Raw genomic sequence first — 54,697 nt, 5'->3', positions numbered from 1 at the left:
TTCTGAATGGTGAGGCGATCCTTGGTGAAGCCTTTGTAGGCGACGCCGTACGGCGGATCGGTCCAGATGCAGGAGGGCTGTCCGATCATGCCCACGGCTTTGGTAACGAGCTGTTCGTCGGTGCTGGAGCCGACCACGAGGAGACTGTCGCCCAGCTTCCAGATCTGACCGGCCTGGGTGAACGGCTTGCGCGGCGTGGCCGGCACGTCGTCGGGATCCTTCAACTCCGTAGGAGACGGTTTCGCCGCCGCGATGATCTCGGCGATGTCGTCCGCCTCGTACCCGGTGCCCACGGTCGGCGCTTCGATGCCCGACAGCACCTCGGCGAGCGCCGCCGCATCGTATCCGCCGAGATCGGCGAGCCGATTGTCCGCCACGACGATCTGCGCGGCCTGGTCGGCGTCGAGGTCAACGGTGACGGCCTGAATGGTGGTCCAGCCGAGGCTCTTGGCCGCCTGCCAGGTATGGTTGCCGGCCAGAATCTCGTTCGGGATGCCAGTCTTGGAGCCCTTGTTGACGACGATCGGCTTGTACTGGCCCCTCGCCTTCAGGCTTTCCGTGATCTTGGCCACATTGCCGCGCCGCGGATTGCGATGATACGGGGTCAGCGCGTCAATCGGGAACGATTCGGTCTGAAGCTCGACCATTTACGCCTCCTTCCCAAGGAAAACCAGCGAAAAAACGAGGAAAAACCAGCCCCAAGCGCACGCGCGCGATGGGGTGGCAAAAAGGCCGGGGAGAGAGAAAAACTCGGGCACGGTGGGTGGTCCGGCCGAGGCCGTCAGCAAATCCGAACGCCCCTACCCGACGCCGAAATCAGAGAATGTGATACACGATCGCGCCGCCGGCGGCGAACCCCTCGAGCACCAGACTCGTGTGCTCGTCGCCGGCACCCACGTAGAGGACCGCATCGACCTTCAATCCACGCGCCAAACCGATCGGCGCGTACGCTTCCAGCCGACCGCCCGCATCATTCGACGAGCGCAGGTGATTCGAGCCAGCCAGCGTCTGCCTAAGCCTCGCCTTGCCCGCCCGATGACGCACCGTATTGTACGCGGAGCGAACCGGCGGCATGTACCGGCCGAGGATCAGCACGCGACACGACGGATTCTCATCAAGCATCATTGCCAGCCTGGCGCATACGCTCGAATCGTTGTCCATCATGTCCTCCTTCAAGATCACCACCACGCGGGAATCACGTCACCCATGTCCAGCTTCGGCTGACCATCACCGCGCTCGCGGTTGCATTTGCGGTGGCTGTGTCTGAAGCCTGCGGGATCCTCTTGCAGTTCGGGGTATTCACTGACCGGATAGTAGTGGTCGAGTTCGTGGCTGAGGTCGGTGGTGCCGGGCGGGACGCTGTAGTCGATGCGCTTGTGACAGATCCAGCAGTCCGCTGCCGGGTCGCCTGCCGCGTCGAGCCGTTGGCCTTCCTCGAAGAAAGCTTTCTTGAGTTTGCCGAATGCCCTTGAGTGGGTGCGCTTGCCGCTGATGTGAACACCTCCGTGGATACAAGAAAGCCCCGCGATCCGTGAGGATTACGGGACTTTGCCTGCTAGATGGCCCCACCCATCTACACCGCAGGCCATCTGTATCATGTGTACCGCGCCAAATCGTTTTCTTCTAGGGGCATCGGCGTGTCGCGTTTAGAGGTCGCCGGCGTCGAAGCGTTTGATGATGCTGCCGATCTGGTAGGTGCGTCGGCCGTTGGCGTCCTCGGGGCCGACGACGATCTTGCCTTCCTGCGCCCAGCGTTGGATGGTGCGCTTCGATACCTTGAGTCCCCAGCTAGTGAGCCATTCGCTCAATTCGCCCGCGGTCTTGGTCGTCCGGCTGGAGCGTAGCCGGCGCAGTGTTTCCTCGCGCAGCCACGTAAGATCCACGAGCTGGCCGCATTGGCTGCAGTAGGCGGCTTTCGACGCGAGCGGCGCGTAGATCCCCGCGTTGCAGGCCGGGCAGTGTCCGGCGAACGTGCGCGGCTCTCGCGGCTCGAACATTGCCCACACCTCGCCGGCCAGCTCGCGGGCCGTGGCCGCCAGCTGCGGCGCCACCGGCGACCTGTCGACGTCATGCAGCGCGGCGATCGCGCGAAGCATCACGGCCACATCGTCCGACTCCCCCGGCTTGAGTCCCAGCAGCAGGCTCGCGTTGACCGCGTACTCGCGGATCCTGGACTGCAGGTCGAACGCATCCGTGCGCAACGGCAGCGGCGCCACGCCCTGATTGCCGCGAGCGCTGTTGTGGTGTGGGTTGGGGTTGGCTTGTTTGGTGGTGATGAGGGTGAGGTCTGGTGTGAGGGCGGCGAGTTGGGTGCAGTCGGTTTGGTATTGCCAGGTGCATTGTTTGCAGATGGTGTGGGGGTTGGTGATGGGTTGGTTGCAGGTTGGGCAGGGGTGGGTGTGGGTCATGATGCTCCTTGGTTGTCGTGTTCTGTCGTGTTCTATCGGTTGGCATCAGGCCCGTTTGTATTATGTCGTGGTTTTGGTGGTGGTGCCTCGGTGTTTTCCTCCCCAGATGCCGGTGATTGGGTAGCCGTAGATGGTGTGGGTGGCTGCGTAGTGGCCGCATTGGGTTTTGACGGGGCAGGTGTTGCAGATGGCTTTGGCGGCGCGTTCTTGGGCGGGGGTTTGGGGGAAGAAGATTTCGGTGTCTTCGCCTTGGCATGCGGCTTTGGTCCACCAGTCGTCGGTGGTCATTGCGGGTCGGCTCCGTCTGCGTGCGCCCAATCGCAGGACAGGCTGTGGGCGCCCTCCACGCAGGTGACGTATCTGGTTTCGCCAATCGGGACCTTGTATGAGCACAGGGCGTATCCGGCTCCCTGGTCGGCGCAGTCGATCTGTCCCTGTCCGTCTTCGGATACCGTCTGTCCGCAGCCGGCGAGCGCACTAATGTAAAATCCGGCGCAAACTAATGTGATGATGCGTTTGGCTAATGTGGTTTGGTTCATTGTTCGTTCTCCGGGATGGGTTTGTTGAGGGTGAGGCCGAGCCAGCGCCAGAGGAGTTCGGCGTCGTTCCAGTCGATTGGGAATGGGTTGGTGGTGTTTGGCCAGCACATGAGTTTTCGGCCGTGGATTGGGTCGTCGGTGGTGAGGTTGAGTCGGAGGCCTGCGTCTGGGTCGTTGCGTGTGTGTGATTGGATGGAGAGTTCGGTTTTGGTGCTCATGCTTGTTCCTTGTTGTGCCAGGCGTAGGTGGGTGGTTGTGGGAGGATCCAGAGGTGGCGGATGTTGTGGATGTTGACGAGGTCGGGTTCGGGTGGGTAGATTTCGACGGCCCAGACGTTGCCGAGGGTTTCTTGTTTGATGCGTTGGAGTTCGTCCCAGGTGATGCCGTCTTTCCATTCGTTGGTGCGTTTGTCGCGTTGGATGCGGTTGATGCTGAGGCGGGTGTGGCCGTTGCGGTCGTGGTAGAGGGCGGCGAGGTAGTCGCGGGATTGCCATTGGCGGATGGGTGCGTTGATGCCGTTGATGGCGGCGAGTGCGGTGTAGGCGTCGGGGACGGGGAGTTCTTTCATGTGGCGGGATTTGATGATGGTGGTGGGGTTGGTCATTGGTTGGCTTTCGGTTAGAGGAGGGTGAGGGTTTGGGCGCATTGTTTGCTGCAGTAGGTGTGGCCGTATTGGTGGCGCCAGCCGTGTTTTCGGGCTTTGTGCCATGCTTCGTTGAGGTTGGGGGCGAAGCATTGGTGGGTGGTGGCGCATTGGTCGCAGGTGAAGCGGTAGATGTGGGTGATGATTTGGATGGTCATTGGAGTGCGGTTTGTTGTGCGGTGGTGATGATGGTTTTGGCGGTGAGGCGGTAGATGGCTTTGTTGCCGGGGAGCATGGTGTTCCAGGCGGCGTCGGTGTCGAGGAGGAGGCCGTTGCGGGTGCAGTCGAGTTCGTGGAGGCGGCGGGCGGCGACTTCGATTTCCTGGTCGGTGGGGGTGCGGCGGGAGCAGGCTTTGTAGCCTTGGGCCCATGCGTTTTGCAGGTCGCTGTCGAGGTAGGTGGGGTCGTTGTCGTGTTGGCGGGTGATTTCCTGGTCGATGATGCTCATTGGTTTGACTCCTTCGGTGATGGTGAGGGTTCGGATGTGTGGTTGGAGGATCCTGGTGTGGTGGCGGGCGTCGATGCTGAGGATGTGGAAGCCTTGTAGGTGTTGTTCGGTGTCGTCGAGGGTGAAGCGGGTGGTGGCGTAGGTGCTGTTGGTGGGCGGGTGGGCTTTGAGGTGGCCGTCGATGATGGTGCCGTTGGTGGTGGTGATGATGCAGCGGCGGCCGTCGAGCTGCGTGGGGCTGGCGGTGTGCCAGTCGATGGTGGCCTGCACGATCCCGCCCATTAGAAGTCCTCTCCCGGCAGGTCTTCGCGGTTGAGGCGGATCGCGCTGGCGACCATGGCGACCGCTTCGGCCGGGGCGAGCCCGTCGGCGAGCGCTTGTTTGAGGCTTGGCCGCCATTGGGCGCGGGTTTCGGGGGTGGGCAGGAGGCTGTTGAGGATGGTGCTGTTGGCGAGGATCCTGTCGGTGCTGGCGTTGAGTTGCTGGTCTCGGGTCATGGGCGTGGCGTGGGGTTGGGGGTGGTGTCGTGGTGGTTGGGTGGTTGGTGGCGCGGCGGAGCCAGTTGCGGAAGCCGGCGGCGGGATCCTTGGGGATGCGGCCGTTGGCGAGACAGGCGTCTTGGTATTTGGCGAGCTCGTAGGCGGCGTCTTGGCCGGTTTGGGTGGCGATCTGGAGGTGGGTTGGGTCGGGGGTGAGGGCGAGGAGGCGGGTTACGGGATCCTCGACGTCGTCGCCGGCGCCGTCGTCGGCGCTGCTGGTGGTGGTCGTGGTTTTTTCGTTGCGGGCGCGCGTACTCTCTCTACTCTCTAATGATTCATAGGATTCATGTTGATTTGTGTGCACGTATGCGTGCACCCCAGCTGCACCCCTGTTGCACCCCTGCTGCACGTCAGCTGCACCCCTGACGGGGGTCGGGTCGGCCGTTGAATCGTCGTCGTCGTTTTGGGGTGCATATGCTGCACCCCTGGATTCGGTGTCGCTCGCGTTCGATGCCGCGCTCGGCGCGACGGGCTCGGGTTCCGTGGTGGTGTCGATGGCGAGGTCGTAGACCTTGGGGCGTCGGTTGGCGGGCAGGTAGGCGAGGAGGCGTTGGTCGCCGTAGCGGATGACGCCTTTGGCGCGCAGTCGGCCGAGCCGGTCGATGATGGTGCGGCGGCTGATGGGCGTGCGGAACAGTTCGATGATCGTGTCGATGCTTTTGCCGAAGCCGCGCCCGTCGGAGTCGACGTTGTCGGCGATGATCATGAGGAGTTTGAATTCGATGGGGTCGAGGTCGGTGGGTGCCTCGTACATGGCCCATTGCATTGCCTTGTTGCTCATGGTGGTCTCACTTTTTGAGGAGTTTGAGGGCGACCTGGTGGCCTTCGTCGGTCAGATGCCATTGGTCGTAGAAGTCGGGGTGGATGAGGCCGCGTTCTTCCAGGGCTTGGAAGGTGCGGCCGTTGTTGCGGTCGACGGGGTATTCCTGCCGGTTGAGCATACTGATCAGGAGGTCCTGCATGGTGCGGGTGAGTTTCAGGCGTGCCATGAGTCCTCCCCGGTGAGCGGCCACAAATGACGGCTGGCGTCGCTGACGGCCCTGCGCGCCTGACGCAGGTGGCCGATCGCGAGGGTGAGGTCTTCGAGCACGTCTTCGCTGGCGCCACGGTCTCGGATCGTGTTGAGCAGGGTGAGCGCGTGGTCGAATTGGCTGCCGGTCAGGTCAAGCTGCACGCAGTCGGCGGCCCACCGGCGACGGGCCTGCCGACTGGTGGTGTTGGATGCCGTCATTGCTCGTTCCAATCATGCTCAGACCAGTAGGCGGCCGCTTGGGCGATGTACCGGTCGACCTGCTCGGCGTGGGGCACGTATTCGCCGTGATGGCGCCGCTGCGCCCAGAGCGTGCCGAGCGCGACGGGCGTGAGACGGTCGACGATCCCGCGCCGGGTCAGGCCGGTCGCGTGCAGGGCGGGCATGAGGCGCCGGCCGGTCTGCGAGTCGGTGACGGTCGCGATCGCGTGGATGATCAAACCGTGCCGGTGCGCGTCGATGCTGAGTTCCAGATAATCGTTCACTTGAAACGGGTCACTGCTCCTTGTCAGGGTCCAACGCGTCGGCGCACGCCTGGACGAGGTCGGGTAGGTCGGTTTTGTCGAGGATGAGGGTGAGACGCTGGTCGCCGTTGCGGATGCTTTGGGCGGTCCAGTCGATGTTGGTGAGGGTGAGGCCGATGGTGCGGTCGGTTCTGGTGAGCGCGGCGACTTTCATTCGAGGGGATCCTTGCTGTAGTCGCGAATGGTGGGGTTGGTGGTGTGGGGGCGGCGTCGGCGGCGTGCTTTTTGGCGTTGGTGTTCGATGGTTTGGCGGCGGTGCTTGTGCTTGCTCATTGGGTTGTCCTTTCGGTTGGTGTGATGTGGAATTCGAGGATGTGCTGTCCGGGTGGCGCGGTGTTGGGGCTCATGCGGTAGAAGGGGCCTTCGACGTGGTGCCAGTTGTCGTCGGGCCACAGGCCGGCTTTGGTGAATCCGTCGATGATGGGCTTTCCTACGTTGTCGGCGTTGCTGGGGTCGGCGCGAGCTCGTCCGCGGGGCGGGTAGCGGACGTAGACGTCGAGACGGCAGTGGTCGAAGGCGAGCTGGTCGTGTTGGCTGCGCCAGTTGACGGCGGCGGCCCAGCCGAGTCGTTTGAGCTGTTGCATGAGCCGGTTGTGCGCGTACCAGTTGCCGTGCGAGCCGTTGTCGTTTTTCCACAGGGCCTTGGGGATGGTGATGGTGATGGTGTGCGTGGTCATCGTCGGGTTTTGCCGGTGGTTTTGGCGGCCTGGTGTTGGGCGAGGACGATCCATCGACCGGGATGGTGGTGGTCGGGGGCGATTTCGCTGTGCCAGGTGCCGGTGGGGGCGGCGTTTTTGAAGGTGGCGAGGGTGTTGTGGTTGATGCGGCGGCGGACGCTCATCGCGGCGCGCCGGTCGAGGTCGTCGGCGATGATGCCGATGCGTCCGGAGAAGCGGACGAGGGCCTGGGCGGGTTTGGTCCACCGGGTTTCCGGCTTGGGACTGTCGGTTTCGATGTCGTCGGGCCAGTCGTCGACGAAGCGGACGGCTTTGAGCAGGATCATGTCTTCGGCGGTTTCCTCGGTCATGAACCCGGCCTTGCCGTTGCTGGTGTTGACTTCGGTGAAGCCGAGCGCGGTGAAGTATTCGCTGGGCGTGGCGGGCGGTGTTGCGGGGGCGGTGGTTTCGACGGTGGCGGGCATGGCGGGGTGCTCCTTGGGTTTCACGATGGGTTTCACGGTGTTGGGGGTGGTTTTCATGTTGGGGACGGGATGGTTGGTGCGCTTGCACCAGCGGATGAGCGCGATTTTTTCGCCGTGCTCGAGTTTGTCGACGCCTTCGGTGACGGCGATCCGGTAGAGGTTGTTAAGGTCGCCGTCGCTGTATTTCGCTGCGGTCATGAGCGTGTGTCCTTTAGTTCCAGGGGTCGTTGGGGTCCTGTGCCGCATATTGGGCGGCGTACGGGTCGGCCGGCGCCTGCTGCTGCGCCGTCGGGGCGTGGCGCGGACCGGCGGCCCGTTGGATGCGTTGGATGCTTGCGGTGGCGCGTTGCAGGCTGGGACCGATGTCGTCGATCAGCCAGACGGTCGACCATGCGGTCGATCCGTCGTCACGCTGGTAGGTGCTGGTCTTGGGGCGGACGCTGGCGATGACCTGGTCGCCCTTGCGGAACGTTTGGGCGATGTGGTCGGCCAGGTCGCGCCATGCCTCGCACCGCCAGCTGGTGGGGGTCACGTCGACCGGATTGCCGGCCGTGTCCTTCTCCCAGCCGGACGAGAGCAGGCGCAGCGTGACCACGCTCACCCCGTTGCCGGTGGAGCGCAGTTCCGGGTCGGCGGCGAGCCGGCCGCGAATGGTGGCGGTGCTGGGATCCTTTGCCATAAGGCGTTATTCCTCCTTGTGATCGTGATGATGGTCGTCGTCGGGGTTGTCGTCGTATTCGTAGGCGAGCGCGCCGAGGATCGTTGCGCCGAGCAGGCAGCAGAATCCGGCGAGCAGCAGGATCGCGGACGCTCGGACTGTGCCGGCCAGGATTAGGACCACGCCGGCAACGGCGCAATAGACGGTGAGAATGATCAGCATGTCGTATCCCACCGGTTATTCCTCGAACCGGCCGAGATATTCTTCCATGGCCTTGCGGGTCACGCGACGCCAGCTTTTCGTGCCCCGTCTGGTCAGCGGGCGGAAGGTGATCAGCAGGCCGGAGTTCGCCGCGACGAGGAGCGCGTGATAGTCCACGCTCCACACTTTCGCGGCCTCGTGCAGGGTCCATGCCTCGCGATTGTGCAGGGGCACGTTGTTCAGGGTGACGTTCACCCCGTCGGCGCGCAGGTCGCGGCGCATTTCCTTGGCTGCGGCCGAATACGGCGGCAGGCAGCCGGCGAGCGCGGTGCGTTCGAGGATCGAGGTGGTGTCACTCATTGTCGTCATCTCCTAGGCTTTTCAGGCTGGTGGTGAACCAGGCGGTCGCGTTGGGCAGGAGCAGGAGGCTGCCGGCGATCGTGTATGCGGCGAGGGCGAGCAGGTTGGTGATCGGGTGGGCGCAGCCGGTGTGGGTGAGCAGCCATGCGAGCGCGGCGAGCGCGCTGATGGCGAGGAGTGGTTTGGTGTTCATTGCTGGTCCTCCAGGCGGGTGATGACACGGTCGAGTTCGTCTCGCCACTGTTTGAGGCTGCCGAGGGATTCGACCAGGGTGATGGTGTTGCCTCCGGGTCGGCCGCCGCCGGGTAGGAGGATGCGGACGGTCGCGTCGAGGCGGTTCTTGTGGGTGATGATGTCGAGTGCGCTCATTGCTGGTGCTCCTTTAGAAAACGGCGAAGGGTCGGTCGCCTTGCAGGGCCTCCTTGATGACGGCCGGCAAGGTTGGGGTGGCGAGTTTGGTGGCTCGGTCGAGGATTTCGGCCGGGTTGAGGTCGAGGGCGCGGCAGGTGTCGATGTAGTCGTCGAGGCTCATGCTGCGCGTGCGGAATCGGCTGGTGACGGTTTGTCGCGTGATGCCGAGTTGTTTGGCGAGGGTTTCGCGGGTGACTCCTTTGGCGCCGGCGAGCCGGGCGATGGTTTCGATCGCGATTTGCCCCGCCGTGAGGGTGGTAGAAATCTTTTCCATATCCTCAATGGTAAAGCTCTTTACCAAAGAGTCAAGCTGGCTTGCCGTATTGTTGGAAAAAAGTCTTTCCATCTGTACGATTGCCTCCATGGCCACTAATGGACGGGAATGGACGGAACTCGACCGCGAGCTCATGCGGCTCATCGGCAAAGCGTGGGACGGGCGAGATCCCCGGCCGTCGAACCGGGCGGTCGCCAAGGCGATCGGCGTGACGCATCCGCGGGTCGCCGACCTCATGGCGGGACTGCACGGCACGCCCACCGTGGACGAGTACTGCAACCTGTGCATCCTGTTCGGCCTCGATCCGGGGCGTACGCTCAATGAGGCGCTGCGCGCCGTCTCATAACCGTTCATCGCGTCTCCTTGCCGGCGGCGAGCGCCGGGGTGGTGTGGGTTTTGATCCAGTCGGCGAGTTTGGCGGCCTGGTCGAGGCTGAGGGTGATGTGGCCGGAGCCGGTGGTGTCGAGGAAGCGCAGGACGGTCGCGTCAATGGTGACGCTTACGGCGATCCCGCCCTTGTTGGCGGTCTTGCCGATCCAATGCCAGCGGTGGCCGATCGCGTCGGCCAGCACCGCGGCCTGTTCCAATGGCAGGATCCGCGTCGCGCCGTTCCCGTCGTGGTCGAGATCGCGCAGGGTCAGAATGATCCGCCCGGCGCGCGCCTCGCAGTGCAGGGGTCGAGCCCCTTCCTCGTGATTGAAGAAAACAAGCGTTCGATTCGCCATCGCAATCACCTCACATCGTCGTACTCGGCGGAGTCAAGACGTTCCGCCGCCGCGACGATCGAAGAAAGCGGGCGCTGGACTGCGTAGGCGATGCGCCTTAATTCGTCAAAGTTGAAGATCCCGACGTTGATCTTCCGGTTCAATGTATTGCGAGGTATGCCGGCTTGGTCGGCGAGCGCGGTCTGCGTCATGTTCACCTCCGCGAGGACTTGCTTTATTGCAATCCCTAGATGTTTTTGATCAAGCAACTTTTGTTTCATATGAAACATGTTATGACGCAAGGTGCGTTACTCAAAACTCGGCGTGTCTCATATGAAACCAATTTGCCTCATAAATAAGTAAAATGACTCATATGCCAACAGGAAAGAAGACCGCAACGATTGAATCGAAGACGCTCTCAATCGCAATCAAGAGAGCCATGGCCGTGCGAAACATCCGAACACGATCACTGGCCGAAGAATCAGGCGTGCCTTACGGCACCCTCCGTAGAATCCTCGAACTCAACACCGTGGCAGACTACGAACAACTACGGAAGATAGCCGACGCCCTACGCATGCCACTTTCCTCCATCATCGCGGACGCCGAACGCCTCACCCAAGATGAGGGAGTCGTCGAAGATTACCTCTCTTCCGAGCTTGCCCCCGAGCGAACCAATAATCGAGACATCAACGCAGCCCGCAATCTGCTTCGCCAAGGCAACGACGATATAGACATCGACTCATGGGCTAACCAGATCAAGGCCGAGAACTCCATGAGAACCAACAACTAAAAAACGTCCCGGCGCTCGCCAATGAGCGTCGGGACACATCAATTAACCATCAACTGTGATCATTCCGGTAACGACAATCGTAAACAACGATTTCCGTTTTCATCGATAGCGACAGTCGCTGCAGCAACAGCATCTTTCGACGGAATCATTGCCGCATATTTTTCACGTAGTATCTCGGGAATCCTCCCAACTCGAACCGAACCATTGATAGTGACACTAATCTGAGGCTCATTGTCTATAACCACATTCTTCAGCGTCACCCATAGTGACGCGTCCAATGGAAAATCTTCAAGTGTAAGTCGCTGCAACGGATGGGAATCAACGGTGACAGTTTCATCGCCTTTTAACTCCTTCTTCTTAGTCTTAGCGTTCAAGAAGCCACCAGCGCCTTCACTAACAACAGTTCCCTTAGCCCGAGAGCTAGCACTCCGCAATTCCCCATCGTTACTACTTGTCTCAGCAGCCATTGATATGACCGATACACTATCACCGAGCATGTCATAGAACACATCTTCACTGATGATGTTGATGTCTTGGCCAGCGAGCCGAAGTTTTTCAGCCTTCAACCATTTGCTACTTTTAGCCCCCTTGAGTGACGCATTGTAATCAGTACTACCAGTGACAAGGTAGTTAGTATCCTTAGTAACGGTCTTCCCATTGATTCCGCCGAGGTTAATCACCGCCTGTTGCGCACTGCTACGAGTCATTTTCTTAAGCGCACCAGTAAACACGAATGTCATCCCATCGAATGCCGGATCTGGGGTGATATCACCCTGTGGCATTACCCGAAGCAGCTGATCCTTACCACGAAACAATGGAGTGTCGCTATATCGCCTCCCATCTTTATCAGGAAAAGAAATGCCATTCTCGGCCATATACCGCAGCATCCACTGATAACACGCGACAGTCTGCTCCACATCAGCAATCGACCGATGTGACTGCGTTTCAGCAATATTAAATCTTACGATGAGATCACTAAGACGATTATGCCGTTCTTTTGGATAAAGATATCTAGCAAGCCGTAAAGTATCAATGAAATCATTGCTTACACTGCGGCCAAGTAGAGTTTCAGCACTGTCATAAAGAAAGTTGACATCAAAATTGACATTGTGACCAAGAATGAGATCATCTCCCAACCAGTCAAGAAATACAGGCAAAACATCAGCAAGCACCGGCGCATCTTTTACCATATCGTTGCTAATCCCAGTGAGATTGGTAATAAAAATCGGTATCGCGTATCCAGGATTGACAAGTTGCTCGTACCGTTCAACAGGTTTTCCATCTCTGACTCTGATCGCACCAATTTCAAGAATGTCGTCTTGACGGGTATCAAATCCTGTAGTTTCGAGATCTAAAGATACGTAGTCATCCTTGCTAGCCAGTATGCTAGCCCCTTTATACTCTCTCGGCATCATGCCCTCCATCGTTGCGGTTTAACCAAATCAATATGTCCAATCTAGATTCTACAGCCCTGTAAAACCACCTATAACAGCACCAACATCAACGCGCAAGCCGACCATACTAAAGCAGAAAACTCCATACGAGATAATAATTAACAAAATGTCACAGCACTCACTAAGAGGTGCAGTGCAAGCGCCGGGGCCTTCATGCTGCCGTCAGGCTTTATTGCCGTTAATGATGGCGAGCGCTGCTTGTGTTTGTTCTTTTTTCTTGAATTCGAGGGTTACGCGGCCTTTGAGGTTGTTGCGGTTGATTTGGAGTTCTTTTTTGCCGGCTTTGATGCTGGCGATGTCGCTGTAGTAGATGACGTCGAAGCCTTTGAGGCCGCCGAGTAGGCCGTATTTGTTGATTTCGATGCGGTTGTCGTAGAGGCGGAAGTTGCCGGCGTCGAAGAGTGCGCCTGGTGCTGGGGTGAGTTTTGCCATTGTGGCCCTCCTTTGGGTGTTTTGGGTGTTGGTGTTGATTTTAGGCGTTGATGGCTTGTCGTGCTTGGTCGGCGAGCTGGGCGAGTCGTTCGGGGCTCCAGTGGGTGTAGCCGGCGGTGGTTGTGATTTTGGCGTGGCCCATCATGGCTTTGCGGGCGTCTTCTGGCGCGCCGGTTTCGGCGAGGTGGGTGCTGAAGAAGTGGCGGGCGGCGCGCATGGTGACGTATGGGAGGCCGGCGTCTTCCAGTGCTCGTTGCCAGCGCAGTCGTTCGACGTTGTTGGTCAGCGGGTGCCCTTGTCTGGTGAACAGGAGGCCGTTGGGCTCGCATTTGGCCGCCCGTTCGTGTAATCGGATCCATGTGTTTTCGCTGACGGGGATGAATCTGCGGCCCTGCCGGCTTTTCGGCGGCAGTAGCCAGAATCGTCCTTCCAGGTGCCGGGCGTCGAGCCAGTTGGGGATTACCGCGTCCGGCGAGAGGCGCTGCAGCTCCCAGTCGATCTGGATGCCGTGGACGCCACCCTTGGTGACCAGTTCTTCGGGGGTGATCGCGAAGCGTTCGCCCTGACGCATACCGGTTTCGAATGCGAGGTCGAACATGAGGGCCCACATGGCCCGGTCGGTGTCGTCGTCCTGCAGCATGTCCCATTTGCGGTGTGCGGGGCGTCGTGCGGCCTCGATGGCCTGCTGGGGCTGGCCGGGATCGAGGATCCGGGTTTCCCTCGGCTCGTAACGGGGCGGCATGGCGGCGAGCGCGGGGTTGGTGGGGATGAGTTGTTCGCGGACGGCGGCGTTGAGGATTTGTTGGAGGCGGATGTAGTGGTTGTGGACGGTTTTGCCGCTGCGGGTTTGGTTGAGTTGGGCGCACATGCGTTCGATGTCGCCGGGGGTGATTTTGTCGAGTCTCATGCCGCCGATTTGGCGGCGGATGGCGTTGCAGTCGGATCGGTAGGTTTCGAGGGTGCGGGGTTTGACGTTCATGGCCGTTTGGGTGAGCCATCGGTCGATCCATACGTCGAGGGTGGGGGTGTTGGTGAGGGGTGTGGTTCCTTCGCGTTGCATTTTTTCGAGTTTGGCTTGGAGTTTTTGGCGTGCGGCGGTTTTGGTGGCGCCGCGGGCTTCGACGAGGCGGCGTTTGCCGGTTTGGGGGTTGGGTGCGATTTCCTTGCGGGCGTGCCAGACGCCGTTGGCGTCTTTCCATTCGCTGCCGGATCCCTTGGGGCGGCGGTGTGTCGTTTCCTTGGTGTTCATGGGCTTCAGGCCTCTTTCCGTGTGCGTTAGAGGTCATGCTATAGGTCATGCTATCGGGGTCACGATCGGGCTTTATTGCCCCAAATCTTGCACTCCGACGGTATGCCGGCCCTTCAATGCGAAAGGCCGGAAACCCTTGGAATCATTGGGTTTCCGGCCTCTCAGCTGGGAGCGGATGACGGGAATCGAACCCGCGTAATCAGTTTGGAAGACTGAGGCTCTACCATTGAGCTACATCCGCAGTGCCGTTTAACGACTTGAGCCATTATACACAGACCCTTCCCAAAGGCAAGTCCGGTGAGGAAATATTCGGGAGAGCGTTGCGTCGGGTGAAATCGGAAAATACGAAAAGCCCCGTGTTTCCACGGGGCCTTGCCGGTGTCCGAGATGGGACTTGAACCCACACGCCTGTATAAAATAGGCACTAGCACCTCAAGCTAGCGCGTCTACCATTCCGCCACCCGGACAGGTGTCGTACGCGACGAATGAATACTGTATCGGGGAAGTGACGATGCGTCAAATCGACGTGTCGCGGCGTGGCATGCGGGATGCGCGGGCGGGGCCATCGTGCGGGAACGGTCGGCCGAGCGGAGAGGAGGAATCGGTCGGATGGGCGTTGCCGCGCCGCGATGGCGAAGGATACGAGGTTGCCCAATGCTCCGTCTGAGGCGGAGCCGGGATGCCGGAGCCAATCGGCTTTGCGGAACGCTTGGGCTAAGATGGGTCGCGGAATTGACCGGAACGCTTTGACGATGATGAACGGGGCTGGTGCATGGCGAACGCAACCAACGAGTCGCACGCGGAGAACGAGACGAACGAGGCCACGGAGATCGTGGACGGCAAGGTCGAGGAGGTCGAGGTTTCCCGTCATCCCGACCCGTCCATCCCCGAATCGGACCTGTCGCTGGCCGACATCGAACGGCGCAAGTTCCAGCCGGTGCATTGGGGCGTGTATCTGACGGCTGTGCTGGCCGCCATCATCGCGCCGTATTGGTTGGGCCGCATGCTGGCCGTCCAGCGCACCGCGTGGCTGGTTGCGCACATGAGCGTGTTCGACCAGCGCGGCCTCGTGTTCCTCGCATGGACGGTCACGCTGGTCACGCTCACCGGCCTCGGCATGGCCGTGGTCGAGTCGAAGACGTGGCTGTGGCGCATCGTGTTCGTGATCGGGCTTGCTGCCGAGCAGTTCATCGCCGGTCTCAGCCTGCTCAAACTCAACTTCTGGTATTCGACGTACGTCGTGTACGGCGATGCAGCGCCGCTGGCGAACGCGACGAATCTCGGCATTATCGCCGCCGGGTTCGGCGTGGCCGCGTACGCGGTGCTGTGGGTCGGCCTGCTGATCCTGATCCGCAAGGATTCGCCGCTGAGCGTGCTCACGCGCAGCTGGGCGTCGTTCATCATGTTCTTTGCGATCGAGGCCGCCGCGCTGCTGATCGTGCTGTTCGGCGGTCTGCTGACGACGGTATGACGTGCGTCGCGCGCGTGCGATCACGAGCGCACTGTGCTGTGTACGATCGCCGTGTCGTGATCGTGGCATGATCGTTTGCGGCGCGATCGACGTACGTAAGCCGCGTGCATAGTCCGTGTGCGTAAGCCGCGTGCACAAGCCGACGAATCCCGTCCCGCAAACGAAAGTCCCGCACCCGTCGTATAGTGTCCCCTTGGCGTGTTTCGCCCGCGGATAGAGAGCGCGCCGGCATTGGGCCGGCAGCACCGCGCAGCAACATAAGGAGGATGCCGTGGCACTTACGGCTCAGGAAAAGCAGGAAATCATCTCTCAGTACGCGACGCACGAGGGCGACACGGGTTCTCCGGAGGTCCAGGTCGCGCTGCTGTCCAAGCGCATCGCCGATCTGACCGAGCACCTCAAGGAGCACAAGCACGATCACCACTCCCGTCGTGGTCTGATGCTGATGATCGGTGACCGTCGTCGTCTGCTCGACTACCTCAAGCGCGTCGACATCAACCGTTACCGTGCCCTGATCGAGAAGCTGGGCATTCGCCGCTAACATACTTAACGCCCGAGCATCCAATGCTCGGGCGTTTTTGCGTGCCGGAGCCGTGCCGCGCACACGGACGGAGCCGGCACGAAACCGGCCGTCCGGGCCGGCGAACGGGGAAGCGCCCGGCGGGGCGCTCTTGTCTGAGGGTGAAACGCACAATAGGTTCTGAATCTGACAGATGACAGCGCGGCTGGGTACGTCCGCGTGCGAATGAGGCCGATTCGGGGAAACGCCGGGAGGAAGAGGCGTTTCCGGTCGGCCGAATACGAAGTATGGCAGAGGAACGGTTCGGGCGGGACATGGCCCGAACAGCAGGTATATAGAAGATACAAGCAAAAAGGAGGAACCCTAATGGAGGGTCCCGAAATCAAGGCCGTTGAGGCCGTAATCGACAATGGTTCGTTTGGCAAGCGCACGCTGCGCTTCGAAACGGGCCGTCTCGCGCAGCAGGCTGACGGCGCGGTGGCCGCCTACCTCGACGACGATTCGATGATTCTGTCCACCACCACCGCCGGTTCCAGCCCGAAGGAGAACTACGACTTCTTCCCGCTGACCGTCGATGTCGAAGAGAAGATGTACGCCGCGGGCAAGATCCCGGGCTCGTTCTTCCGCCGCGAAGGCCGTCCGTCCAGCGAGGCGATCCTCGCCTGCCGCATCATCGACCGTCCGCTGCGCCCGCTGTTCCCGCACACGCTGCGCAACGAGGTACAGGTCGTTGAGACCGTACTCGCGATCAACCCGGACGACGCGTACGACGTGATCGCGCTGAACGCGGCCTCCGCGTCCACGATGATCTCCGGCCTGCCGTTCTCCGGCCCGGTTTCCGGCGTGCGTCTGGCGCTGATCGACGGCCAGTGGGTCGCGTTCCCGCGCTGGAGCGAGCGTGAGCGCGCTGTGTTCGAGATCGTGGTCGCCGGCCGCGTGATCGAGAACGGCGACGTCGCGATCGCCATGATCGAGGCGGGCGCCGGCAAGAACGCCTGGCACCTCATCTACGACGAAGGCCAGACCAAGCCGGACGAGACCGTCGTGGCTCAGGGCCTCGAGGCCGCCAAGCCGTTCATCAAGGTCATCTGCGAGGCCCAGAACGAGCTCAAGGAGAAGGCCGCCAAGGAAACCAAGGAGTTCCAGCTCTTCCCGGAGTACACCGACGAGCTGTATGCGCGCATCGACGAGATCGCCCACGCTGACCTCAACGAGGCGCTGTCCATCGCGGAGAAGCTGCCGCGTCAGGACCGCATCCACGAGATCAAGGAGCACGTGCGCGAAATCCTCGCCAACGAGTTCACCGACATGGCGGACGACGAGAAGGAGAAGGAGCTCGGCAACGCGTTCAAGGAGCTGCAGCGCCAGATCGTGCGCCGCCGCATCCTCACCGAAGACTACCGCATCGACGGCCGTGGCCTGCGCGACATCCGCACCCTGTCCGCCGAAGTGGACATCGTGCCGCGCGTGCACGGTTCCGCGCTCTTCCAGCGCGGCGAAACCCAGATCCTGGGCGTCACCACGCTGAACATGCTCAAGATGGAGCAGCAGATCGACGCGCTGTCCGGCCCGCAGTCCAAGCGCTACATGCACAACTACGAGATGCCGCCGTACTCCACCGGCGAAACCGGCCGCGTCGGCTCCCCGAAGCGTCGCGAGATCGGCCACGGCGCGCTCGCCGAGAAGGCCATCGTGCCGGTGCTGCCGAGCCGTGAGGAGTTCCCGTACGCGATCCGTCAGGTCTCCGAGGCCATCGGCTCCAACGGTTCCACCTCGATGGGTTCCGTGTGCGCTTCCACCCTGTCTCTGCTCGCCGCGGGCGTCCCGCTGAAGGCCCCGGTCGCGGGCATCGCCATGGGCCTCGTGTCCGGCGACGTGGACGGCCAGCACATCTACAAGACGCTCACCGACATCCTGGGCGCCGAGGACGCGTTCGGCGACATGGACTTCAAGGTCGCCGGCACCAGCGAGTTCATCACCGCCCTGCAGCTCGACACCAAGCTCGACGGCATTCCGGCTGACATCCTCGCCGCCGCCCTGCAGCAGGCGCACGAGGCCCGCACCACGATCCTTGACCTGATCAACGAGTGCATCGACGGCCCGGCCGAGATGAGCGAGTATGCTCCGCGCATCCTCACCACCACCGTTCCGGTCGACAAGATCGGTGAGATCATCGGCCCGAAGGGTAAGAACATCAACCAGATCCAGGAGGACACTGGCGCCGAGATCGCGATCGAGGACGACGGCACCGTTTACATCTCCTCCGAAGGCGGCGAGGCGGCCGAGAAGGCCAAGGCCATCATCGACCAGATCGCCAACCCGCACGTGCCTCAGGCCGGCGAAACGTACAACGGCAAGGTCGTCAAGACCACGTCGTTCGGCGCGTTCGTGAACCTGACTCCGGGCACCGACGGCCTGCTGCACATCTCGCAGATCCGCAACCTCGCCAACGGCGAGCGCATTGACGCGGTCGAGGACGTGCTCAAGGAAGGCGACACCGTCGAGGTTGTCGTGCAGGGCGTCGACGATCGCGGCAAGATCAGCCTCGCGATCCCGGGCTTCGAGGATCAGGATTCCGGCGCCGGCCGTGGTGCTTCCCGCGGCAGTGACCGTGGCGACCGCGGTGCCGACCGTGGCGACCGTGACGACCGTCGCGGCGGCCGCGGACGTCGCTCCGACCGTGACGACCGCCGTTCTGATCGTGATTACGACGATCGTCCGCGCCGTTCGCGCCGCGACGATCACGATGACGACGATTACGATGATCGTCCGCGCCGCCGCCGTTCCGATCGTGACTATGATGATCGCGACGATCGTGATTACGATGATCGTCCGCGTCGTTCGCGCCGTTCGGACCGTGACTACGACGACCGTGACGATCGTGACGACCGCCGCGACGATCGTCGTTCGTCCCGTTCCGATCGTGACGACCGTGACTCCCGTCCGCGTCGTTCGCGCCGCGGCGACGACCGCAACCCGCGTTACGCCGCCGACGAGAACTACGACGAGTACCGCGCCGAGCGCGTCGAGCGCACTGAGCGTCCGCGCCGCCGCGTGCGTCGCGACTTTGATCCGTTCGAGGACTGATAGATAACAGCTATGGCTCCCCTTGCTAGGGGAGCTGGCAGCGAAGCTGACTGAGGGGTAGTCAGAAGGTACGTGCATATGCCTTCTGGCTACCCCTCAGTCGTATTTTTACGGTTCTGCGCAGGACGGCATGTTCTTTGCCGTGGTGCTTTGCCGGCGGCCGGGATTGTGGAAGAATGGAACACGACGGATACGAACGGCATGCGGCAATGGCCGGCATGGCAATGAGGCAAGGCAACAAGGGGGAACGCATGGTTTTCGTCATCATCATTCTGGTGGTGCTCATCGCGCTGGTGCTGTGGGGCGTGGGCGCGTACAACGGGCTGGTCACGCTGCGCAATCGCGTCAAGAACGGCTGGGCGCAGATCGACGTGCAGCTCAAACAACGTGCCGACCTGATCCCGAATCTTGTGGAAACGGTCAAGGGGTACGCCGGTCACGAGTCGACCGTGCTCACGCAGGTGACGGCCGCGCGCGCTGGCGTGGTCGCCGCTGCCAGCGATCCGAACGCGACGACTGTCCAGCGTGCCGCCGCAGAGAACGCGCTCTCCCGTGCGCTTGTCAACCTGCAGGCCACGGCCGAAGCGTATCCGCAGCTGCAGGCTAACCAGAACTTCATGGACCTGCAGGCCCAGCTCAAGGAGCTTGAGTCGAAGATCGCGTACGCGCGCCAGTTCTACAACGACGTCGTGCTCAAGTACAACACGGCTACCGAAACCGTGCCGAGCAATATCATCGCCGGCCTCTTCCACTTCGAACAGGCTGAATACTTCCAGGCCGACGAGCAGTCGCGCCAGGCGCCGCAGGTCAGGTTCTAGCCGATGCCAGACGAACCGTGGCCGGCAGCTGTTTCGGTTGGCCGGTCGGGTTGTTTCGGCTGAACGGAGCGGAAGGGGAACCGCATGGACGTCAAACGTGTCACTAGATCCGCGTTCATCGCGGCGCTTGTCGTCATACTGGTGTTCGGCGGCACGCTCGTCGCGTCGCTGTTCGACGGTGGCGCCGATCTGAGCTACCGCACGCTCGACTACAGCGTCGACGTGCAGTCGGACGGCAGTCTCAAGGTCACGCAGCACATCAACATGCGGCTCAACAAGCGCACCGATGACGACGACAATGTGCGCCCGTGGAAACAGCTGTACCAGCGCTACGAGCTCAACGGTACCAACCTGTCCGACATCACGGACATCTCCGTGCGCAACGCGACCACCGGGCAAACGTACGCACAGACCGAACCGCGTCTGCCGGACGGCCTGAGCGAACGCGAATGGAACAGCGACTGGGCGAACCACTGGTACATCGCCGACGCGACCGGAGCCTCGCTCGAACCGTACGAGCCGATCAAGGACGGCCTGCCGATCGGCACCGGCAGCAGCGAGACCAAGACCATCGAAATCGGCTGGAACATCCCCTTCACCAAGTCGGCGAACAGCCTCAAATTCGACGTGACGTTCACGCTCGTCGGCGCCACCACGCTCTACGACGACGTCGCCGCGTTCCAATGGGAGCCGTTCGGTAAGTCGGGCCAGACGCCGATCGGCAAGGTCACCGGCACTGTGCGCTTCCCGAACGGCATTATGGCCGACAATTCGTGGGCGTGGCTGCACTACACCGGCACGTCCGAAACCGCGCGCGGCGAAGGCGGCGCGCTCACGTTCGCCGCGTACGACGTGCGCGCGGGGGAGTATCTTGATCTGGTCGTCGCGTACGATGCGAACGTCGTCAAGGAACCCTCGTGGTGGAAGGGCAGCGACAACGTCGGCAGCCGATCCGGCAACTGGATCCGGCGGGAAAGCGGCGACCATCTCGACTGGCTCAAGACCGACGAGACGCGGCAGGAAACCGCGTGGCGAGACCAACAGCGCTCGTACGCCCGCGCGCGACTGGCCGTGGGACTCGGCTTCGCGCTCGTTGGGCTGATCTTGTGCGCGATCGCGGTCGTCTCCGCGCTGCGCAGCCACCGGATCGCCGACTATCGCGGCGACATCGAATACTGGCGCGAACCGCCCGACATGAGCCCCGCATCCGCGGCCAAAATGGCCGACATCATGGGACTCGACGGCAAAGGTTCGCTCGACTCGCGCCGCATGACCTCCACCATGCTCTCGCTCGCCTCGAAAAAGGCGATCGCGATACGCCCCGGCTCCGCGGAAACGTACCGCGGCATCGACATGAGCACCGCCTCCGCCGTCGAACTTGCCGCGCTCATCGGCTCCGATCCCGCGCGCGAGGCGGACGCGGCCGGTACCAGCACTATCGTGATCATGCCCGCGTGCTTCGACCCGTCCTCCCGCGCCGCACTGCGCCTGAGCGACAGCGAGGACCGTGCGCTGCGGCTGCTCGAGGCGATCTCCAAGCGCATCGGCGCGCCCGTGTTCGACCTGCGCCAGATGAACGCCGCCTGCAAAAACTGGAAGGGCGGCTACAAGGTGTTCGACAAGTACGAAACCGCCTGCGCCAACGAATTCGCGATGCTCGGCGCCACCCGTTCGTGCGGAGTTGGGGCGAGCGTGGCCGGCGGATTCGGCTTGGCCGTCGCGATCATCGGCACGGTGGTCTTCGGCACGTGGGACAACGTGGCGCTCGTGCTGTGCGTGGCTGCGCCCGTCATGTTCTGCAGCCTGTTCGCGCTGATCTGCGCTAAGCATACGGCGCTCACCGCGGCAGGACAGCGCTGGGGCGGGCAGGTTCACGGCCTGTACCGATACCTGGTCGATTTTTCGGACTTCTCCGACCGCGGCGCGGCCGACCTCGTGCTGTGGGACCGCTACCTCGTGTACGCGGCCGCGTTCGGCATCTCCGACCGCGCGCTGCGTGAGCTGGCCAAGGCGTACCCGCAGATCACCGACCCCGACTGGCTCGACTCCAACGCGTCCGACTCGGTGCTGTACTGGAGCTACCGGCCGTACGGCTGGCATCATTCGGCGTACGGATCCGGTTTTGGCGGCGCGGCCGACGGTCCGTTCCCGGGCGGCGGATTCGACCCGTCGTCGTTCAGCGCGAACATCGGCGACATCGGCGCGCAGCTCGACGCCGGCTTCGCCGACATCCGCTCCACGATCTCCGCGGCCGCGCCTTCGTCCGGCGGCTCCGGCGGTTCGGGCGGCTCATTCTCGGGCGGCGGCGGTTTCGGCGGCTCGTCCGGCGGCTCCGGCGGCGGCTCGTTCGGCGGGCGTTGAGCGTCGCCAAATCCAGCCAGGTTTCTACGCTGGAACCGGGCATCGTCGGCACCGCCGGCAGTCGGCGCAAACCGCGTGCCGGTCGTACTTCGGCCGCAAGTCGTCTGTACGCCGGCCAACCGTACGCCGGCCAACCGCGCGTCAGTCAGCTGCACGCCAGCCAGCCGCACACCAGTCAAGCAAAGGAGAACCGCCATGCTGCACCGCAATCTCGGACCGTTCGACACCACCGCCATCGGCCACGGCGAAATGCCGCTGACCATCGAAAACAACCGCGGCCACGATGTCGGCATTGAAACGCTGCACGCCTCGCTCGACGCGGGCTGCCGTCACATCGACACCGCGTGGGCCTACTACACGCCCGGCGAGGAGGAGCAGACCGGCGAAAAGCTCGTGCGCGAGGCCCTCGACACGTGGCACGGCCCGAAGGACGAGGTGCTCGTCGCCACCAAGATCGGCCTGCGCCGCGCATGGGACGGCGACAAGCCGGTCTGGCCGCGCGACGGCAAGCCCGAGCACCTCATCCGCTACGGTAAGGAGTCGGCGATGGCGCTCGGCGTCGACACGATCGACCTGCTGTACATGCACCGTCACGATCCGGAAGTGCCGTACAACGAGTCCATCGAGGCGATCAAGCAGCTCGTCGACGAAGGCGTCGCCCAGTACGCGGGCGTGTCCAACGTGACCATCGAACAGCTCGACATCGCGCGCGGCATCCTTGGCGACAAGCTCATCGCCGTGCAGAACCAGTACTCGCCGGTCCACCTCGACACGCAGGACACGCTCGACTACTGCGCCAAGCTCGGCCTCGCGTTCGTGTGCTGGAGCCCGCTCGGCGGTTACCGCCACCCGTACGACGAGCACAAGTTCGACCCGTTCCGCGAGGTCGCCGCCAAGCACGGCGTCTCCTACCAGCAGGTCGTGCTCGCGTGGGAGCTCGCCAAGGGCGACCACATGTTCGTGATCCCCGGCGCGCACCGCCCCGAAACCATTCTTGACAGCCTCAAGGCCGGCGAGCTTGAGCTTGACGAGGAGGATTTTGCCAAGCTCGGCTGAGTTGCGGAGCGGATGTTGCGACTTCAGCGTCATTTCGAGCGAGGCGTAGCCGAGTCGAGAAATCTTCCGGAGCGGAGACGTGATGGAAGAAAGATTTCTCCGCTCGCTTCGCTCGGTCGAAATGACGTGACATATGCGGCTACTCCAATGTGCCTGCATATGTGGAACCGATCCTTTATGCCCCCGCTTCGCGGGCGGTCGCGGCCAGCACCGCCGCCGCCCGTGCGAACTCCTCCGGCGTCGTGTACGAATAGCTCAATCGCAGTGAATTGTCGCCCTCGAAATCGTACACGTCGCCCGGATTGAGCAGCACGCCGCGATCCAACGCCAGCTGGAACAGGCGACCGATCTTCACCGGCTGGTCGAACGTGAGCCAGATATAGAATCCGCCCTGCGGCACGGTCCAGTGCGCGAGATTGCCGAACAGGCGCTGCAGCGTGTCGAGCGCAGCGTCGCGCCGCCGTCGCAGCTCCTGCTTGAGCCCGGCTACATAGTCGTCGTACAGGCCGCTGTCCAAAAACCGCGCGTACACCCACTGGCTGAGCGTGCTCGCGCCGTAATCCATCTGCATTTTCACGTCGGCCAACCGGTGCACGATCGACCGGTCCGCCACGATCCATCCGATGCGCAGGCCGGGCGCGAGCGCCTTCGACGCGCTGCCCAGCGTGATCACCATACCTGTCTCGTCCATCGCCTTGAGTGGCGTGGGCGCGGGCCCGTCGCCAAAATACAGGTCCTGATACGCGCCGTCCTCGATGATCGGCAGCCGGTTCGCCACGCAGCAGTCGATCAATTCGCGCCGCCGCGCGTCCGGCATCGTCACGCCGGTCGGATTGTGGTTCGTCGGAATCGTGTACAGCACCGCATCGTCCATCCGTCGGCGGCTGGTCGGCAACGGATGGGGCGTCGGCCGCCGGACCGTGCTTCCCGATCGGAAGTCCGATGGCGCGGCCGGCGCGGCCGGCATGATCGGCGTGGCCGGTCGGGCGTCCGGCGACGGTGCCGACAGGACGTCCGGCGACGGAACCGGCTGTCCGTTCGACTGCGAGTCGTCCCTGATCGCATGCGAACCGGCCCCGTCGGAAACGCCGTCGGAACCATCCAGCAGCCTGCGCAACGCGTCGACGCGCAGTCCGTCGCCGTCCATCGGCACGCCGGCAAGCCGGATCCCCGCCGACTGGAACACCTGCAGCGACTTGATGTAGCTCGGTGCCTCCGCGATCACCGTCGATCCGGCCGACAGCAGGCTCACCGAAATCATCTGCAGCGCCTGCAGCGCGCCCGATGTGACGAGAATCTGCTCGGCCGTGCAGTTGACGCCGGTCGCGCGCATGTGTGCGGCGATCGCCTCCCGCAGCGCCGGCGTGCCCTCCGGCTCCGGATATCCGATCGCATCGATCTCGTCCGCGGCCTCGCGCGCTACTCGCCGCCACATGTCGCGCGGAAACAGCCGCGGGTCGAGCTCGCCCGTGCCGAGCCGCGTGACGCCGCGCGCGAACTCCATGCGGTTGATGGTCTGCATCGTCGCGTTGTTCGCACGGAAGAAGCCGGACGAGACGTAGTCCGCCCAATCGGGCGCGCCCGGCAGCATGAGCGACCACGTGTTGCTCACGATGCGCGTGCCCGCGCCGTGCAGGCCCTCGACGATCCCGTAGTCGGCCAGTTCGCCGATCGCGGCGATCACGGTCGACCGGTTCACGCCGAACGCCTCGGCCAGCGCGCGCTGCGACGGTAGACGCGAGCCGATCGGCCACGCGCCGCTGGAGACCTGCCGGCACATGAAGTCGACGATCTGTTCGGTGACCGGCACGTCGGACGCGCGGTCCGGTGCCCAGTCGATGTTGATCGGCGCGATGCGTGCCATGATGGTTCCTCGATTCGTGGTTGGGCGAGCGCGGCTGGCGCTGACGTCCGTGATGCGATTCCGGTCGCTGCTGTGCCGTGGCGTTGCCATATGTGGCGCTGTGAGCGTGGTCGATGCGGCCAACCTTGGGCTGGCGAGCATAGTTTGGTTGGGTGCATGATGCACTGCTTGGCTGGTTGCCAAGTGTAATCGCTTGGGTAGGATAATGCGACGGTATTGGAATGATGCGGATTTGCTGGTGATTGCGATCCGTGAGGGATGATTCGGCTGGCAAGGATTTGGCTGGATTTGGTTGGTTGGGTGCGACCCAGCCAAACCGAGACGCAGGGGAGTGAAGACATGGGCCTGTACTTGCAGGGACTGACGATGGGCTTGGCGTACATCGCGCCGATCGGCATGCAGAATCTGTTCGTCATCAATTCGGCGCTGACGCGCACGCGCCGCAACGCGCTCATCACGGCGCTCATCGTCGTGCTGTTCGACATGTCGCTGTCGCTGTCTTGCTTCTTCGGCGTGGGCGCGCTTATGGAAGCGCACCCGTGGCTCGAGACCATCGTGCTCGGCCTTGGCGGTCTGATTGTCGTGAAGATCGGTCTGGGGTTGCTGCTGCCGAAGAAGAAGGCCGCGGCACAGGGGACCGCCGCCGATGCGGCTGCTTCGAACTCCTCCGCAGCCATTGCACAGTCAGTGGCCGGCACCGCCGCCCGCCCCCAGCATATGGGCATGCGCGGCCTGCTCGATACGATCGGCACCGCGTGCGTGGTCACGTGGTTCAACCCGCAGGCCATCATCGACGGCACGCTCATGCTCGGCGCGTTCGCCGCGACCTTGAGCGCCCAGCAGACCACCCCGTTCATCACCGGCGTGGAAACCGCCTCGGTGATGTGGTTCATGGGCGTCACGCTCGTCGTCAACGCGTTCGCCCACAAGTTCAGCCCGAAGATCATCGACGTGCTCAACCGCGTGTGCGGCGGCGTGATCACCCTCTACGGCGTCAAGCTCCTCGTCGATTTCGCCCTCGCCGTGCTCTGACGGATCCGCGGAACGAGGCCGACGAGAAACGTCTACTCCGCCTTGAGGGTCGGCTTCCTGGTGCGCGAGCGGATCGCCGCGTTGTGCGGCACCGGATGTGGGCACGGCATCGAGAACACGTGCGCCGGATTGTTGATTGCCTCGACCCAATGGCCTTCCGCGTCGCGGAAACCGCCGGCCGGCACCGTATAGGCGAACGGACGCTCGCCCGGCAGCAGGAATTCGATCTCCTGCCCGGCCTCGATTTTGTTGCGGCTCATCAACGTCACGCGGCCGCCCTCGTCCGGCGTCCAGTCGAGCACCTCGCCCACGACCATCCACGCGCGGAAGTACGCGGAACGGTTCGTGTTCTGCGTGACCTTGTGTTCCGGATAGTAGAAGCCGGTCGAATAGTCGCGGTGCGCGACCTTGTCGGGCTCCTCAAGCAGCCAGTCCGGCAGTGCGACCGGTTCCGCCGGACGGACCTTCGCATGATGCCAGCCCTCCGGCAGCACCTCCTCGGCCGTGTTCGACTTGCGACGCGCGCTGCGGGCCCGATAGCTCAGATCGTCCAGCTGCGAGCCGCCGGCCGAACGGGCCGCGGCGTCCTCAACCGCAGCCGCGTTATTCGCTCCCTTGCCGTCTCGGCCGTCCGCGTTCGCGCTCTTGCCGTCTTGCCCGGGTGCGTCCTCGTTCTTGCTGTCTTGGCCGGGTGCCTCCTCACTCGTGCCATCTCGACCGAGCGAAGCGAGCGGAGAGATCTTTCCGGAGCCTGCATCGCCTGCGTTTGCGCCGGCATCCCCGCCGAACTCCAATCCCATGTCGCCACCGGGCACACCCGCGAACGCGCGGTCGGCGTTGCGCTCGATCGCATCCGGCACCACGGTAATCGACTCGGCGTAATCCGGGTCGCCCTCGCGGATCACCCGATCGCGGAACGGCTTGAGCACAGCGCCGGAAGCATCCTCGAACCCGCGCTGCACCATGTACTCGTTCACCGCGATCTTGTACGCGTTCGTCATCGCCGCAATGTAATACGCCGACTTGGAACGTCCCTCGATCTTCAGGCTCGTCGCGCCCGAATCGATCAGATCGTCGATGTGATCGAGCATGCACATGTCCTGCGAGTTGAACAGGTATGCGCCCTCCTCGGTCTGCTCGATCGGGAAGTACTGGCCGGGCCGCTTCTCCTCGACGATCGAATACTTCCAACGGCACGGCTGCGCGCATTCGCCGTGGTTGCCGTCGCGGCCGGTCAGGTAGTTGGAAAACAGGCAGCGGCCGGAGAATGCCATGCACATTGCGCCATGCACGAAGCATTCGATGTCCATGTCGTCGGGAATGCGCGCGCGGATGTCGCGCACGGCCTGCAAATCCATCTCGCGGGCGAGCACCACGCGGCGCGCGCCGAACTCGTATAACGCCTGCGCTGCGCCGTAGTTCGTCACGCCGGCCTGCGTGGAGACGTGCAGCTCCACGTCGGGCGCAATCTGGTGCGCCATCATCATCACGCCGATGTCGGTGACGATCATCGCGTCGATGCCCGTGTCCTTGAGCTGGCCGATGTATTCGCGCATCGCCTCGACTTCGGCGTTGCGCGGCAGCACGTTGAGCGTCACGTACACGCGCGCCCCGCGTTCGTGGGCGTATCGCGCGCCTTCCTCGAAGTCCTCGAGGCTCAGGTTCTTTGGAGCCGAGCGCATGCCGAACGCCTTGCCGCCGCAGTAGACGGCGTCCGCGCCGAAGTCGACGGCAGTCTTGAGGCCGCGCAGGTTGCCGGCGGGGGAGAGCACCTCGGGCTTGCGTCGGGTGCGCAAGGCGCGCGGGCCGGTGTTCACAGTTGCATTGGTATCCGTTTTCATCACCCCAATAGTGTAGGGCACGGCCATCTCAGTGTTTCCGCGGTCGGCGCAGCGTCCCGGCGGCCGGGCGCCGCGTCACGCTAGAGTGGGCGGCATGAGCGATGAACAGTATGATGACGAGATTCTTGACAGCAGCAAGATCAGCTCCACCGACCGCGACGGCAATCCGATCCCGGTGACGATCCCGATCGCGCTCGCGCCCGGCGTCACCGTGATATACACGACGCGACTCGGGGGCTTAAGCACCGGCGACTTCGGCAACTGCAACCTTGGCGGCAAGTCCGACGACGATCCGGCGGCCGTGCTGTCGAACCGCGTGGCGCTCGCCGAGGCGGCCGGCGCGCGGCTGTCGCTGGTGTCGCAGGTGCATTCCGGCATCGCCGTGGACGTGGATGACGCGTTCGAGATCAACACGCCGTTCGGCTTCGACGTGTCCGGCACGCGCGGCGCGGACGACGGCGACGCCGCGACGCCGGCGGTCAAGGAGGCCGACGGACAGGTCACGTCGCGCACCGGCATCGCGCTCGGCATGTTCGCCGCCGACTGTCTGCCCGTGCTGCTCGCCGATCCCGAAACCGGCATCATCGGCGCATGCCACTGCGGCCGCCGCGGACTCGAGAACGGCGTGATCGGCGCGACCGTCGAACTCATGAAGCTCAAGGGAGCCGACCCGTCGCGCATCGTCGCCACGCTCGGCCCGCGCATCTGCGGCGACTGCTACGAGGTCGGCGACGAGATCGCCGACAAGTTCGAGAAGCGCTTTCCGCTCACCAAGACGACCACGCGGTTCGGCGGCGCCGGCATCGACATCGCCGAGGCTGCGATGATCGACCTCGCGTTCGCTGGCGTGAGCAAGGTCGTCGATTCGATGCCGCGCGTGCACGCCGCCACCCAGTACCTCGACCACGATCCTGAACTCGCCGAACTGTGCCGCACCGACAGCGAAGGCCCAGCCTCGCTCGACGAGCGCATCGAAGGCATCAGCCGCAGCATGTGCACGCTCGAAAACCCGCTGTGGTACTCGCACCGCCGCGCCGTGCGCGCCGGCAAGACGCACGAGGGCCGACTGCTCGCGCTCATCGTGCGGCACTAGGCGCCGGCTGCGACGCCCGCGGTTTCCGCGCATATTCCGTGCAGATGGGTGTGAGCCGGCTCACGTCCGCCGCCTTCCGCCGTACGGTGGAAGACATTATGACCGAGAGAGAAACAGAACAGACCATGCCTGAGAACGCAACCTCACCCGAAACCGCGTCGTCCGTGTCGTCCGCGTCCGTGTCGCCGGCGCCCGCCGCGCCGAAGCCGCAGACCGTGCCCGTCGTGGCCGTGGTGCTCGCCGCTGGTTTCGGCACGCGCTTCGATCCGAACAATCCCAAGCAGCTCGTCTCCGTCGGCGGCAAGCCGATCGTGTGCTGGAGCATCGAGGCGTTCGAGCGCAACGAGCGCGTCTCCGACATCATCGTCGTGGTCAACCCGGCCGTGCGCTCCGCTGTCGAGGAGCTCATCGAACGCGCCGGCTATCCGAAGGTCCGCATGATCATCAACGGCGGCCGCGAACGCGTCGACAGCACGGCTGCCGCGCTCGGCGCGCTTGCCGACGCAGGCGTGCCGGCCCGGGCGAAGATCCTCATCCACGACGCGGTGCGTCCGTTCGTCGAACAGTCGTCGATCGACGGCTGCATCGACGCGCTCGACGAGCTTGACGCGGCCACCGTTGCGTACGCGAGCACCGACACCGTGCTGCTGACGGAATTCCGCGACGGACGCAAGGTCGTGCGCCAGGTGCCCGACCGGCCGCACACGTTCCGCGCGCAGACGCCGCAGGCGTTCCGTTTCGACACGATCCGACGTGCGTACGATCTGGCGTCGGCCGATCCCGGATTCCACCCGACCGACGACACGCGCGTCGTTGTCGACTATCTGCCCGACGCGGCGGTCGCCGTTGTCGACGGCAGCGAGTCGAACCTGAAGATCACGACGATGGCTGACATTCCGACCGCTGAACGGATCGCGGCCGAACGTCTCGGCCGGCCCGGTATGCCGCCGGTTGCGACGACGACGGGCGGCGCGACGGGCGCGGACGACGCGTTCGCGGCTGCGTTCGATCCGGCCGCCGCCGGTCCGGTCGATCCGGTGACCGGTGCGCCCGCGAACCTGTCGCACATGACGCGTGAAGAGGCCAAGGCGCGCATGCACGCGATCTTCGCCCAAGCCGCGTCGCGCATGGGCCGCTGACCTTCGCCGTTGGTTTCCGGCCGGCGGATGATTGCGTTTTGCTTGGACCGTCTGTCTGAGTCGGCGGTCCGGGCAAAGACCGTGACGTGCACCGGTCCGTTGCCATGGGGTCTGCCGTCACTGGTTTAGACTGGAGACCATGCAGCAGATCAACGTGGTGATTTCCGGCTTCGACCATTACGACGGCATCGACGTCAACCCGTGCGTCGAAGTGCCGCGCGCGCTCGCCGAACAGGGGTTGGGGCCGGCCGCCGGCGATCGGTTCGACGATCCGCTCAGTGACGTGCACGTCAACATTCGCACGGTCGCCATTCCGGTCAGTTTCGCCAAGGCGTGGCCGACGCTGCTCGCCACGATCGAGGACGCGCATCCCGACATCGTCATCGCCACGGGCCTCAAGCACGCGGCCCGCGGCGTGCTGCTTGAACGCTGCGCCACGAACCGCATGGACGCGGTCCGGCCGGACGCGGACAACGCGACGCCGCGCTCCGGCCCGATCGACCCGGACGGCCCGGCCGCGTACTGGACGCGTCTGCCGTTGCGTTCGATCCTCAAGGACTTCACGCGCGACGGCATCGCCTCGTCGCTCAGTTCCGACGCGGGCACGTTCGTGTGCAACTCGCTGTTCTACAACCTGCTCAACTGGACCGCCACGCAGGATCACGTTTTGAGCGGATTCGTGAGCTTTCCCAAGGTCGTCGACGACCGCAAGACGCAGCACGGGCTGCCGCTCGACCAGCAGGTGCAGGCCGGCCGCGACGTGGTGCGCGAGACGGTGCGGTACCTGCGGCAGCCGTCGTCCGGCGACATTCTCATCGTGTGAATCAGGCGACGCGGGATCATTCGCATGATGATCGTCCGCGTGCTTTGCGAACCGTGGGCCGGGCGGATCATCGTCGCGAAAAGCCGGCGTTCGGACGCCGATGACGGGGGGTATTGGTCACGGCGAACCGGTTCGCATGACACGCCCGAGATTGCGGCTTCTGTGAGGAAACCGCGCGCCCAGCGCGTATTCAGGATTCATACGCTAGAGTGCTCGGTGTGGGTTGTCCCGCAAGGGACTCAGGGGCGTCGAACAGACGGCGAAAGGAACAGGCTATGGTGGATCGTTTCCCAATCGCGTTGCGTGGGTACGACAAGGAAAAGGTGGACGAAGCGTTCGGGGCGGCGCAGGACACGCTGCTGCAGCTGCGCGACCAGGTCAAGCAGTACGACGAGCGCATTCTCCAGCTTCAGGCTCAGCTTCAGGAAGAACGCAACAAGAAGGCGAAGGGCGGCGCGTCGTTCGCCTCGCTGGGCGCGAATGCGCAGCAGATGCTCGCCTCCGCCGAACAGACCAGCACCGAGCTGCTCAACCGCGCCAAGCAGGACGCGGCCGCAACCCGCGCCGCGGCACAGGCTCAGGCCGAAACGCTCATCAACAACGCGAAGCTCGACGCTCAGCACATCGTCGGCGACGCGACCTCCAAGGCGAAGGCCATGCTGCAGGACGCGAACACCAAGGCCGAAACCATGTCCGTGTCCGCGCAGGAGGACGCCGCGCAGATGCGCTCCGAGGCGGCCAAGGTCGTCTCCGAACAGCGCCAGTCCACCGAACTTGAGCTGAGCAACGCCCGCGAGGAGCAGAAGAAGCGCCTCGCCTCCGAACGCGCCAAGCAGGAGCGCGAGATCGCCGACATGCGCGCCGAAGCCACCCAGCAGATCACCGCGCAGCGCAAGGCCGCCGCCGAGGAGATCACCCGCCTCAAGAGCGAGACCAACGACCAGATCGAATCCGCGCTCGCCGAGGCGAACAAGAAGCTCGCCGACGTGCGCGAGCAGGTGTCCAAGATGATGTCCGAGGCGCGCCGCAAGGCCGGCGAGATCACCGACGCGGCCAGCTCGAAGGCGCAGGGCATCGTCGACGAGGCCGAAGTGCACCGCACTAAGACAATGAGCCAGGTCACCGCCGAGGTCGAGCAGATCCGCGCCGACATCGCCGCCCAGCAGGATGAGGCGACCAAGAAGGTCGACGAGCTGCTCTCGCATCTCGACGAGCGCCGTCAGGTCGCCAAGCAGGAGGCCGACGAACTGGTCGGCCAGGCTAAGACCGTGCGCGAGGAGGCCGACGCCTACGCCACCGCCAAGCGCGCCGACGCGGACAAGCAGGCCGCCGCCATCCTCAAGAAGGCCGACGCGGACGCCGCCGCGCAGATCGAACAGCGCCGCCAGGCTGCCAAGTCCGAGATCGAAGGCATGGAGACGCACCTCAAGGAACTGCAGCAGCGTGAATCGCAGATCACGCAGCGCGTGTCCGAACTGCGCGCGATGTTCTCCAACGCGTTCGCCGGATTCGCCATGCCGGAGCCTCCCGCCGAGGACGACAAGGCCGAGGGTGGCGAGAACGCCGACGACGGCAGCGCCGACGACTCGCAGAACGAGCAGCAGCAGGCTCCGGCCAACGGGCAGCAGCAGCGCTGACGCGATCCGCTAACTGAATGGCTTCAAGAACGGTCCCGGTCATACTCGGATTCGAGTAGACTGGGACCTTGTTTGCATCGCGGCACCCCGGCCACCGGTCCGCCCTCCCATAGGAAGCGCGGACTGCGGCAGGGGTGCCGAACTATGTGGCCCAGAAGGCCCAAACACACAAGGAGAATCGCATGAGCGAAATCACCGCACTGAGCGCCGACAAGCTGAACGCGCTTCGCGAGGAATTCGACGCGGACGGCACCAACCGTCTCGCCATGAACGCCGTCACCGCGGCCGGCATCGAGAAGGTCGCGCGCAACTACGATCGCGCCCGTCTGCTGCAGCGCCGCTTCTCGACCGTCGTCGACAACGGCGAAGTCACCCATCAGGACCGCTCCGGCCGCTGCTGGCTGTTCAGCTCCCTGAACGTGGCCCGCTTCGTCGCCAAGCAGAACATGGGCCTCAAGGAGTTCGAGTTCTCGCAGAACTACGCGATGTACTACGACAAGCTCGAGCGCGTCAACTACTTCCTCAACGACGTGGCCGCCCTCGTGGCCGCCGGTGAGCCGAACGACTCCCGTCTCGTCAAGCATCTGCTCGACGACGTGATGGGCGACGGTGGCCAGTGGACCATGGCCATGAACGTGTACAAGAAGTACGGCGCCGTCCCGAAGGACCTGTTCCCGGAGACCGAATCCTCCAAGAACACCGGCGCGATGAACACGCAGCTGCGCCACATGCTGCACACCGCCGTCGCGCACCTGTTCGCCGCCAAGGGCGACGAGGGCAAGACCGCCGAGATCATCTCCGAGGCGACCGCCGCCGGCCACCGCATCCTCACCATCCACCTCGGCGAGCCGCCGGTCTCCTTCGACTGGGAGTGGACCGACAAGGACGGCGAGTTCCACCGTGACGGCGAGATCACGCCGGTCGAGTTCTGGAAGAAGTACGTCGGCTCCGCCGATCTCGAAAGCTACGTGTGCCTCGTGGATGATCCGCGCCAGGAGCACGCCAAGGGCAAGAAGATCGGCATCGAGCACCTCGGCAACGTGGCGGGCGGCGATCCGACCGAGTACCTGAACGTGCCGAACCAGTTCATGAAGGACTGCGTGCGCCAGATCCTCACCGAGCAGGGCATCCCGGTGTGGTTCGGCGCCGACTGCGGCCCGTTCATGGACCGCGTCAACGGCGCGTGGGCGACCGACCTGTTCGAGTACGACAAGGTGTACGACTTCGACTTCGACCTGGACAAGGAAGACCGCGTGCGCTACTGCGATTCCGCGATGAACCACGCGATGGCGTTCGTCGGCGTCGACGTGGCCGAGGACGGCAAGACCACCCGCCGCTGGCGTGTCGAGAACTCGTGGGGCAAGGACATCGCCGACAAGGGCTACTTCACCATGAGCGACGACTGGTTCACCGAGTACGTCTACGAGGTCGCCGTCCCGAAGGCGATGCTCCCGGCCGAGTATCAGGCCGCTCTCGACGAGCCGGCCACCATGCTCCCGGCGTGGGATCCGATGGGCGCATTGGCCAAGTAGCACGCGAAGCGTACGCCGGCCAATATGTGGGAGGGTGGAAATAGGAAACAGTCCAGTGGACTGTTTTCCCGGTTTCCTGCCCAATAGGCCGTAGGGTCTGATCCAATGCGATCGGCTGCGCACGCGATGGCACCAAATGGTGTTTTTCCATCGCGTGCGCTTTTTTATGCCGATTGCAGGGGCATGCGATGGAATATCCGCGCCGGATGCCATCGCGTGACTTGGGTGTCAGCGCACGCGATGGCATCGAACGATGATGCTCCATCGCGTGCGTTTTTATGCCGATTACAGGGTCGTACGATGTGTTTAGTCTCAGCGGATAGTTGACGCATGTCTCGAGGCATGGTTTACATAGGGTCACGCGATGGAATAATCCTCGAGAATACCATCGCGCGACCAGCCAGTTGACTCACAGGATGGCATTGCCGTTGCGGATTCCATTCCGTGACCGGTTTTCCATAGTTTTACGGGTCACGCGATGGCAATTGAGCGAATTGTGCCATTTCGTGACGAACGTGCATCTCACGGGATGGCATATGCGCATGATTTGCCATCGCGTGACCCCGAAGGTCGAGCGATCTGCCACGCTATCCACATTCCAGTCCCGAATTTCTCCATCCCGCACCCCTCGACTATCCTATGTTCGGTATTGTTTACGCGCATGCGAGACGCATGAGAAGCGCATGAGAACAGCAGAGGAGAACATCACGATGGCAGGTCTTCGCGGTCCGGACAGTTCCGAGGACGAGCGGCAGCTGAGCAAGAACGCCGTGTTTCCCGAAACGGTGGACGTGAACATCCGCCAGCTCGACCCGATTCCGGCCCCCCGCTATTTCCTCAAGGAACTCCCCCTCACCGACGAGATGAGCGATCTCGTCCTGCAGTCGCGCCAGCAGATCCGCGACATCCTCCACGGCAAAGACGACCGTTTGCTTGTCATCGTCGGCCCGTGTTCCATTCACGATCCCAAGGCCGCGCACGAGTATGCGACCAAGCTTGCCGCGGTGGCCAAGGAACTCAGCGACCGTCTGCTCATCGTCATGCGTGTGTATTTTGAAAAGCCGCGCACCACGATCGGCTGGAAGGGCCTTATCAACGACCCCGACCTGAACGGCCGCTTCGACATCCGCAAGGGCATGTGGCTCGCCCGCAAGGTCCTCACCGACGTGCTGAGCCTCGGTCTGCCAACCGCGACCGAATGGCTTGACCCGATCACCCCGCAGTACATTTGCGACCTGATCAGCTGGGGTGCGATCGGCGCGCGCAACACCGAATCGCAGGTGCATCGCGAACTCGCGTCCGGCCTGTCCATGCCGGTCGGCTTCAAGAATGCCACCGACGGTTCGATCAAGCCGGCCGCCGACTCGTGCTACGCTGCCGCATTCGAGCATCACTTCCTGTCCATCAATCTGGACGGCCGCGTCATCTCCGCCGAAACCAAGGGCAATCCCGACTGCCACCTCGTGCTGCGCGGCTCCAACTCCGGCCCGAACTACGACGCCGCCTCCGTCGCACAGGCGCTCGCCGATCTGAAGAAGTCCAAGGCGTCCGGCCCGAGCGAACACGGCCTGATCATCGACGCGGCGCACGGCAACTGCGGCAAGGACGAGAAGGTCGAAGCCGAAGTCGTCGAGAACATCGCCTCGCGCATCGCCGCCGGCGAGCAGGGCATCCTCGGTGTGATGATGGAAAGCTTCCTCGTGGCCGGTCACCAGAAGCCGGCCCCGCTCGACCAGCTTGTCTACGGCCAGTCGGTCACTGACTCGTGCGTGCCGTGGGATCGCACCGAACAGCTGCTGCACACGCTCGCCGACGCGGTCGCCGCACGCCGCACCGCCTGACACGGCGAGCGCGCAGGTCGCGGCTGGCATGACAACGGCCCGCAATCACGATGTCGCGTGATTGCGGGCCGTTCGTCGTCGGCTGGCATTTCCCGTTCAGACGGTCGTCGTGCCCGTGCCTTCCGCCGAGTCGATCTTCGCAATGGCCTCCTCGTACGTCGGGCAGTCGGGCACGCCATTAACCGAACGCTGGATCGCAAGCGAGGCGGCCGCATTTGCGATCCGCACGGCGTCGACCAGCGACCATCCACGTGCCAGCATCGCGCACGTCGCTCCGGTGTGCGTCGCGCCGGCCGACCGCGTGTGCGTCGCCTTCGTCTCATAGCCGTCCACATGCACCACATCGCCGCCCGGCGTGCGCACCCACGCACCGCGCGATCCGGCGCGCACCACAAGCGGCGCACGCAGCGTCTCGCCGAGCGAACGGCACAATTCGGCCATGGCGCGGTCAAACCCGCCGCCCACGGTCAATGCCATGTCCTCGTCGCGTGCGATGCCGAGCCGGTCGGCCAGCGTGTTCGCCTCCTGCCGGTTGCACGACCAGATCGGCCGCGCCAGCACGAGATCCTCGAGCAGGTGGTCGTTGACGAGCGACAGCGTGTTCGTCGGGTTCAGAACGATCCGGTACGCGCGCGACGCCGGATCCGCGCCGGCCCGCTGCATGAACTCGTCGATGCCGGCCGCCGTGTGGTCCATGAGCGTGTTGCCGCTGATATGCACCACGTCGCCCGCCGCCGGCTCCACGCAGTCGAACGTCGTCTCGTCGCCCTGCGCCTCCGCGCCGTACGTGGCGATGTATGTCTTGCGCCGGTCCTCGTCGGACAGCACAAGCCTGAATCCGGAGTCGGTGTCGATGCGATCCTGCCCGATGTGTTCAATGCCGTCGTCCGCGAGCGCCTGCCGTACGATCGCGGCCCATGGCCCGGTGCCGATGATGCCGGCGTGCTCGGCTTTGACGCCCATGCGGCTTGCCGCCTGCAATACGCGGTAGCTGCCGCCGACGGTGGCCGTGGTGTGGTTGGATACGGCGAATCCGCCGGTTTTCGGCACGCCGTCGACGTTCATCATGATGTCGACCCACACGTGACCCAGTGAAATGACTTTGTGCGGCGTTGCCTCCGGCTGTTCCTCAAGCTGATGTGCAAATCGTTCCCCGATGCGGCTGAGCATGGCATCCTCCTTGACTGCTCAATTGGCTGCGCTGACCGTTAATTAGTCACGTTGTACAGCAAGTTTATGAGCGTTTCCTGAACGTCGCAATAGTCACTCGGAATGATTTCGTAACGGAAAAACGGCGTGTTTCTGCGCGTTTTGTGTATATCGCCGTGTCTGCGGCGTTGCTGTCGGGGTATCGTCGGACTGTTGCTGGATGGTTTAGATTGTTCGGACTGTTGCCGAACTGTTGTTGGGTTGCTGCTGGGCTGCTGTCGGCCCCGTCGCGTCGCCGCCGCGCGGGTTTTGTGGACGCCGGCCTCTCGCCTGCCGAGACGGATGCGCGGCGTCCGGGCGCCCCGTGATATGCGATCGTGTTGCAATGTCCGGTACTGCGCTGTATATTAGGGAAGTTGTGTGTTCGACCATGCCGTTACACGTGTGGCATGAACGAATGCAAGACTTGCAAGTCAAAAGAACATTATAGGGAGTCCATTATGGCAGCTCGTTGCGCAGTGTGCGGCAAGGGACCGCAGACCGGTTTCACCGTTTCGCATTCGCATATCCGCAATAAGCGCACCTTCCGCCCGAACCTGCAGCCGGTTCGCACCACCGTTGACGGCCAGAACGTCCGTCTGCGCGTGTGCGTCAAGTGCCTCAAGGCTGGCAAGGTTCAGCGTGTGGCCGCGTGAATCGCGAGATAGCAAGCTTAAACCCCGGTAGTCGCAAGACCGCCGGGGTTTTTCATTGTCCGGATGTCCGGGCGGAGTCCGGCAAAGTCCGCTTGAGCCGCAAGAATGGGATGCCATGAGCATTACGTTGGATACCCCGATCGCGTCCCTGATGACGAACAAACGGCGTGTCGGCGCGCTCAAGGCATTGGGCATCGTTACGGTCGGCGACGCGCTGACCTACTATCCGTTCCGCGTGACCGAGCCGGTACCGTTGCGGTCGTTGCGCGAGGCGCGCATCGGCGAGCCGATGGCGTTCGCCGCTGTGGTGCGCGGCCAGCGCGTGACACGCACATCCGGCTACTCGTACCGACTTGAAGTCGTTGTGGATGATTCCAACTTCGCGCCCGAGCGCCGCACGTCTGGCGCGGTCGCCCGGCTCGTCTATTTCTCCGGCAAGAAGCAGTTCATTGACTGGAAGGCGATGGGCCTGCGCGAAGGCGCCACGATCGTCGTGTCCGGCCAGCCCAGCGAATTCAACGGGCAGCTCCAGTTCACCCATCCCGAAACGCTCACCGTCGCTCCGGGCGCGAACGAGCCCGACGGCGACATGTTCATCCCCGCCACGTCGTCGCTCAAGTACGACGCGGACACGATCGAAGCTGGCCTGCGCCGTGTGTGCCGGCCACGACCCGTCTACCACGCCACATCGCGCATCTCCAGCGAGCACATCCACGAATCCATCCTCAGCTTCCTGCGTCTGCTGGAAGGCGAGGATGCGAACGTTGCTGACGGTGCCGAATCGCTCGCATCCGCCTCATCATCGGCGTCCGTGTCCCAAGTCGTCTCGCCCGGCCAAGTTTCGGCCGCACAGGTTTCGTCCGCCCAAGTTACGGCCGCGCAGGGCAACGCGGTCGAGGCGAACCTGCTCGCCGCCGCCATCCCCGACATCCTGCCCGAAGAAGTCCGTGCGGCCAAACGGCTCATGCACCGGGCCGAAGCGTTCGCTGCCATCCACGATCCGCAGTCCACCGCCGACTTCAAACGCGGCATCGACGCCATGCGCTACGAGGAGGCGTTCATCTGCCAGACCGCGCTGCTCAACGCGCGCCGGCATGCGCACCACGCCGCCGCCGAACCCTGCCCCGACACCACGCTGCGCGACCGGTTCATCGACGCGCTGCCGTTCACGCTCACCGGCGGACAGCGCGAGGTCATCGACGACATCGCCGCCGACATGGCCCGTGACGCGCCGATGCAGCGCCTGCTGCAAGGCGAGGTCGGCTCCGGCAAGACCGTCGTCGCGCTCGCTGCCATGCTGCAGGCCGTAGGCTCGGGTCGGCAGGCCGTGCTCGTCGCACCCACGCAGGTACTCGCTGAACAGCATGTCGCCACGATCAGCCGCATGGTCGCCGGACTGGGCGGCGCGTCCGACGGCGAATCCGATTCCGTCGCCGCATCCTCCACGGACACGGCGGCCAAGCGCAAGACGCGCGCCGCCGGCGGGAACAGCCGCGACGATCGCGGCGGCATCCCCGTCATCCTGCTCACCGGCGGCATGAAACTCGCCGAACGTCGGCGCGCGCTCGCTGCGGCGGCCAGCGGCGAGCCGTGCATCATCGTCGCCACGCACGCCGCGTTCTCCAAAACGTTCCAGGCTCCGAACCTGGCCCTCGCGGTGATCGACGAGCAGCACCGGTTCGGCGTCGAACAGCGCGAATCGCTGCGCGCGAAAACCGACAAGGCGCCGCATTTGCTCGTCATGACGGCCACGCCGATCCCGCGCACGGCCGCGATGACCTGGTTCGGCGACCTCGACATTTCGTGGTTGACCGAACTGCCCGGCGGGCGCAAGCCGATCCGCACGTTCATCGTGCCGGAGGCCGACGCGCGCACGATGGCAAGCATGTTCGCGCATATTCGGCAGCGCATCGACGCGGGGGAACGCGCGTATGTTGTCTGTCCGCGCATCGACGCGGACGATGACGACGCCGAGTCCGGTTCGGACGGTTCCGAAACCGGTGTGTACGACATGTCCGACGAGATGGCGCGCGAAGCCCGATCTGCGTCGGCGGGTTCGTCCGGGCGGGGAAACGCCGGCGGTGGACGGATCAGGACGGACGGGCGCGGCCGCGCGGCCGGCGGCGACGATCGGAACGGAGCCGCGTCCGACGCCGACGCGACGGAACGTCCGCCGCTGCACTCGGTGACGGAGATCGCCGCGCGACTCGCAGCGTTGCCGCAGTTCGCCGGCATCGAGTTCGCGACGCTCACCGGCCGCGATGACGACGAGACGAAAGCGCGCGTAATGGCCGATTTCGCGAGCGGCAAGACGCCGATTCTGGTAGCCACGACCGTGATTGAAGTCGGCGTGGACGTGCCGCAGGCCAGCTGTATCGTGATCTTCGACGCCGACCGGTATGGCCTGTCGCAGCTGCACCAGCTGCGCGGACGCGTGGGTCGTGGCGGCACGAATTCGTGGGCGTTCCTGATCTCGCGCGCCGAGCCGGGCTCGCCGGCCGAAGCGCGCCTGCAGGTGATCCAGGGCACGCTGGACGGCGCGGAAATCGCGCAGGCCGACCTGGAGTTCCGCGGCGCGGGCGATGTGCTCGGCGACGCGCAGTCCGGCGGCAAGTCGAGCCTGAAACTGCTGCGCGTCGTCAAGGATGCGGATATGATCGCCGACGCGCGCTCGCGTGCGGACGCGCTGCTCAATACCGATCCCGACCTGACGGGCGAAGTGCAGCTCGCCGGCGCGGTGCTCGACTTCACGCGCGGCAACGAAACGTTCCTGACATCGTCGTGACGCAAGGGGATGCCGGTTGACGGTCGGCATTTGACGTGCCATGCCGGGTGAGGTGAACATCGGGGCCGGTGATGTTTTGGGAACGTCCGCCGGTTTCCTCGGTTCGTCTTTGTTCTTTCGTCGGATGGCATGGCATGAGGGGCTGCCCGCTAGAGTAGGGCGTATGCGCGTGATTTCAGGAAGATTCAAGGGCGTGGCGCTCACCACGCCGAAGTCGGTCACCCGGCCCACCACCGATCGCACCAAGGAGGCGATCTTCTCCCGTCTCGACTCGTGGGGCGTGCTCGACGACGCCCGCGTGCTCGACCTGTTCGCCGGCACGGGGGCGCTCGGCATCGAAGCGCTGAGCCGCGGGGCTCGCGAACTGGTGGCGGTGGAGGCGAACGGACCGGCCGCCGCGCTGATTGCCAAGACGCTGACCGCGCTCAAGCGCAACCGGTCGTGGGAGACGGGCATGTCGGCGCGGGTCATCAAGGCGAAGGCGGAGAAGTATGCAGCTCCGGCTGCGGGCGGTCTCAGGGCTGCCGGCGTGGCGGGTGCGTCCGGGGTTGTGGGTGCGTCCGGTGCGATGGACCGTTCGGCCGGGGCGGCTGGTATTTCGGCCGCCGCGCAGCCATTTGACGTGATTTTCATCGATCCGCCCTACGCATTTGAGACATCGGCGTGCGAGAGTCTGCTTGCCGATCTGACGGCGTCGGGCATGGCGGGGGAGCAGACGCTGATCGTGCTTGAGCGGTCGGCCCGCTCTGATGAGCCGGCGATGCCGGCGGGTTGGGTGATCACTGAGCGGCGCGATTATGGGGAGACGGCCGTGTTCTATGTGGAGCGGGAGTCGGCGGTTGAGGAAGAGGATGCGCCATCGGATATGCCCGGCGCTCGGTAGTCGGCCTGATCTTGCCGGCGCTTTGTTGGGGCTGTCCTGCTGTTTTCCCGGTGCCTTTTGTTGGGAAACTGTCACGAAGTGATCGAGGGTTAGCTGGAGCCCATCGCATTAAGTCCGACAAGGTGCCGGGTCCCGGGATTGCTGGCGAGAAATCCCGGGAACCGACCCTGTTTGTTTTTGATGATGTGAATGGTGGAATTGCAGGGTTTAACGATGTTCGATTGTTTGATCATGTGCAGTTTCCGGTTCCCGGGATGCAGTCGCCTGATCCCAGGAACCCGGCGACTCGAAAAATTCCTCTGACAGCGAAATCCAGCCGACTGCAAGCGTGATACCTCGTATCGTTGTATCTGGAAGATATATCTCGAATCGAGATATATCTAATGATCGAATACACGATAACCACGAAAGGACACATCATGTCGAACTTCGTCGAGGATCTGCAGAACCGCCGCTCCCAGTACGCGCTGACCAGCGCGTCGCCGATCAGCGACCAGGAGATCGTCAAGCTGGTCGAGGACGTCACCGTCGCCGTGCCGAGCGCCTTCAACTCCCAGCCGCAGCGCGCCGTCGTGCTGTTCGGCGACGCCAACCAGAAGCTGTGGGGCATCGTCAAGGAGACCCTGCGCAAGGTCGTCAACGACGAGGAGGCTTTCAAGGCTACCGAAGCCAAGATCAATTCCTTCGCCGCCGGCCACGGCACCGTGCTGTTCTACGATGACACCGACGTGACCAAGACCCTGCAGGAGAACATTCCGGCTTACGCCGCCAACTTCCCGGGCTTCGCCCGCGACGCCGCCGGCATGCTCCAGCTCGCCGTGTGGACCGCTCTGGCCGACAAGGGTCTCGGCGCCTCCCTGCAGCACTACAACCCGCTCATCGACGAGGCCGTGACCGCCGAGTTCGGCCTGCCGGCCAGCTGGAAGCTGCAGGCCCAGATGCCGTTCGGCACCGTCGCCCAGCCCGCCGGCCCGGTCGAGAAGCAGCCGGCCGACGCCCGCGTCAAGGTCTTCGGCCTGTAAACCATAAGCCATCTATCCTCCGTATGTTCGCGCAATGACGATATCGCCGCGAACATACGGAGGATGGAAGCTTCTGTAACGTCTGTATGTTCGCGGCGACATTGCGTTCGCGCGAACATACAGACGTTTTTCGTTTACCGACGCCGCGGATGCGCGCCGGAGACCTCCCAGCCGAGCGCCATCAGCGTCTTGCGGTCGGCCTTGTCGAGTGCCTTGCAGTCGAGCTGTTCGATCAGATCTGGCCGGATCTCGTTCGTGCGTTCCAGCGCCTCGTCGCGGCGGAAGCGGTCTACCTTGCCGTGATCGCCGGACAGCAGGATGTCCGGCACGCGAATGCCGCGCCATTCCGCCGGTTTGGTGTACTGGCGGTGCTCGAGCAGGGCGTTGTCGCCCGTGTACGATTCCTCGACGATGGACTCGGCGTTGCCCATGAACCCGGGCAGGAGCCGCGTGATCGCCTCGAGCATGACCGAGACGGCCACTTCGCCGCCGTTGAGCACGTAATCGCCGATCGAATACTCGCGCACGTCCACGCCCTGCGCGCGATAGTACGAGGGAATGCGCGCGTCGTAGCCTTCGTACCGGCCGCAGCCGAACAGCAGATGCCCGGCGTGCGAGAGCTCCGTCGCGTCGCGCTGCGTGAACAGTGGCGCCGACGGATTGGGGAAGATGAGGACGGGACGATCGGCGGGGACGACCGGCGTGCCACTGACGTCGGCGGACTCGTCCGATGAAGGAGCCGCATCGACTGCGGTTGCGATGATGTCCGGTGACGCATCCTCCGTGGTGACGTCGGCCATGGTCGCCACATCGGACGTTGGGACTTCTGTACCGGCCGTGTCGGCCGCGTTGGCGGTCGCTTCGACGACCGCCGGCGCCAGCCCCAGCAGATCGTCGAGGCACTCGGCCCACACTTCGGGCTTCATCACCATGCCTGCGCCGCCGCCGACGGGCGTGTCGTCCACCGAGTGATGCACGTCGTGCGTCCAGTCGCGCAGATTGTGCGCCTTCACCTCGACCAGCCCCTTGGCTTGCGCCTTGCCGAACAGCGACAGGTTCAGCACGTCGAAATACTCCGGGAATACGGAAACGATATCGATCTTCATGAACCCCTAGCCTAGCGTGAGGACTGGCAGACCGTGCTGCGTGGCGGAAAACGCTCGCTGACAGGTATGTCAGCGAGCGTTTTCCGCCACGCGACGCACGTCACAGCGCCGTCTGGTCCGCGACCATCCGCGCGTACGTGCCTCCCGCCGCCATCAGCGATTCGTGCGTGCCCTGCTCGACGATCCGCCCGTGTTCGAACACGACGATCAGATCCGAATCGCGGATCGTCGACAGCCGGTGCGCGATCACGATGCTCGTGCGGCCCGCGGTCATGCGCATCATCGCGCGCCGGATCGACTGTTCGGTCACCGTGTCGACCGCGCTCGTCGCCTCGTCGAGAATCACGATCGGCGCGTCGGCCAGCATCGCCCGCGCGATCGTCAGCAACTGCCGCTCGCCTTGGCTCAACGCGCTGCCGCCGCCCGTGAGCACCGTGTCGTACCCGCGTTCGAGCCTGCCGATGAACGCGTCCGCGCCGGCCGCGCGCGCCGCGTCGCGAATCTGTTCGCGCGTCGCGTCAGGCCGGCCGAACGCGATGTTCGCCGCGACCGTGTCCTCGAACAATGACGGTTCTTGCAATACGCTGCCGAACGCGTGTCGCAGGCTCGCCATCCGGTAGTCGCGCAGGTCGCGCCCGTCGAGCAGGATCCGTCCGGCGTCCGGATCGTAGAAGCGCGTGACCAGGTTCACCATCGTCGTTTTGCCCGAGCCGGTTTGTCCGACGAACGCGACGCGCGAACCGGCCGGGATTGTAAGCGTTACGTCGTGGATCACCGGATGCGCCGGATCGTAGCCGAACGAGACGTGGTCGAACACGATGTCGCCGCGCGGGTCGGCAACGTCGGCAGCGTCCGGCGCGTCGGCCGGCTCAGGCTCCTCGTCGATGATCTGGAACATGCGTTCGGCGCCGGCCACGGCCGTCTGGAACGTGTTGTAGATGTTCGCGATGTCGACGAACGGTCGCGAGAACTGCCGCACGTACAGCAGGAAGCTCGAGACGACGCCGATGCCGATCATGCCGCGCGCCGCCATCACGCCGCTGACGACGGCGACCAGCAGGAAGCCGAAGTTGTTGATCGCGTTCGACAGCGGCATCATGAACCCGGACCAGGTCTGCGCGCGCGTCGCCGTGTCGCACAGCCGCTCGTTGAGCCGTTCGAAGTCGGCGATCATCGCCTGCTCCTGCCCGTACGACTTGACCGTCGCCATGCCGGAAACGGTCTCCTCGACGTGTCCGTCGAGCTCGCCGAGCACGCGCTGCTGGCGCGCGAACAGCGGGCGCGTGCGGCGCGTGACGGTGCGCGCGAGCAGCAGCACGAGCGCCACGGAGACGAGCGAGACGGCGGTCAGCGGCGGGCTCAGCCACAGCATGCAGGCGAGCGTGCCCGCGATCGTGAACGCGTAGACCATGAGCTGTGCGAGCGAGTCGGAGATCGTGGAGCTGATGTTGTCCACGTCGTTGGTGAGCCGGCTCATGAGCTCGCCGTGCTGGTGCCGGTCGAAGAAGCGCAGGGGGAGCTGTTCCATCGCCTCGAACAGGGAGACGCGCAGGTGCAGCACGATGCGCTGTCCGACCGCGGCCATCATCCACTGCTTGCCGAAGTCGATGAGCCAGTCGGCCGCGTACAGTCCGGCCAGCAGCGCGAGTGCGAACGTGAGCGATTCGCGTGCGGAGATGCGGTCGATGACCATGCCGATGAGCAGCGGCGAGAGCACGCTCGACGCCGCGCCGAGCCCGGAGAGCGCGAACACGCGGCCGAGCCCGCGGCGATGCCCGCGCGTCGCGTCGAGCAGACGTCGCAGCGTGCCGCGCATGTCGTGCGGTTTGACGACGGGGCGCGCCGCGGCGTGCCATGCCGCCGCCGAACTGCGGTCCGCCGGTGCGACGGTCGAAGGCGGGGGAGGGGATCGGTGCGTCCGTGCCGCCGGTGTGCCGGTTGGTGTCGTTGATGGTTGTGCTCATGATTGCCGTCCATCCGTTGCGTGCGTCGTTGACGTACCGTCCCCCACGTCCGCGCCCAGCTGCGACTGGGCGATGGCCTGATACAGTGCGCACGATTGCATAAGTTCGTCGTGCGTGCCGATGCCGGCGATGCGCCCGTCGTCCATGACGATGATGCGGTCGCACGAGCGCACGGTCGCGATTCGCTGCGAGATCACGACGACGCTCATGCCGTCGGTTTTGGTTGCGGGACGGCTGGCTGCGGCACCGTCGGTTGCGATGCCGTCGATTGCGGTCTGCACGGAGACGTTCGACCCGGCTTGATCCTCGGGTCTGTCCGTTCCCGCGATCGTGCTGCCGGTCAGCGCGCGTAGGTTCGCGAGCACGTCGTGTTCGATGACCGCATCCAGCGCGCTCGTGCAGTCGTCCAGTATCAGCACACGCGGGCTGCGCACGAGCGCACGCGCGAGATTCAGCCGCTGTTTTTGTCCGCCGGACAGGTTCACTCCGCCCTGACCAACGCGCGCGCCGTAGCCGTCCGGCAGCGCGTCGACGAACTCGCTCGCGCACGCCAACCGCGCCGCGCGACGGATCGTCGCGTCGTCGGCCGACGGGTCGCCCCAGCGCAGGTTCGAGGCGACCGTGCCGGTGAACAGCGTCGGCTTCTGCGCGACGAGCGCGATCCGCGCGCGCAGTTCGCCCACGTCCCAGTCGTGCAGGTTGCGCCCGTCGACGAGCACCGAGCCGGACTGCGGGTCGTACAGCCGCGGAATCAGCGAGACGAGCGTCGACTTGCCCGAGCCGGTCGGTCCGATGATCCCGAGCGTCGAGCCGTGGTCCATCGTGAAACTCACGCCGCGCAGCGCCGGCGCGCCGGCCTGCTCGTACGCGAACGTCACGTCGCGGAATTCGACGGCCGGCGACGGGCGTCGGCCGGAACTTGCCGCGGTCGTGTCATTGCGGCTGCGTCGAGCGTGGGCGTCGCCGCGCCCCGCGAATTCGGTGGGACAGTCGAAGATCTCCCGGATGCGTGTGGCCGAAGCGCTCGCGCGCGTGGCCGAATTGACGATCATTGACACGCGGTTCAGCGCGAACAGCACCTGCGTCATGTAGTTCATCGACGCCATGAGCGCGCCAATGTGCGCCGCGTCCTGCGCGCGCGACAGCCACAGCATCGCGACAATGCCCAAATTCACGCTCAGGTTGATGAGCGGCCCGTACGTCGCATTCACGCGCGTCGCCGCCACGTTCGCGTCCGCGAACTGCCGCGCCGCAACGCCGAACCGTGCGCGCTCCTCGTGCTCCATGACGAACGCCTTGACCACGCGGATCGAACGCAGGAATTCGCGGCTGACGACGCCGAGCCGGTCGAGCGCGCGCTGCACGGCGAGGAACCGCGGGAAACTCACGTGCATGTTCGCCCAGATCAACACGGCCGCGATTGTGAGGATCACCGCCACGGTGGGCGTCTGTTCGGGAATCTGCAGGATGATGAGCGTGATCGCGCCCACGCAGGTGATGGGCGCCTTGAGCATGATGCGCATGAGCCCCTGCGCGAAGTTCTGGATCTGCACCACGTCGTTGGTGATGCGCGTGATGATCGCGCTCGGCTGGAGCCGGTCGATGTCGTCGAAGCCGAGCGACATGACCTTGCGGTACGTGTCGGAGCGGATGTCGCGGCCGATGAGCTGGGACGCGCGCGACGCGTAGATGTTGCGCATGGCGGCCGCGCTCGCGCCGACCGCGGCGACGGCGAGCATGACCATGCCCCAGCGCAGCACCGTGCCGACGTCGCGGCGCACCACGCCACGGTCGACGATCATCGACATCAGCGTCGGCTGCAGCAGGTCGCCGATCGTCTCGACCAGCAGGAATCCGGCGGCTGTGAGCGCCATGGCCCAGTGCTGCCGGACGTAATGGAATATGAGCCTCACCGTTGCACCCCCGCACCCCGCGTCGCGTCGTATCGGAAGTCGATGATACTCGTGCAAGCGCTTTCCTGCGGGTTTGCTTTCACTGCTCGGCAGAGACGAAAACGGCCGGCGTCGACGCGCTCGATGATGAACGCAATCCGACGCCGGCCGTGTGACCGGTATGACCGATCAGTATGACCGTTCGGTACAGGAGCCGGTCAGTACTTCAGTCCGGGAATGAGCCCGCCCGGCGGGTCGATGGTCAGATACCGCTCGTCAAGATCGATGTCCGGCACCAGCTCGTCGACGAACGGCACCAGCGCCGAATTCTCGACCACTTCGCCGGTCTGGGCGTCGCGCACCGGATTCGCGAGCCGCACCTTGAGCAGCGACTGGAAGCCGTCGAGTACGTCCACGACCTTGCCGACGACCTGCCCTGCTGGAAGTCCCAGCCCGTTGTTCTCGGCCAGTCGGACCTCCAGTCCGATCAGATCCTTCGGATACCAGGCGTCCTCTTCGAGCATGTCCTCCGGGTCGTCCGCCTCGCCGTACAGTTCGAGACCGTTCGCAGCCTCGGAGGCGTCGCGGTCGTCGATGCCCTCGAACTTGACGATCCAACGGTTCTTGAACGTGCGCGAACGCTCCACGACGTACTCTTCAGAGCCGTCGCGCGTGTACAGCACGGAACCGGGAGCGAACCGGTATTCCGGTTCGTCCGTGAAACTCTGGACGGTGACTTCGCCCTTGAGCCCCTGAGCGCGGCCGATACGACAGACCCTCAGCAGTTCGAGCTGCTGAGGGTCGTCTGAGAATGATTCTCGCACCACGTTGGGGTTCACCTGCGCACGTCCATGATGTCGACGCGCACCTTGTGGTCGGCCAGGGCCTGCACCACGGTGCGGATCGCGTTCGCCGTGCGGCCGTTGCGGCCGATCACGCGGCCGATGTCCTCGGGATTCACGCGCACGCGAATGAGTTCGCCACGCGGATTCTCGTGGGACTTGACCGAAACATCGTCGGGAAAGTCAACGATGTTCTTGATGAGGTGTTCCACAGCCTGTGCGAGCATGATCACTCAGCCTGCGCTTCCTCGGCGGCTTCCTCGGCCGGGGCCTCAGCGGCGGCGGCTTCGGCCTCAGCCTTGGCCTTCGCCTCGGCTTCGGACTTGGCGGCCTTGAGCTTCTGGGCCTCGTTCTCGACGGCCGCGACGCGGGCGGCGGCATCCGGGCCGGCCTCAACGGTCTTCAGGGTGCCTTCGGCGCCCTTGAGGCCCTTGAACTTCTGCCAATCGCCGGTGATCTTGAGCAGCTTGAGAACCTGCTCGGTCGGCTGGGCGCCGACGCCGAGCCAGTACTGAACGCGCTCGGAGTCGATCTGGATGGTCGAAGGCTGGGTGTTCGGGTTGTAGGTGCCGATCTCCTCGATGGCACGGCCGTCGCGCTTGGTGCGCGAATCCATGATGACCACGCGATAGTACGCGTAGAACTTCTTGCCCAGACGCTTCAGACGAATCTTGGTTGCCAAAATGGCTCTCCTTGTATTACTAGGGGTGTGGTTTCGGTTTGCAGTGTGGGGCACAGCTCACCGAGCCCACGTGTTCCTCTCGACATTCGGGAGTAGAGGGTACCGTATGTCGCGAATAACCGGGCCATTATAGCGCATGGGGGTGGAACTCGCGACACGCTGGGCGGGGCTTGGTCGGGCTTTCAGTCGAGTGCCACCGTCGCCACGAGCGCGAGATGGTCCGTGCCCTCGATCGGGAACGATTCGACGCCCGTGAACCGCGCGCCCTTGGTTGCCAGCGCATGGTCGAGCACGATGCGCGGCCACGGGATCCAGCTCGGGAATGTGGCGCGACGGCCTTCGCCCAGACTCAGGTTCGCGTCCGTGAAGCCCGACCTGAGCAGCGCACGGAAGCTCGGATGGTCCGGACTCGAGTTGAGGTCGCCGAGAATGACGGCGATGTCGTGATCGGTGCGCTTCGCCGTGTCCGCCAGCCTGCCGAGCCCGCGGATGCCGGCCGACCAGTCGCGGCAGCCGCGCATCGGCGACTTGGGATGGGCGGACGCGAACGTGATGTCGCGCATCGGGTCGACTTGCAGCGTGACGGACGGCACGTCGGCGGCCGGAATCGGCACGGCCGACCGTTCGGCCGACTTCGGGTCGACGCGGATCCAGATGCCGTTGAAGCCGCCGTTGTCGGTTTCCTTGTCCTCGCCGAGCTGATGGTACGACATGAGCATGTCGAGCCCGTTGTCGTCGAGTTCGCGTACGAGATCGGCGGTGAGCTCCTGCAGTGCGAGCACGGTGATGTTGCGGCTGAGCACCGTGGCGACGATGTCCTTCGCGTTGGCTCGCCCGTACCGGCAGTTGAGCGTCATTACGGTGAACGACGCGGACGACGACGTGCGCTGGGCGAGCACGTCCGACGCGGTTTCACTCGCGTTGATCTCGGTTTCGCGCCGGGCCTCGCGGATGTCCGCGAGGAGCTCCTCGGTGCTGCGCTGGCCGTGCGCCGGCTTTTCCTTCGCCGCTGCGCCGTTGCGCGCGTTGCCGTTGCTGGCGCCCGACCTGGCGAACAGTCCGAGCAGGTCGCGCGACGGCGACCAGTGCGACCAGTAGCCGACCTCGCGCATCTGCGAGGACAGCGCGACCGCGACTGCCAGGCACAGCAGTCCCCATTCGCGCATCACGATCGCCGCGACCGCGATCGCCAGCGACGGCACCCACATCAGCGGAATCAGCGCGATCATGTACGGCAGCGGCATATGCGCGTCCGCGCCGGCTGGCAGCGCGCCCAGCGCGATCCACGCCGCAAGTATCAGCAACACCATGCTCAGAACAACAACAATCACAATCCTTGATTATGCCTTGGCCGCGCGGACAGCGCGCATCCCAAGCACGGTTCTTCGCACAATCACAACCACCACGATCGCCACGCCGACCCACGCCATCGCCGGTACCACGCGGTCACTGAGGTGCGCGATCACCATATGGGACTGCCACCAAGTATCGAGGGCGATGGCCAAATCATTGACGCCGTGCGCGAGAATCATCGGCACGATCGAACCGATGCGCCGGTACAGCATCACGTACAGCAGCGGCCATAGCGCCCATGACACGATGGCCGGTCCGTAATACAGGTGATAGCTCAGACGCAGCAGCACGGCCACGGCTGCGATCGCCGGCCACGACACCTTGCAACGCCGCAGTCCCACAGCCACGAGTCCAAGCGCTATCGGCTCCTCCTCCAGTCCAGCGGCCGCGTAGGCGACCATCATCGTGCCTTCCGCGAAAGGGCTGAGGAGGGAAAGCGGCGTGCCGGTGAAAAACCGAAAATGCAGTACCGTGATGGCGAATTGAAGCAGCCAGTTGTTGAGCACCAGCGGAATGAGCGCGACGAAGAACGCCAAAACGCCGGTACGCACGCTTATGCGACGATGTGGGCAGTTCGGTGCGGGCAAACGCAGCAGCCGCATTGCGATGCAGGCGAGAATGCCGAAGATGATAGGCGGAACGACGGTGAATGCGTAGTCGAGTTCGTCGTCCAATCCGATGACCACCGATGATGATGCGGTATCCGGCGTGTACGTCAGGAAGTACCGTACGGCCTCGATGATGCCGTCGCCCAACCCGCACGCGACGATGACGACGATCAGCGGAATGATTGTCAAACGCGCAGGAATCAGCCGATCCGGCTCCACCGGTTTCAGGTCCGTGCGATCAATGGACAGCTCGTCGCGTATTGCGGTTGCGGCTGCATGAACTATTGAAGGTATAGCCATTACTGATTTTTTGACGTTCCCTTGCACGCCTGTGATGGTACGCCTTTTTTCATCGGGCAGTCCCGACCGATGCCGGCATTCGCCGGCGTTCGCCTAAGATCGTGGTGAAGATGGCACTACTTGCTGTAAGAGAAGAGAGCGACGGTCATATGACAAAGGGACCTCCTTGCCGGAAGTCATATCCGACAAGAGGGTCCCTTTGTCATATGCGGACACGATTGGGGTGGATGCAGGAATCCGCTGTCAGTCCAATCGATAGGGCGTCATCCGAGCAGGCCGGATAGGCCGCCGCCGAAGTTCGGCGGGAGTTCGCCGCCGTTGGCTTCGAGGGCCTGCTGCAGGCCGGCGGGCAGGGCCGGGTTCTGCGGCTTCTTGGCGAACGCGGAGCCGCCCGACTTGCCCGAGCCGGAGCCGGACTTGCCGGCGAGCTTGTCGCGCAGCGCGCGCTCTTCGGCCTCGCGCTTCATCGGGTTGCCGGACTTGGAACCGCCCTTCTTCTTGCCCTTCTTGGCGTTCTTCTTCGCGCCCGGACCGCCGAAGCCCGGAATGCCGCCGCCGACGCTGTTGCTCATGCGCTTCATCATCTTCGCGGCCTGATCGAAACGCTGCAGCAGCGCGTTCACGGCCGACACCGTGTTGCCGGAACCATACGCGATGCGCGCGCGGCGCGAACCGTCGATGATCTTCGGATTGCGACGCTCCTCGGGCGTCATCGAACGGATGATCGCCTCCGTGCGGTCGATCTCGCGCTCGTCGAACTGCTCCAGCTCCTTGCGATGCGCGGCCATGCCCGGAAGCATGCCGAGCAGCGACTTCATCGAACCGAGCTTGCGCACCTGCTGCAGCTGCTCGAGGAAATCGTCCAGACCGAACTCGCCCTCGGCCATCTTGGCCGCGGCCTCGCGCGCCTTATCCTCGTCGAACTGCTTCTGCGCCTGCTCGATGAGCGTCAGAATATCGCCCATGTCGAGAATGCGCGACGCCATACGGTCCGGGTGGAAGACCTCGAAGTCCTTCAAACCCTCGCCGTTCGAAGCGAACAGGATCGGCTTGCCGGTCACGCTCGCGACCGACAGGGCCGCGCCGCCACGCGCGTCGCCGTCGAGCTTGGAGAGTACCACGCCGGTGAAATCCACGCCTTCGTCGAACGCCTGCGCGGTCTTGACCGCATCCTGGCCGATCATCGCGTCGATCACGAACAGGATCTCGTTCGGTTGCACGGCGTCGCGAATATCGCGCGCCTGCTTCATGAGCTCCTCGTCCACGCCGAGACGGCCGGCGGTATCGATGATCACCGTGTCGTACAGCTTCTGCTTCGCGAATTCGATCGAATCGCGCGCGACCTTCACCGGGTCGCCGGTCGTCTGTCCCGGCGCCGACACCGCGTCGCCGCCGTCCGACTGCACGCCCTTCTCCGGCGCGTACACCGGCACGCCGGCGCGCTCGCCGACCACCTGCAGCTGCGTCACCGCGTTCGGACGCTGCAGGTCGGCCGCGACCAGAAGCGGCGTATGACCGGCGTCCTTGAGCCAGTAGCCGAGCTTGCCGGCGAGCGTGGTCTTGCCGGCGCCCTGCAAACCGGCGAGCATGATGATCGTCGGCGGGTTCTTCGCGAAGTTCAGCGGGCGATCGACGCCCGCGCCAAGAATGTCGGTCAGCTCGTCGTTGACGATCTTGACGACCTGCTGCGCCGGATTGAGCGCTTCGGACACTTCGGTGCCCAGCGCGCGCTCGCGCACGCGTGCGGTGAAGGAACGCACCACTTCGAGCGCCACGTCGGCGTCGAGCAGCGCGCGGCGGATCTCGCGGATCGTGCCGTCGATATCAGCCTCGGAAAGCTTGCCCTTGCTCTTCAGATGCTTGAACGCATTCGAGAGACGGTCTGTAAGAGAACTAAATGCTGCCATAATGCGCACCAGTCTAGCCGTGGCGGGGGAAAACGGGGCGTCCGTGCGGTCGCTGAAAACCGGACACGCGCCGCCCGTCCGTCGATCGGACGATTTCGCCTGGAACGCAACGCCGAATCGAACCCTTTCGCTACCATAGAAGGGCAATCAATCCGTGGATATTTGGAATGCCTATGCTGTTTTGAATTCCCTCGGACACCACCTATACGCAGACTGCCGTGCGCCCTCGCGAATCGAGCCGAACGGCTGGAACCGCGACGTTCGCGACGTTCCGGCAAGCTGGCCAGTGAAGTAGCGGGCCAACGCAGACATGCCGTGCAATATGGAAGGCCCGCCCTATGCCACAAAAAAGAATAGAACGCAAAGCCCTGATCGTTGGCATCGTCGTCAACGCGCTGCAAGTCGCGGCCGGCATGGCCGTGTTCTTCATGACCGGCCTCAAGGCCATGTTCCTCGATTTCTCCTTCACTGCGATCTCCGTGCTGTCCGGCATCGTCGCGGTCTACCTGTCCTCGCGCACCGTGCGCACCACCGAACGCTTCCCCAACGGCCTGTTCGCGCTCGAGCCGATCTACGCGATCTGTAAGGCCATTTTCACGCTGTCCCTGCTGCTGTACTCACTGCTCGACGTTTCGCAGGTTGCCTACGACTACTTCGTCCTTGGCCAGGGCGAGCGCATCGAAACCGGTCCGGTCGTCATCTACGAGATCCTCACCGTCATCGTCTGCTTCAGCCTGTACGTCTACTATCGCCGCGAAAACCGCGCGATCCGCAATTCGAGCACGATGCTCACGGCCGAGTGCAAGAGCACGCTCGTCGACGGCGCGATGTCGTTCGGCATCGGCATGGTCGCCGTCGTGCTTATGTTCCTGCCGACCAGCGGTCCGTTCGACTTCCTGCACTTCACCGGTGACTTCTTCATCACCGTCGGGCTCGTCGCTTGCACGATCAAGGAGCCGTTCGGCGTGCTGCGCGATGCGTTCATTGAGTTGGTCGGCGGCGTGCACGACGACGACGAGACGAACGCGTTCGTCGAAACCACTGCGCAGCGCCACCTGCCGGCCAACACCGAATACGAGCAGACGCTGATCTTCAAAACCGGCATGAACTACACAGTCGACGTGTACCTTTCCGGCATTGGCGAGACGATCGACGTGGCTGATCTGGTCGAATGCAAGCGTTCGCTCGAACGTGAGCTCAGGCACCGGCTGCACATCGTCGACGTCGACTTCGTGTTCGACTGAGACTGGCGGATCCGGCCTTGGCTCCTTTGGATGAGAACGCTGTCGGCAAAGTTGACTGAGGGGTGTCACGGCAACGGAACGTTCCGAAGCTTCTGACTACCCCTCAGTCATGCTGCGCATGACAGCTCCCCTGACAAGGGGAGCCAAGGACAGGATCGCTTACTTGAGGCTCCAGGTGCTGCCCTGCGGGCCGTCCTCGATGGCGATGCCCGCGGCGCCCAGCGCGTCGCGGATCGCGTCGGCTTTGGCGAAGTCGCGGGCCTTGCGGGCCTCGGCACGTGCGGTCAGCTGCTCGGAGACCAGCGCGTCCAGCACCTCGTGCTCGCGGTTCTCGCCCGCGCCCGC

The 54,697-nt window shown here is 64.0% G+C and carries 58 protein-coding genes and 2 tRNA genes (1 of these 60 cut by a window edge); 20 read left to right on the top strand and 40 right to left on the bottom strand.

Annotated features, from left to right (window positions below; genetic code table 11):
* The 20 genes from BBIA_RS15100 to BBIA_RS14430 form a co-directional block, all read right to left on the bottom strand.
* On the bottom strand, window positions 1–647 hold the 5' portion of the coding sequence (locus BBIA_RS15100; RefSeq protein ID WP_202962039.1) for a ParB N-terminal domain-containing protein. The gene continues 409 nt to the left of window position 1, outside the view; the window shows 647 of its 1,056 coding nt (coding positions 1–647); it begins with the start codon at window positions 645–647; its stop codon lies beyond the left edge, outside the window.
* A 169-nt stretch (window positions 648–816) separates the two neighbouring features.
* A complete protein-coding gene (locus tag BBIA_RS07240) occupies window positions 817–1,164 on the bottom strand; it encodes a hypothetical protein (protein WP_152600672.1) in 348 nt (115 codons plus the stop codon).
* Window positions 1,165–1,646: 482 nt separating this feature from the next.
* Window positions 1,647–2,408 carry a MerR family transcriptional regulator gene (locus BBIA_RS07230; RefSeq protein ID WP_033496515.1) on the bottom strand — a complete coding sequence of 254 codons (762 nt, stop codon included), beginning with the start codon at window positions 2,406–2,408 and terminating at the stop codon, window positions 1,647–1,649.
* A 60-nt stretch (window positions 2,409–2,468) separates the two neighbouring features.
* Window positions 2,469–2,696 (bottom strand): WhiB family transcriptional regulator, encoded by a 228-nt coding sequence (locus BBIA_RS07225; RefSeq protein WP_033496513.1) that lies wholly within the window; start codon window positions 2,694–2,696, stop codon window positions 2,469–2,471.
* Between the two features lie 247 nt (window positions 2,697–2,943).
* Window positions 2,944–3,165: a hypothetical protein gene (locus BBIA_RS07215; RefSeq protein WP_033496510.1), complete on the bottom strand. Its 222-nt coding sequence runs from the start codon at window positions 3,163–3,165 to the stop codon at window positions 2,944–2,946.
* Entirely contained in the window at window positions 3,162–3,551 is a 390-nt protein-coding gene (locus tag BBIA_RS07210) for a DUF7694 domain-containing protein (protein ID WP_051923880.1), read from the bottom strand. The genes BBIA_RS07215 and BBIA_RS07210 overlap by 4 nt, the downstream gene beginning before the upstream one ends.
* 193 nt (window positions 3,552–3,744) lie before the next feature.
* Entirely contained in the window at window positions 3,745–5,358 is a 1,614-nt protein-coding gene (locus BBIA_RS14255) for a hypothetical protein (protein WP_156103687.1), read from the bottom strand.
* A 7-nt stretch (window positions 5,359–5,365) separates the two neighbouring features.
* The gene (locus BBIA_RS07180) at window positions 5,366–5,566 is read right to left on the bottom strand and encodes a helix-turn-helix domain-containing protein (RefSeq protein WP_033496505.1); all 201 of its coding nucleotides are present in this window, start codon (window positions 5,564–5,566) and stop codon (window positions 5,366–5,368) included.
* Entirely contained in the window at window positions 5,554–5,808 is a 255-nt protein-coding gene (locus tag BBIA_RS07175) for a hypothetical protein (RefSeq protein ID WP_033496503.1), read from the bottom strand. Before BBIA_RS07175 ends, BBIA_RS07180 begins: the two co-directional genes overlap by 13 nt.
* Complete coding sequence (locus BBIA_RS07170; protein ID WP_033496501.1) at window positions 5,805–6,092, bottom strand: hypothetical protein; 288 nt, start codon at window positions 6,090–6,092, stop codon at window positions 5,805–5,807. The genes BBIA_RS07175 and BBIA_RS07170 overlap by 4 nt, the downstream gene beginning before the upstream one ends.
* 10 nt (window positions 6,093–6,102) lie before the next feature.
* Window positions 6,103–6,285 (bottom strand): hypothetical protein, encoded by a 183-nt coding sequence (locus tag BBIA_RS07165; RefSeq protein WP_033496499.1) that lies wholly within the window; start codon window positions 6,283–6,285, stop codon window positions 6,103–6,105.
* On the bottom strand, window positions 6,282–6,404 hold the full coding sequence (locus tag BBIA_RS15060; protein ID WP_274518579.1) for a hypothetical protein: 123 nt from the start codon (window positions 6,402–6,404) through the stop codon (window positions 6,282–6,284). Before BBIA_RS15060 ends, BBIA_RS07165 begins: the two co-directional genes overlap by 4 nt.
* A complete protein-coding gene (locus BBIA_RS07160; RefSeq protein ID WP_033496497.1) occupies window positions 6,401–6,808 on the bottom strand; it encodes a RusA family crossover junction endodeoxyribonuclease in 408 nt (135 codons plus the stop codon). The genes BBIA_RS15060 and BBIA_RS07160 overlap by 4 nt, the downstream gene beginning before the upstream one ends.
* A complete protein-coding gene (locus tag BBIA_RS07155) occupies window positions 6,805–7,470 on the bottom strand; it encodes a hypothetical protein (protein ID WP_033496495.1) in 666 nt (221 codons plus the stop codon). Before BBIA_RS07155 ends, BBIA_RS07160 begins: the two co-directional genes overlap by 4 nt.
* A gap of 13 nt (window positions 7,471–7,483) precedes the next feature.
* Window positions 7,484–7,951, bottom strand: coding sequence for a single-stranded DNA-binding protein (locus BBIA_RS07150; protein WP_033496493.1), 468 nt, complete (start codon window positions 7,949–7,951; stop codon window positions 7,484–7,486).
* Window positions 7,952–7,957: 6 nt separating this feature from the next.
* The gene (locus BBIA_RS07145) at window positions 7,958–8,164 is read right to left on the bottom strand and encodes a hypothetical protein (protein WP_033496491.1); all 207 of its coding nucleotides are present in this window, start codon (window positions 8,162–8,164) and stop codon (window positions 7,958–7,960) included.
* A gap of 3 nt (window positions 8,165–8,167) precedes the next feature.
* Window positions 8,168–8,491, bottom strand: a complete 324-nt coding sequence (locus tag BBIA_RS07140) for a hypothetical protein (protein ID WP_051923879.1) — start codon at window positions 8,489–8,491, stop codon at window positions 8,168–8,170.
* Window positions 8,484–8,684: a hypothetical protein gene (locus tag BBIA_RS07135; protein ID WP_033496489.1), complete on the bottom strand. Its 201-nt coding sequence runs from the start codon at window positions 8,682–8,684 to the stop codon at window positions 8,484–8,486. The genes BBIA_RS07140 and BBIA_RS07135 overlap by 8 nt, the downstream gene beginning before the upstream one ends.
* Window positions 8,681–8,860: a hypothetical protein gene (locus BBIA_RS07130; RefSeq protein WP_033496487.1), complete on the bottom strand. Its 180-nt coding sequence runs from the start codon at window positions 8,858–8,860 to the stop codon at window positions 8,681–8,683. Before BBIA_RS07130 ends, BBIA_RS07135 begins: the two co-directional genes overlap by 4 nt.
* A gap of 13 nt (window positions 8,861–8,873) precedes the next feature.
* The gene (locus BBIA_RS14430) at window positions 8,874–9,176 is read right to left on the bottom strand and encodes a helix-turn-helix domain-containing protein (RefSeq protein WP_033496485.1); all 303 of its coding nucleotides are present in this window, start codon (window positions 9,174–9,176) and stop codon (window positions 8,874–8,876) included.
* A gap of 88 nt (window positions 9,177–9,264) precedes the next feature.
* On the opposite strand from BBIA_RS14430, the gene BBIA_RS14425 reads away from it, so the two are divergent.
* On the top strand, window positions 9,265–9,522 hold the full coding sequence (locus tag BBIA_RS14425; protein ID WP_033496484.1) for a hypothetical protein: 258 nt from the start codon (window positions 9,265–9,267) through the stop codon (window positions 9,520–9,522).
* A gap of 4 nt (window positions 9,523–9,526) precedes the next feature.
* Here BBIA_RS14425 and BBIA_RS07115 read toward each other — a convergent pair whose 3' ends face one another.
* Both BBIA_RS07115 and BBIA_RS07110 read right to left on the bottom strand, forming a co-directional pair.
* Window positions 9,527–9,901: a hypothetical protein gene (locus tag BBIA_RS07115; protein ID WP_051923878.1), complete on the bottom strand. Its 375-nt coding sequence runs from the start codon at window positions 9,899–9,901 to the stop codon at window positions 9,527–9,529.
* Between the two features lie 5 nt (window positions 9,902–9,906).
* On the bottom strand, window positions 9,907–10,161 hold the full coding sequence (locus BBIA_RS07110) for a helix-turn-helix transcriptional regulator (protein WP_338010485.1): 255 nt from the start codon (window positions 10,159–10,161) through the stop codon (window positions 9,907–9,909).
* 92 nt (window positions 10,162–10,253) lie between these two features.
* On the opposite strand from BBIA_RS07110, the gene BBIA_RS07105 reads away from it, so the two are divergent.
* On the top strand, window positions 10,254–10,670 hold the full coding sequence (locus BBIA_RS07105) for a helix-turn-helix domain-containing protein (RefSeq protein WP_051923876.1): 417 nt from the start codon (window positions 10,254–10,256) through the stop codon (window positions 10,668–10,670).
* A 59-nt stretch (window positions 10,671–10,729) separates the two neighbouring features.
* Here the strand turns inward: BBIA_RS07105 and BBIA_RS13825 are convergent, their stop codons facing one another.
* From BBIA_RS13825 to BBIA_RS07080, 5 genes are all read right to left on the bottom strand, one after another.
* Window positions 10,730–12,085 carry an exonuclease domain-containing protein gene (locus BBIA_RS13825; protein WP_160268268.1) on the bottom strand — a complete coding sequence of 452 codons (1,356 nt, stop codon included), beginning with the start codon at window positions 12,083–12,085 and terminating at the stop codon, window positions 10,730–10,732.
* A 201-nt stretch (window positions 12,086–12,286) separates the two neighbouring features.
* Window positions 12,287–12,556 carry a hypothetical protein gene (locus tag BBIA_RS07095; protein ID WP_033496482.1) on the bottom strand — a complete coding sequence of 90 codons (270 nt, stop codon included), beginning with the start codon at window positions 12,554–12,556 and terminating at the stop codon, window positions 12,287–12,289.
* 40 nt (window positions 12,557–12,596) lie between these two features.
* Window positions 12,597–13,805 carry a tyrosine-type recombinase/integrase gene (locus BBIA_RS07090; protein ID WP_033496479.1) on the bottom strand — a complete coding sequence of 403 codons (1,209 nt, stop codon included), beginning with the start codon at window positions 13,803–13,805 and terminating at the stop codon, window positions 12,597–12,599.
* A 170-nt stretch (window positions 13,806–13,975) separates the two neighbouring features.
* Window positions 13,976–14,046 (bottom strand) — tRNA-Gly (locus BBIA_RS07085).
* A 138-nt stretch (window positions 14,047–14,184) separates the two neighbouring features.
* Window positions 14,185–14,272 (bottom strand) — tRNA-Leu (locus BBIA_RS07080).
* A gap of 305 nt (window positions 14,273–14,577) precedes the next feature.
* On the opposite strand from BBIA_RS07080, the gene BBIA_RS07075 reads away from it, so the two are divergent.
* The 6 genes from BBIA_RS07075 (at window position 14,578) to BBIA_RS07050 (ending at window position 23,118) form a co-directional block, all read left to right on the top strand.
* The gene (locus BBIA_RS07075) at window positions 14,578–15,276 is read left to right on the top strand and encodes a hypothetical protein (RefSeq protein WP_033494688.1); all 699 of its coding nucleotides are present in this window, start codon (window positions 14,578–14,580) and stop codon (window positions 15,274–15,276) included.
* Window positions 15,277–15,547: 271 nt separating this feature from the next.
* On the top strand, window positions 15,548–15,817 hold the full coding sequence (rpsO, locus tag BBIA_RS07070; RefSeq protein ID WP_033494686.1) for a 30S ribosomal protein S15: 270 nt from the start codon (window positions 15,548–15,550) through the stop codon (window positions 15,815–15,817).
* A 345-nt stretch (window positions 15,818–16,162) separates the two neighbouring features.
* Window positions 16,163–18,883: a polyribonucleotide nucleotidyltransferase gene (locus BBIA_RS07065; RefSeq protein ID WP_033494684.1), complete on the top strand. Its 2,721-nt coding sequence runs from the start codon at window positions 16,163–16,165 to the stop codon at window positions 18,881–18,883.
* 251 nt (window positions 18,884–19,134) lie between these two features.
* Complete coding sequence (locus tag BBIA_RS07060) at window positions 19,135–19,701, top strand: LemA family protein (RefSeq protein WP_033494744.1); 567 nt, start codon at window positions 19,135–19,137, stop codon at window positions 19,699–19,701.
* A gap of 84 nt (window positions 19,702–19,785) precedes the next feature.
* Window positions 19,786–22,062 (top strand): DUF2207 domain-containing protein, encoded by a 2,277-nt coding sequence (locus BBIA_RS07055; protein ID WP_033494682.1) that lies wholly within the window; start codon window positions 19,786–19,788, stop codon window positions 22,060–22,062.
* Between the two features lie 195 nt (window positions 22,063–22,257).
* Complete coding sequence (locus tag BBIA_RS07050; protein ID WP_033494680.1) at window positions 22,258–23,118, top strand: aldo/keto reductase; 861 nt, start codon at window positions 22,258–22,260, stop codon at window positions 23,116–23,118.
* Between the two features lie 175 nt (window positions 23,119–23,293).
* On the opposite strand, the gene BBIA_RS14885 is transcribed toward BBIA_RS07050, so the two are convergent.
* Window positions 23,294–24,982, bottom strand: a complete 1,689-nt coding sequence (locus BBIA_RS14885) for an aminotransferase-like domain-containing protein (protein ID WP_033494678.1) — start codon at window positions 24,980–24,982, stop codon at window positions 23,294–23,296.
* A 339-nt stretch (window positions 24,983–25,321) separates the two neighbouring features.
* Between BBIA_RS14885 and BBIA_RS07040 the strand changes: the two genes are divergently transcribed.
* Complete coding sequence (locus BBIA_RS07040) at window positions 25,322–26,014, top strand: LysE/ArgO family amino acid transporter (protein ID WP_033494676.1); 693 nt, start codon at window positions 25,322–25,324, stop codon at window positions 26,012–26,014.
* Between the two features lie 32 nt (window positions 26,015–26,046).
* Here the strand turns inward: BBIA_RS07040 and BBIA_RS07035 are convergent, their stop codons facing one another.
* Window positions 26,047–27,855, bottom strand: coding sequence for a peptidase U32 family protein (locus BBIA_RS07035; RefSeq protein WP_051923874.1), 1,809 nt, complete (start codon window positions 27,853–27,855; stop codon window positions 26,047–26,049).
* A 94-nt stretch (window positions 27,856–27,949) separates the two neighbouring features.
* On the opposite strand from BBIA_RS07035, the gene BBIA_RS07030 reads away from it, so the two are divergent.
* From BBIA_RS07030 to BBIA_RS07005, 6 genes are all read left to right on the top strand, one after another.
* Window positions 27,950–28,948 (top strand): purine nucleoside phosphorylase YfiH/LACC1 family protein, encoded by a 999-nt coding sequence (locus BBIA_RS07030; protein ID WP_033494674.1) that lies wholly within the window; start codon window positions 27,950–27,952, stop codon window positions 28,946–28,948.
* A gap of 125 nt (window positions 28,949–29,073) precedes the next feature.
* Window positions 29,074–30,087 carry an IspD/TarI family cytidylyltransferase gene (locus BBIA_RS07025; protein WP_081892147.1) on the top strand — a complete coding sequence of 338 codons (1,014 nt, stop codon included), beginning with the start codon at window positions 29,074–29,076 and terminating at the stop codon, window positions 30,085–30,087.
* Window positions 30,088–30,226: 139 nt separating this feature from the next.
* The gene (locus BBIA_RS07020) at window positions 30,227–30,910 is read left to right on the top strand and encodes a pyroglutamyl-peptidase I (protein ID WP_033494672.1); all 684 of its coding nucleotides are present in this window, start codon (window positions 30,227–30,229) and stop codon (window positions 30,908–30,910) included.
* Window positions 30,911–31,185: 275 nt separating this feature from the next.
* Entirely contained in the window at window positions 31,186–32,547 is a 1,362-nt protein-coding gene (locus tag BBIA_RS07015) for a coiled-coil domain-containing protein (protein WP_033494670.1), read from the top strand.
* 182 nt (window positions 32,548–32,729) lie between these two features.
* Window positions 32,730–34,079: a C1 family peptidase gene (locus tag BBIA_RS07010; RefSeq protein WP_033494668.1), complete on the top strand. Its 1,350-nt coding sequence runs from the start codon at window positions 32,730–32,732 to the stop codon at window positions 34,077–34,079.
* A 710-nt stretch (window positions 34,080–34,789) separates the two neighbouring features.
* Window positions 34,790–35,920 (top strand): 3-deoxy-7-phosphoheptulonate synthase, encoded by a 1,131-nt coding sequence (locus BBIA_RS07005; RefSeq protein WP_033494666.1) that lies wholly within the window; start codon window positions 34,790–34,792, stop codon window positions 35,918–35,920.
* Window positions 35,921–36,016: 96 nt separating this feature from the next.
* Here BBIA_RS07005 and BBIA_RS07000 read toward each other — a convergent pair whose 3' ends face one another.
* Complete coding sequence (locus BBIA_RS07000) at window positions 36,017–37,090, bottom strand: PfkB family carbohydrate kinase (RefSeq protein ID WP_033494664.1); 1,074 nt, start codon at window positions 37,088–37,090, stop codon at window positions 36,017–36,019.
* A 479-nt stretch (window positions 37,091–37,569) separates the two neighbouring features.
* Here BBIA_RS07000 and rpmB point away from each other — a divergent pair, with 479 nt between their 5' ends.
* The 4 genes from rpmB to BBIA_RS06980 all read left to right on the top strand — a co-directional run bounded on the left by rpmB (window position 37,570) and on the right by BBIA_RS06980 (window position 42,454).
* Window positions 37,570–37,764, top strand: coding sequence for a 50S ribosomal protein L28 (gene rpmB, locus BBIA_RS06995; protein ID WP_033494579.1), 195 nt, complete (start codon window positions 37,570–37,572; stop codon window positions 37,762–37,764).
* Window positions 37,765–37,879: 115 nt separating this feature from the next.
* Complete coding sequence (locus tag BBIA_RS06990; RefSeq protein ID WP_033494577.1) at window positions 37,880–40,549, top strand: ATP-dependent DNA helicase RecG; 2,670 nt, start codon at window positions 37,880–37,882, stop codon at window positions 40,547–40,549.
* A gap of 163 nt (window positions 40,550–40,712) precedes the next feature.
* Window positions 40,713–41,432, top strand: coding sequence for an RsmD family RNA methyltransferase (locus tag BBIA_RS06985; protein WP_033494739.1), 720 nt, complete (start codon window positions 40,713–40,715; stop codon window positions 41,430–41,432).
* Between the two features lie 419 nt (window positions 41,433–41,851).
* Complete coding sequence (locus BBIA_RS06980) at window positions 41,852–42,454, top strand: nitroreductase family protein (protein ID WP_033494737.1); 603 nt, start codon at window positions 41,852–41,854, stop codon at window positions 42,452–42,454.
* 134 nt (window positions 42,455–42,588) lie between these two features.
* Here BBIA_RS06980 and BBIA_RS06975 read toward each other — a convergent pair whose 3' ends face one another.
* The 9 genes from BBIA_RS06975 to ffh form a co-directional block, all read right to left on the bottom strand.
* Window positions 42,589–43,560: a tRNA (guanine(37)-N(1))-methyltransferase gene (locus tag BBIA_RS06975; RefSeq protein ID WP_033494575.1), complete on the bottom strand. Its 972-nt coding sequence runs from the start codon at window positions 43,558–43,560 to the stop codon at window positions 42,589–42,591.
* Window positions 43,561–43,660: 100 nt separating this feature from the next.
* The gene (locus tag BBIA_RS06970) at window positions 43,661–45,376 is read right to left on the bottom strand and encodes an ABC transporter ATP-binding protein (protein ID WP_081892139.1); all 1,716 of its coding nucleotides are present in this window, start codon (window positions 45,374–45,376) and stop codon (window positions 43,661–43,663) included.
* 144 nt (window positions 45,377–45,520) lie between these two features.
* Window positions 45,521–47,398 (bottom strand): ABC transporter ATP-binding protein, encoded by a 1,878-nt coding sequence (locus tag BBIA_RS06965; protein ID WP_081892137.1) that lies wholly within the window; start codon window positions 47,396–47,398, stop codon window positions 45,521–45,523.
* Window positions 47,399–47,634: 236 nt separating this feature from the next.
* Window positions 47,635–48,243, bottom strand: a complete 609-nt coding sequence (gene rimM / locus BBIA_RS06960; RefSeq protein WP_033494731.1) for a ribosome maturation factor RimM — start codon at window positions 48,241–48,243, stop codon at window positions 47,635–47,637.
* A gap of 8 nt (window positions 48,244–48,251) precedes the next feature.
* On the bottom strand, window positions 48,252–48,485 hold the full coding sequence (locus tag BBIA_RS06955; RefSeq protein ID WP_033494729.1) for an RNA-binding protein: 234 nt from the start codon (window positions 48,483–48,485) through the stop codon (window positions 48,252–48,254).
* Between the two features lie 2 nt (window positions 48,486–48,487).
* Window positions 48,488–48,940 (bottom strand): 30S ribosomal protein S16, encoded by a 453-nt coding sequence (gene rpsP / locus BBIA_RS06950; protein WP_033494573.1) that lies wholly within the window; start codon window positions 48,938–48,940, stop codon window positions 48,488–48,490.
* A 182-nt stretch (window positions 48,941–49,122) separates the two neighbouring features.
* On the bottom strand, window positions 49,123–50,250 hold the full coding sequence (locus BBIA_RS06945; protein ID WP_238548461.1) for an endonuclease/exonuclease/phosphatase family protein: 1,128 nt from the start codon (window positions 50,248–50,250) through the stop codon (window positions 49,123–49,125).
* A 30-nt stretch (window positions 50,251–50,280) separates the two neighbouring features.
* Window positions 50,281–51,228 (bottom strand): CPBP family intramembrane glutamic endopeptidase, encoded by a 948-nt coding sequence (locus BBIA_RS13360; RefSeq protein ID WP_152600589.1) that lies wholly within the window; start codon window positions 51,226–51,228, stop codon window positions 50,281–50,283.
* Window positions 51,229–51,464: 236 nt separating this feature from the next.
* A complete protein-coding gene (ffh, locus tag BBIA_RS06935; protein ID WP_033494571.1) occupies window positions 51,465–53,108 on the bottom strand; it encodes a signal recognition particle protein in 1,644 nt (547 codons plus the stop codon).
* Window positions 53,109–53,446: 338 nt separating this feature from the next.
* On the opposite strand from ffh, the gene BBIA_RS06930 reads away from it, so the two are divergent.
* Window positions 53,447–54,352, top strand: a complete 906-nt coding sequence (locus tag BBIA_RS06930; protein ID WP_033494569.1) for a cation transporter — start codon at window positions 53,447–53,449, stop codon at window positions 54,350–54,352.
* A 159-nt stretch (window positions 54,353–54,511) separates the two neighbouring features.
* Here the strand turns inward: BBIA_RS06930 and BBIA_RS06925 are convergent.
* Window positions 54,512–54,697, bottom strand: a 186-nt coding sequence (locus tag BBIA_RS06925) for a CysS/YqeB C-terminal domain-containing protein (RefSeq protein WP_035138199.1), incomplete at its 5' end; no start/stop codon positions are given.

The organism is Bifidobacterium biavatii DSM 23969 (genome assembly GCF_000741165.1).
In the GTDB taxonomy this organism is placed as follows: Bacteria; Actinomycetota; Actinomycetes; order Actinomycetales; family Bifidobacteriaceae; genus Bifidobacterium; species Bifidobacterium biavatii.
Note: the sequence above shows the minus strand (reverse complement) of the source record. Positions and strands in the feature narration are given on the sequence as shown.

What these genes read in the sequence shown, in the direction of transcription:
- BBIA_RS14425 (WP_033496484.1), top strand. Translation starts at nt 9,265, where the DNA reads ATGGCCACTAATGGACGGGAATGGACGGAACTCGACCGCGAGCTCATG.
- BBIA_RS07055 (WP_033494682.1), top strand. Translation starts at nt 19,786, where the DNA reads ATGGACGTCAAACGTGTCACTAGATCCGCGTTCATCGCGGCGCTTGTC.
- BBIA_RS07030 (WP_033494674.1), top strand. Translation starts at nt 27,950, where the DNA reads ATGAGCGATGAACAGTATGATGACGAGATTCTTGACAGCAGCAAGATC.
- BBIA_RS07110 (WP_338010485.1), bottom strand. Translation starts at nt 10,161, where the DNA reads ATGAAACAAAAGTTGCTTGATCAAAAACATCTAGGGATTGCAATAAAG.
- BBIA_RS07210 (WP_051923880.1), bottom strand. Translation starts at nt 3,551, where the DNA reads ATGACCAACCCCACCACCATCATCAAATCCCGCCACATGAAAGAACTC.
- BBIA_RS07020 (WP_033494672.1), top strand. Translation starts at nt 30,227, where the DNA reads ATGCAGCAGATCAACGTGGTGATTTCCGGCTTCGACCATTACGACGGC.
- BBIA_RS07160 (WP_033496497.1), bottom strand. Translation starts at nt 6,808, where the DNA reads ATGACCACGCACACCATCACCATCACCATCCCCAAGGCCCTGTGGAAA.
- BBIA_RS07040 (WP_033494676.1), top strand. Translation starts at nt 25,322, where the DNA reads ATGGGCCTGTACTTGCAGGGACTGACGATGGGCTTGGCGTACATCGCG.
- BBIA_RS06970 (WP_081892139.1), bottom strand. Translation starts at nt 45,376, where the DNA reads ATGCGCGGCACGCTGCGACGTCTGCTCGACGCGACGCGCGGGCATCGC.
- BBIA_RS14885 (WP_033494678.1), bottom strand. Translation starts at nt 24,982, where the DNA reads ATGGCACGCATCGCGCCGATCAACATCGACTGGGCACCGGACCGCGCG.
- BBIA_RS07015 (WP_033494670.1), top strand. Translation starts at nt 31,186, where the DNA reads ATGGTGGATCGTTTCCCAATCGCGTTGCGTGGGTACGACAAGGAAAAG.
- BBIA_RS06930 (WP_033494569.1), top strand. Translation starts at nt 53,447, where the DNA reads ATGCCACAAAAAAGAATAGAACGCAAAGCCCTGATCGTTGGCATCGTC.
- BBIA_RS07135 (WP_033496489.1), bottom strand. Translation starts at nt 8,684, where the DNA reads ATGAACACCAAACCACTCCTCGCCATCAGCGCGCTCGCCGCGCTCGCA.
- BBIA_RS07175 (WP_033496503.1), bottom strand. Translation starts at nt 5,808, where the DNA reads ATGACGGCATCCAACACCACCAGTCGGCAGGCCCGTCGCCGGTGGGCC.
- BBIA_RS06990 (WP_033494577.1), top strand. Translation starts at nt 37,880, where the DNA reads ATGAGCATTACGTTGGATACCCCGATCGCGTCCCTGATGACGAACAAA.
- BBIA_RS07065 (WP_033494684.1), top strand. Translation starts at nt 16,163, where the DNA reads ATGGAGGGTCCCGAAATCAAGGCCGTTGAGGCCGTAATCGACAATGGT.
- rpmB (WP_033494579.1), top strand. Translation starts at nt 37,570, where the DNA reads ATGGCAGCTCGTTGCGCAGTGTGCGGCAAGGGACCGCAGACCGGTTTC.
- BBIA_RS07105 (WP_051923876.1), top strand. Translation starts at nt 10,254, where the DNA reads ATGCCAACAGGAAAGAAGACCGCAACGATTGAATCGAAGACGCTCTCA.
- BBIA_RS07140 (WP_051923879.1), bottom strand. Translation starts at nt 8,491, where the DNA reads ATGAGTGACACCACCTCGATCCTCGAACGCACCGCGCTCGCCGGCTGC.
- BBIA_RS07225 (WP_033496513.1), bottom strand. Translation starts at nt 2,696, where the DNA reads ATGACCACCGACGACTGGTGGACCAAAGCCGCATGCCAAGGCGAAGAC.
- BBIA_RS07000 (WP_033494664.1), bottom strand. Translation starts at nt 37,090, where the DNA reads ATGCTCAGCCGCATCGGGGAACGATTTGCACATCAGCTTGAGGAACAG.
- BBIA_RS07180 (WP_033496505.1), bottom strand. Translation starts at nt 5,566, where the DNA reads ATGGCACGCCTGAAACTCACCCGCACCATGCAGGACCTCCTGATCAGT.
- BBIA_RS07035 (WP_051923874.1), bottom strand. Translation starts at nt 27,855, where the DNA reads ATGAAAACGGATACCAATGCAACTGTGAACACCGGCCCGCGCGCCTTG.
- BBIA_RS06985 (WP_033494739.1), top strand. Translation starts at nt 40,713, where the DNA reads ATGCGCGTGATTTCAGGAAGATTCAAGGGCGTGGCGCTCACCACGCCG.
- BBIA_RS14255 (WP_156103687.1), bottom strand. Translation starts at nt 5,358, where the DNA reads ATGAGCAACAAGGCAATGCAATGGGCCATGTACGAGGCACCCACCGAC.
- BBIA_RS13825 (WP_160268268.1), bottom strand. Translation starts at nt 12,085, where the DNA reads ATGATGCCGAGAGAGTATAAAGGGGCTAGCATACTGGCTAGCAAGGAT.
- BBIA_RS07060 (WP_033494744.1), top strand. Translation starts at nt 19,135, where the DNA reads ATGGTTTTCGTCATCATCATTCTGGTGGTGCTCATCGCGCTGGTGCTG.
- BBIA_RS07010 (WP_033494668.1), top strand. Translation starts at nt 32,730, where the DNA reads ATGAGCGAAATCACCGCACTGAGCGCCGACAAGCTGAACGCGCTTCGC.
- ffh (WP_033494571.1), bottom strand. Translation starts at nt 53,108, where the DNA reads ATGGCAGCATTTAGTTCTCTTACAGACCGTCTCTCGAATGCGTTCAAG.
- BBIA_RS07050 (WP_033494680.1), top strand. Translation starts at nt 22,258, where the DNA reads ATGCTGCACCGCAATCTCGGACCGTTCGACACCACCGCCATCGGCCAC.
- BBIA_RS06955 (WP_033494729.1), bottom strand. Translation starts at nt 48,485, where the DNA reads ATGCTCGCACAGGCTGTGGAACACCTCATCAAGAACATCGTTGACTTT.
- BBIA_RS07155 (WP_033496495.1), bottom strand. Translation starts at nt 7,470, where the DNA reads ATGACCGCAGCGAAATACAGCGACGGCGACCTTAACAACCTCTACCGG.
- BBIA_RS06980 (WP_033494737.1), top strand. Translation starts at nt 41,852, where the DNA reads ATGTCGAACTTCGTCGAGGATCTGCAGAACCGCCGCTCCCAGTACGCG.
- BBIA_RS14430 (WP_033496485.1), bottom strand. Translation starts at nt 9,176, where the DNA reads ATGGAAAAGATTTCTACCACCCTCACGGCGGGGCAAATCGCGATCGAA.
- BBIA_RS07230 (WP_033496515.1), bottom strand. Translation starts at nt 2,408, where the DNA reads ATGACCCACACCCACCCCTGCCCAACCTGCAACCAACCCATCACCAAC.
- BBIA_RS06975 (WP_033494575.1), bottom strand. Translation starts at nt 43,560, where the DNA reads ATGAAGATCGATATCGTTTCCGTATTCCCGGAGTATTTCGACGTGCTG.
- BBIA_RS06945 (WP_238548461.1), bottom strand. Translation starts at nt 50,250, where the DNA reads ATGGTGTTGCTGATACTTGCGGCGTGGATCGCGCTGGGCGCGCTGCCA.
- BBIA_RS07165 (WP_033496499.1), bottom strand. Translation starts at nt 6,285, where the DNA reads ATGAAAGTCGCCGCGCTCACCAGAACCGACCGCACCATCGGCCTCACC.
- BBIA_RS07075 (WP_033494688.1), top strand. Translation starts at nt 14,578, where the DNA reads ATGGCGAACGCAACCAACGAGTCGCACGCGGAGAACGAGACGAACGAG.
- BBIA_RS06965 (WP_081892137.1), bottom strand. Translation starts at nt 47,398, where the DNA reads ATGGCGCTCACAGCCGCCGGATTCCTGCTGGTCGAGACGATCGGCGAC.
- BBIA_RS07150 (WP_033496493.1), bottom strand. Translation starts at nt 7,951, where the DNA reads ATGGCAAAGGATCCCAGCACCGCCACCATTCGCGGCCGGCTCGCCGCC.
- BBIA_RS07130 (WP_033496487.1), bottom strand. Translation starts at nt 8,860, where the DNA reads ATGAGCGCACTCGACATCATCACCCACAAGAACCGCCTCGACGCGACC.
- BBIA_RS07090 (WP_033496479.1), bottom strand. Translation starts at nt 13,805, where the DNA reads ATGAACACCAAGGAAACGACACACCGCCGCCCCAAGGGATCCGGCAGC.
- BBIA_RS15060 (WP_274518579.1), bottom strand. Translation starts at nt 6,404, where the DNA reads ATGAGCAAGCACAAGCACCGCCGCCAAACCATCGAACACCAACGCCAA.
- BBIA_RS07095 (WP_033496482.1), bottom strand. Translation starts at nt 12,556, where the DNA reads ATGGCAAAACTCACCCCAGCACCAGGCGCACTCTTCGACGCCGGCAAC.
- BBIA_RS07240 (WP_152600672.1), bottom strand. Translation starts at nt 1,164, where the DNA reads ATGATGGACAACGATTCGAGCGTATGCGCCAGGCTGGCAATGATGCTT.
- BBIA_RS07215 (WP_033496510.1), bottom strand. Translation starts at nt 3,165, where the DNA reads ATGAGCACCAAAACCGAACTCTCCATCCAATCACACACACGCAACGAC.
- BBIA_RS07005 (WP_033494666.1), top strand. Translation starts at nt 34,790, where the DNA reads ATGGCAGGTCTTCGCGGTCCGGACAGTTCCGAGGACGAGCGGCAGCTG.
- BBIA_RS07115 (WP_051923878.1), bottom strand. Translation starts at nt 9,901, where the DNA reads ATGGCGAATCGAACGCTTGTTTTCTTCAATCACGAGGAAGGGGCTCGA.
- BBIA_RS07025 (WP_081892147.1), top strand. Translation starts at nt 29,074, where the DNA reads ATGCCTGAGAACGCAACCTCACCCGAAACCGCGTCGTCCGTGTCGTCC.